The organism is Janthinobacterium sp. GW823-FHT03B06 (assembly GCF_058796955.1).
Genome location: NZ_JBXAJE010000004.1, coordinates 336,297 through 393,967, shown reverse-complemented (window position 1 = coordinate 393,967; position 57,671 = coordinate 336,297). Strand labels below are relative to the sequence as shown.

The 57,671-nt window shown below is 61.9% G+C and carries 49 protein-coding genes (2 of these 49 cut by a window edge); 23 read left to right on the top strand and 26 right to left on the bottom strand.

The genetic code is table 11. The annotated features are described in order from the left end of the window. The 8 genes from AC1RBA_RS16460 to AC1RBA_RS16425 form a co-directional block, all read left to right on the top strand. Positions 1-199: the 3' portion of a bifunctional helix-turn-helix transcriptional regulator/GNAT family N-acetyltransferase gene (locus tag AC1RBA_RS16460; protein ID WP_492419142.1), read on the top strand. 758 nt of this gene lie to the left of the window's left edge; 199 of the gene's 957 nt are visible here — the last part of the coding sequence; its start codon lies off the left edge, out of view; its stop codon occupies positions 197-199. A 107-nt stretch (positions 200-306) separates the two neighbouring features. Then, complete coding sequence (locus AC1RBA_RS16455) at positions 307-945, top strand: TetR/AcrR family transcriptional regulator (RefSeq protein ID WP_217649394.1); 639 nt, start codon at positions 307-309, stop codon at positions 943-945. Positions 946-1,061: 116 nt separating this feature from the next. Further along, complete coding sequence (locus tag AC1RBA_RS16450; RefSeq protein ID WP_492419140.1) at positions 1,062-1,871, top strand: alpha/beta fold hydrolase; 810 nt, start codon at positions 1,062-1,064, stop codon at positions 1,869-1,871. A gap of 147 nt (positions 1,872-2,018) precedes the next feature. Continuing rightward, complete coding sequence (locus AC1RBA_RS16445; protein ID WP_492419138.1) at positions 2,019-4,223, top strand: TonB-dependent receptor; 2,205 nt, start codon at positions 2,019-2,021, stop codon at positions 4,221-4,223. Between the two features lie 124 nt (positions 4,224-4,347). After that, the gene (locus AC1RBA_RS16440) at positions 4,348-5,343 is read left to right on the top strand and encodes an extracellular catalytic domain type 1 short-chain-length polyhydroxyalkanoate depolymerase (RefSeq protein ID WP_492419136.1); all 996 of its coding nucleotides are present in this window, start codon (positions 4,348-4,350) and stop codon (positions 5,341-5,343) included. A gap of 74 nt (positions 5,344-5,417) precedes the next feature. After that, positions 5,418-6,281, top strand: a complete 864-nt coding sequence (locus AC1RBA_RS16435; protein WP_492419134.1) for a hypothetical protein — start codon at positions 5,418-5,420, stop codon at positions 6,279-6,281. A 127-nt stretch (positions 6,282-6,408) separates the two neighbouring features. Beyond that, positions 6,409-7,068, top strand: a complete 660-nt coding sequence (locus tag AC1RBA_RS16430; protein ID WP_492419132.1) for a hypothetical protein — start codon at positions 6,409-6,411, stop codon at positions 7,066-7,068. Positions 7,069-7,106: 38 nt separating this feature from the next. Continuing rightward, positions 7,107-7,541, top strand: a complete 435-nt coding sequence (locus AC1RBA_RS16425) for a DUF695 domain-containing protein (protein ID WP_052755885.1) — start codon at positions 7,107-7,109, stop codon at positions 7,539-7,541. On the opposite strand, the gene bla is transcribed toward AC1RBA_RS16425, so the two are convergent. Both bla and AC1RBA_RS16415 read right to left on the bottom strand, forming a co-directional pair. Then, positions 7,542-8,435 (bottom strand): class A beta-lactamase, encoded by an 894-nt coding sequence (bla, locus tag AC1RBA_RS16420; protein WP_492419130.1) that lies wholly within the window; start codon positions 8,433-8,435, stop codon positions 7,542-7,544. Next, a complete protein-coding gene (locus tag AC1RBA_RS16415) occupies positions 8,428-11,103 on the bottom strand; it encodes a hybrid sensor histidine kinase/response regulator (protein WP_492419129.1) in 2,676 nt (891 codons plus the stop codon). Before AC1RBA_RS16415 ends, bla begins: the two co-directional genes overlap by 8 nt. Here AC1RBA_RS16415 and AC1RBA_RS16410 point away from each other — a divergent pair. Both AC1RBA_RS16410 and AC1RBA_RS16405 read left to right on the top strand, forming a co-directional pair. Next, the gene (locus tag AC1RBA_RS16410; protein ID WP_492419127.1) at positions 11,102-11,311 is read left to right on the top strand and encodes a hypothetical protein; all 210 of its coding nucleotides are present in this window, start codon (positions 11,102-11,104) and stop codon (positions 11,309-11,311) included. The genes AC1RBA_RS16415 and AC1RBA_RS16410 overlap by 2 nt on opposite strands. 307 nt (positions 11,312-11,618) lie before the next feature. Next, positions 11,619-13,850 carry a TonB-dependent receptor gene (locus tag AC1RBA_RS16405; protein WP_492419125.1) on the top strand — a complete coding sequence of 744 codons (2,232 nt, stop codon included), beginning with the start codon at positions 11,619-11,621 and terminating at the stop codon, positions 13,848-13,850. A gap of 192 nt (positions 13,851-14,042) precedes the next feature. Here the strand turns inward: AC1RBA_RS16405 and gluQRS are convergent, their stop codons facing one another. The 15 genes from gluQRS to AC1RBA_RS16330 form a co-directional block, all read right to left on the bottom strand. Then, entirely contained in the window at positions 14,043-14,972 is a 930-nt protein-coding gene (gene gluQRS / locus AC1RBA_RS16400; RefSeq protein WP_492419123.1) for a tRNA glutamyl-Q(34) synthetase GluQRS, read from the bottom strand. Positions 14,973-15,098: 126 nt separating this feature from the next. Then, positions 15,099-15,950 (bottom strand): hypothetical protein, encoded by an 852-nt coding sequence (locus AC1RBA_RS16395; protein ID WP_492419121.1) that lies wholly within the window; start codon positions 15,948-15,950, stop codon positions 15,099-15,101. Between the two features lie 502 nt (positions 15,951-16,452). After that, complete coding sequence (locus tag AC1RBA_RS16390; protein ID WP_071650130.1) at positions 16,453-16,653, bottom strand: hypothetical protein; 201 nt, start codon at positions 16,651-16,653, stop codon at positions 16,453-16,455. A 57-nt stretch (positions 16,654-16,710) separates the two neighbouring features. Further along, positions 16,711-17,133 carry a hypothetical protein gene (locus tag AC1RBA_RS16385; protein ID WP_139143860.1) on the bottom strand — a complete coding sequence of 141 codons (423 nt, stop codon included), beginning with the start codon at positions 17,131-17,133 and terminating at the stop codon, positions 16,711-16,713. After that, positions 17,117-17,437: a hypothetical protein gene (locus tag AC1RBA_RS16380; protein WP_492419119.1), complete on the bottom strand. Its 321-nt coding sequence runs from the start codon at positions 17,435-17,437 to the stop codon at positions 17,117-17,119. Before AC1RBA_RS16380 ends, AC1RBA_RS16385 begins: the two co-directional genes overlap by 17 nt. Before the next feature lie 14 nt (positions 17,438-17,451). Continuing rightward, positions 17,452-17,928, bottom strand: a complete 477-nt coding sequence (locus tag AC1RBA_RS16375; RefSeq protein WP_492405245.1) for a hypothetical protein — start codon at positions 17,926-17,928, stop codon at positions 17,452-17,454. 106 nt (positions 17,929-18,034) lie between these two features. Next, entirely contained in the window at positions 18,035-18,610 is a 576-nt protein-coding gene (locus AC1RBA_RS16370) for a hypothetical protein (protein WP_492419117.1), read from the bottom strand. A gap of 40 nt (positions 18,611-18,650) precedes the next feature. Beyond that, positions 18,651-18,935 (bottom strand): hypothetical protein, encoded by a 285-nt coding sequence (locus tag AC1RBA_RS16365; protein ID WP_141749852.1) that lies wholly within the window; start codon positions 18,933-18,935, stop codon positions 18,651-18,653. Positions 18,936-18,995: 60 nt separating this feature from the next. Continuing rightward, complete coding sequence (locus tag AC1RBA_RS16360; protein WP_141749853.1) at positions 18,996-19,451, bottom strand: hypothetical protein; 456 nt, start codon at positions 19,449-19,451, stop codon at positions 18,996-18,998. Continuing rightward, the gene (locus AC1RBA_RS16355; RefSeq protein ID WP_492419115.1) at positions 19,452-24,446 is read right to left on the bottom strand and encodes an RHS repeat-associated core domain-containing protein; all 4,995 of its coding nucleotides are present in this window, start codon (positions 24,444-24,446) and stop codon (positions 19,452-19,454) included. Further along, positions 24,443-25,741, bottom strand: coding sequence for a DUF2169 family type VI secretion system accessory protein (locus tag AC1RBA_RS16350; RefSeq protein ID WP_492419113.1), 1,299 nt, complete (start codon positions 25,739-25,741; stop codon positions 24,443-24,445). The genes AC1RBA_RS16355 and AC1RBA_RS16350 overlap by 4 nt, the downstream gene beginning before the upstream one ends. A gap of 2 nt (positions 25,742-25,743) precedes the next feature. Beyond that, a complete protein-coding gene (locus AC1RBA_RS16345) occupies positions 25,744-27,885 on the bottom strand; it encodes a type VI secretion system Vgr family protein (protein ID WP_492419111.1) in 2,142 nt (713 codons plus the stop codon). 78 nt (positions 27,886-27,963) lie between these two features. Then, on the bottom strand, positions 27,964-29,004 hold the full coding sequence (tssG, locus tag AC1RBA_RS16340; protein ID WP_492419109.1) for a type VI secretion system baseplate subunit TssG: 1,041 nt from the start codon (positions 29,002-29,004) through the stop codon (positions 27,964-27,966). Then, positions 28,968-30,809 (bottom strand): type VI secretion system baseplate subunit TssF, encoded by a 1,842-nt coding sequence (tssF, locus tag AC1RBA_RS16335; RefSeq protein WP_492419107.1) that lies wholly within the window; start codon positions 30,807-30,809, stop codon positions 28,968-28,970. Before tssF ends, tssG begins: the two co-directional genes overlap by 37 nt. A 78-nt stretch (positions 30,810-30,887) precedes the next feature. Next, complete coding sequence (locus tag AC1RBA_RS16330) at positions 30,888-31,727, bottom strand: outer envelope protein (RefSeq protein WP_227742111.1); 840 nt, start codon at positions 31,725-31,727, stop codon at positions 30,888-30,890. A gap of 424 nt (positions 31,728-32,151) precedes the next feature. On the opposite strand from AC1RBA_RS16330, the gene AC1RBA_RS16325 reads away from it, so the two are divergent. From AC1RBA_RS16325 to AC1RBA_RS16300, 6 genes are all read left to right on the top strand, one after another. Next, a complete protein-coding gene (locus AC1RBA_RS16325; RefSeq protein WP_492419105.1) occupies positions 32,152-33,666 on the top strand; it encodes an ABC transporter ATP-binding protein in 1,515 nt (504 codons plus the stop codon). After that, on the top strand, positions 33,659-34,735 hold the full coding sequence (locus tag AC1RBA_RS16320) for an ABC transporter permease (protein WP_492419103.1): 1,077 nt from the start codon (positions 33,659-33,661) through the stop codon (positions 34,733-34,735). The genes AC1RBA_RS16325 and AC1RBA_RS16320 overlap by 8 nt, the downstream gene beginning before the upstream one ends. After that, complete coding sequence (locus AC1RBA_RS16315) at positions 34,728-35,657, top strand: ABC transporter permease (RefSeq protein WP_071079119.1); 930 nt, start codon at positions 34,728-34,730, stop codon at positions 35,655-35,657. The genes AC1RBA_RS16320 and AC1RBA_RS16315 overlap by 8 nt, the downstream gene beginning before the upstream one ends. A 21-nt stretch (positions 35,658-35,678) precedes the next feature. After that, positions 35,679-36,755: a BMP family ABC transporter substrate-binding protein gene (locus AC1RBA_RS16310; RefSeq protein ID WP_492419102.1), complete on the top strand. Its 1,077-nt coding sequence runs from the start codon at positions 35,679-35,681 to the stop codon at positions 36,753-36,755. A 120-nt stretch (positions 36,756-36,875) separates the two neighbouring features. Then, a complete protein-coding gene (locus AC1RBA_RS16305) occupies positions 36,876-37,712 on the top strand; it encodes an HDOD domain-containing protein (protein ID WP_070218149.1) in 837 nt (278 codons plus the stop codon). Between the two features lie 135 nt (positions 37,713-37,847). Then, complete coding sequence (locus AC1RBA_RS16300; RefSeq protein ID WP_492419100.1) at positions 37,848-39,461, top strand: M28 family peptidase; 1,614 nt, start codon at positions 37,848-37,850, stop codon at positions 39,459-39,461. Positions 39,462-39,628: 167 nt separating this feature from the next. Here AC1RBA_RS16300 and AC1RBA_RS16295 read toward each other — a convergent pair whose 3' ends face one another. Next, positions 39,629-40,843: an MFS transporter gene (locus AC1RBA_RS16295; protein ID WP_492419098.1), complete on the bottom strand. Its 1,215-nt coding sequence runs from the start codon at positions 40,841-40,843 to the stop codon at positions 39,629-39,631. A gap of 171 nt (positions 40,844-41,014) precedes the next feature. Further along, positions 41,015-42,013 carry an LLM class flavin-dependent oxidoreductase gene (locus tag AC1RBA_RS16290; RefSeq protein WP_070218146.1) on the bottom strand — a complete coding sequence of 333 codons (999 nt, stop codon included), beginning with the start codon at positions 42,011-42,013 and terminating at the stop codon, positions 41,015-41,017. A 261-nt stretch (positions 42,014-42,274) separates the two neighbouring features. Here AC1RBA_RS16290 and galT point away from each other — a divergent pair, with 261 nt between their 5' ends. The 5 genes from galT (at position 42,275) to AC1RBA_RS16265 (ending at position 51,332) form a co-directional block, all read left to right on the top strand. After that, positions 42,275-43,378, top strand: a complete 1,104-nt coding sequence (galT, locus tag AC1RBA_RS16285) for a galactose-1-phosphate uridylyltransferase (protein ID WP_492419096.1) — start codon at positions 42,275-42,277, stop codon at positions 43,376-43,378. Continuing rightward, positions 43,375-44,481, top strand: a complete 1,107-nt coding sequence (locus tag AC1RBA_RS16280) for a M24 family metallopeptidase (protein WP_070218144.1) — start codon at positions 43,375-43,377, stop codon at positions 44,479-44,481. Before galT ends, AC1RBA_RS16280 begins: the two co-directional genes overlap by 4 nt. Continuing rightward, the gene (gene galK, locus AC1RBA_RS16275; protein WP_492419094.1) at positions 44,478-45,545 is read left to right on the top strand and encodes a galactokinase; all 1,068 of its coding nucleotides are present in this window, start codon (positions 44,478-44,480) and stop codon (positions 45,543-45,545) included. Before AC1RBA_RS16280 ends, galK begins: the two co-directional genes overlap by 4 nt. A gap of 177 nt (positions 45,546-45,722) precedes the next feature. After that, on the top strand, positions 45,723-47,459 hold the full coding sequence (locus tag AC1RBA_RS16270) for a glycoside hydrolase family 2 protein (protein ID WP_070218197.1): 1,737 nt from the start codon (positions 45,723-45,725) through the stop codon (positions 47,457-47,459). A gap of 54 nt (positions 47,460-47,513) precedes the next feature. After that, positions 47,514-51,332 (top strand): NAD(P)-binding protein, encoded by a 3,819-nt coding sequence (locus AC1RBA_RS16265; RefSeq protein ID WP_492419093.1) that lies wholly within the window; start codon positions 47,514-47,516, stop codon positions 51,330-51,332. 302 nt (positions 51,333-51,634) lie between these two features. Here the strand turns inward: AC1RBA_RS16265 and AC1RBA_RS16260 are convergent, their stop codons facing one another. Further along, positions 51,635-52,150, bottom strand: coding sequence for a hypothetical protein (locus AC1RBA_RS16260; protein ID WP_492419091.1), 516 nt, complete (start codon positions 52,148-52,150; stop codon positions 51,635-51,637). Positions 52,151-52,414: 264 nt separating this feature from the next. Here AC1RBA_RS16260 and AC1RBA_RS16255 point away from each other — a divergent pair, with 264 nt between their 5' ends. Further along, positions 52,415-52,714 carry a hypothetical protein gene (locus AC1RBA_RS16255; RefSeq protein ID WP_492419089.1) on the top strand — a complete coding sequence of 100 codons (300 nt, stop codon included), beginning with the start codon at positions 52,415-52,417 and terminating at the stop codon, positions 52,712-52,714. Here AC1RBA_RS16255 and AC1RBA_RS16250 read toward each other — a convergent pair whose 3' ends face one another. The 5 genes from AC1RBA_RS16250 to AC1RBA_RS16230 all read right to left on the bottom strand — a co-directional run bounded on the left by AC1RBA_RS16250 (position 52,715) and on the right by AC1RBA_RS16230 (position 56,477). Beyond that, on the bottom strand, positions 52,715-53,128 hold the full coding sequence (locus AC1RBA_RS16250; protein WP_070288585.1) for a VanZ family protein: 414 nt from the start codon (positions 53,126-53,128) through the stop codon (positions 52,715-52,717). A gap of 542 nt (positions 53,129-53,670) precedes the next feature. Further along, positions 53,671-54,435, bottom strand: a complete 765-nt coding sequence (locus AC1RBA_RS16245) for an SDR family NAD(P)-dependent oxidoreductase (RefSeq protein ID WP_035825332.1) — start codon at positions 54,433-54,435, stop codon at positions 53,671-53,673. Positions 54,436-54,506: 71 nt separating this feature from the next. After that, positions 54,507-55,028, bottom strand: a complete 522-nt coding sequence (locus AC1RBA_RS16240; protein WP_070312036.1) for a TPM domain-containing protein — start codon at positions 55,026-55,028, stop codon at positions 54,507-54,509. After that, positions 55,028-55,861 (bottom strand): TPM domain-containing protein, encoded by an 834-nt coding sequence (locus AC1RBA_RS16235; protein WP_492419087.1) that lies wholly within the window; start codon positions 55,859-55,861, stop codon positions 55,028-55,030. The genes AC1RBA_RS16240 and AC1RBA_RS16235 overlap by 1 nt, the downstream gene beginning before the upstream one ends. 1 nt (position 55,862) lies before the next feature. Continuing rightward, positions 55,863-56,477 (bottom strand): LemA family protein, encoded by a 615-nt coding sequence (locus AC1RBA_RS16230; RefSeq protein WP_070221362.1) that lies wholly within the window; start codon positions 56,475-56,477, stop codon positions 55,863-55,865. A gap of 157 nt (positions 56,478-56,634) precedes the next feature. On the opposite strand from AC1RBA_RS16230, the gene pyrF reads away from it, so the two are divergent. Further along, positions 56,635-57,459 (top strand): orotidine-5'-phosphate decarboxylase, encoded by an 825-nt coding sequence (pyrF, locus tag AC1RBA_RS16225; RefSeq protein ID WP_492419085.1) that lies wholly within the window; start codon positions 56,635-56,637, stop codon positions 57,457-57,459. Positions 57,460-57,580: 121 nt separating this feature from the next. Here pyrF and sbcB read toward each other — a convergent pair whose 3' ends face one another. Further along, positions 57,581-57,671 carry the 3' end of an exodeoxyribonuclease I gene (sbcB, locus tag AC1RBA_RS16220; RefSeq protein WP_492419083.1) on the bottom strand. The gene runs 1,358 nt beyond the window's last position, so the window shows 91 of its 1,449 coding nt (coding positions 1,359-1,449); its start codon lies beyond the right edge, outside the window — the gene reads right to left on this strand; the stop codon is at positions 57,581-57,583.

Sequence of the window (57,671 nt, the reverse complement as noted above, 5' to 3'; positions counted from 1 at the left end):
CATTGCGCGCCGGCTGATCGAACGGGCCTTCGACGCCTTCGAGGCCAGCGGCGCCAAGCTGCTGTTCCTCGAGTCGAACAGCAAGCTGGCGCCCGCCATCCGCCTGTACGAAAGCAGCGGTTTTACCCATGTGGCGCGGCCCGCCGGCGACGCCCATTACCAGCGCGCCGACGTCTACATGGAATGGCAGGGCAGGTAGCACACGCCAGGGCGCCACGCGGCGCTCCCCATCGGCCGTCTCCCGCGTTACAATACGTGCTCCCATAACGGAACCACGGTTCCACTATCGAGAGACGCCGACGCCGCATGCCTTCCTTCCCGATGCCCTTCCCGCAGATGATCGTTCCCCCGGAGCCCACTCAGGCGCGCAGCAAGCAGGCGTTCGAGCGCCTGCTGCTGGTGGGGGAACAGTTGCTGGCGGAAAACCGTTTCGATGAAATCGGCGTGGCCGACCTGGCCAGGCTGGCGGAAACATCCGTCGGCACGTTTTACCGTTTATTGGGCGATAAGGACACCCTGAGCCGCTTGCTGCTGCAGCGCTTTTTTTCCGACATGGTGGAAAAGGTCGAGACCCTGACGGAACTGCGCCAGTGGGAAGGGCGCAGCCTGGAAGAGTTCATCCGCGCCATGGTGGCCATGTTCGTGGCCGTGAATGGCGGGCGCAGCGGCGTCTTGCGGGCCTTGATCACGCGCGCGTCGCAGGATGCGCAATTTCGCGACAGGGTGCACCAGATCAATCATCTGATCTCGCAGCGCACGGTCGCCGTGCTGGCCAGCAAGTCGTCCAGCATCCGCCACCCGAACCCCACGCAGGCGATGATGGTGGTGCCGCCCGTGCTGCTGGGCATCCTGAACCAGCATACCTTGACGGGTTCGCTATCCTTTTTGTCGGGCGCGGCGCTCGAGGATGAACTGGTGCGTGTTGCTTTAAATTACCTGACTTGAGATATTTAGCGATTTAACTTGAAATCGGAATTCGGATTCCGTATTATGTTTTCCAACAGCAGGAAAACATATTCCTGCATCTGAACACAAAGCATGTTCAACAGCAAGGAGACAGAATGCGGCGTCACACGACATCCGATGTTCCATTGCATTACCTCGACCTGGGCAGGGAGCAGGGCGATCCCGCGCAGTCAGAGCCTATTTTTCTGTTGCACGGCCTCGGTTCCTGCGCCGAAGACTGGCGTCCGCAGATCGATGCCCTCGGCAGCAGCTTTCGCCTGATCGTGCCCGACCTGCGTGGCCATGGCGCCAGTCCCGCGCCAAACGGCGACTGGCAGATCGGCGACTTCGCCAACGACCTTTTCAATTTGATGGACCAGCTCGATGTGCCGCGCGTGCACATCGTCGGCTTTTCCCTGGGTGGCATGGTGGGCCTGGAAATGGCCAACCGCGCCCCTGGCCGGGTGGCCAGTTTGTGCCTGATCAATTCGCAACCGTTTCAGGGCAGCAAGCCGGCGTCCTTGCTGTTTGCCTACTGGCTGCGGCGCACGGTGATCGCCACCTTCGGCTTGAAAGCCATGGGCAAGATCATCGGCAAGAAACTGTTTCCCGATCCTGCCCAGCAGCCTCTGGTCGAGCGCTTCGCCACGCAGATGGCGGGCATGGACAAGCGCGCCTACCTGGCCGCGCTGGACGCCATTTTCCACTGGGATATCGACATCCATTTCCAGGCCCTGGCCATGCCCGTCTTCATCATGGCGGCCGACCAGGATTACACGCCCGTCGCCAGCAAGCGGGCCTTTGCCGCACAGTTTCAGCAGTGCGAGATCGAGATCATCGCGAACTCGCGCCATGCCACGCCCCTGGACCAGGCGCAGCGTGTGAATACCTTGTTGCAGTCCTTCCTCGCCACACATTCAAAATAAACAGGCCACTCGCCGCACGGGCAGGGGCCGGGAAACAGTCATCGCAGGGCAGGTGCACGCTTCACGCGCGCGGGTACCGTGACGTCTTGCGATCCTGATATCCGGCCGTCTTCCCTGGTGGTAAGCAAGCCTGACATTGGAGACGCTATGAAACTTGCTTTGAAATTGATGCCCGCCGCCCTTGCCGTTGCCGGCGCCTTTGCCACCCAGGCCCAGGCGCAGGAGGCCGCCACGTCTGGCGCCGCCAGCGCCCAGGAAGCCAGCGACGCAAAAGAACGCATGGAAACCGTGACGGTCTCTGCCCGCCGCCGCGAAGAACGGCTGCAGGACGTGCCGCTGGCCGTCACGGCGTTTTCCGCCAAGGCCCTGGAACGGGCGAATATCCAGAACCTGGCCGACTTGCAGGAGCGCGTGCCGAACCTGACCGTGTACGCTTCGCGCGGCACGAATACCACCCTGACCGCGTTTATCCGCGGCGTGGGCCAGGCCGACCCCGTCTGGGGCGTGGACCCGGGCGTGGGTATTTATTTTGACGACGTCTACATGGCCCGTCCGCAAGGCGCGCTGCTCGACGTGTTCGACGTGCAGCGCATCGAAGTGCTGCGCGGCCCGCAAGGCACCTTATACGGCAAGAACACCATCGGCGGCGCCATCAAGTACATTTCGCGCCCCCTGGCAAAGGAAAACGGTGCCTCGGCGGAAGTAGGGATTGGCAATTACAATCAGCGCAACTTCAAGGCCGCCTTCAATGTGGCCAACGAGAACGGCACCTGGCGCGCGCGCCTGGCCGCTGCCAAGCTGGACCGCGACGGTTTCGGCCGCAACACCTTTAACGGCGAACAGGTCAGCGACCAGGACAGCACGGCCGCGCGCCTGTCCGTCGGCTACTTTCCGCAGGACATACCGCTCACCGTCGTGCTGAGCCTGGACGCCACGGACGACAAGTCCGGTGTGCGCGGCTTCCAGCGCATGGGCGTGAGCGCTTTCGATCCGCTCAAGCGGCCCGCCAGCACGGATGCGTATGACATCCAGAGTGGCATGCCGGGCAACAACTTCACGCACAACCGGGGCGGTTCGCTGGTGGCCAACTACACCTTGTCGAACGACTGGTCCGTGAAAGTGATCGGCGCCAAGCGGCGCAGCACGTCCGAGCAAACCATCGACTTCGACGGCTTGCCGCAACCGATTGCCGACGTGTTCGGCGATTCGCGCGACGAACAGAAAAGCCTGGAATTGCAGGCCTCGTACAGCGGCGACTACGGCGCCGGCGTGATCGGCCTGTACCGCTTCGAAGGCACGGCCGGCGGCGGCATCTACAACAACTTCCTGGGGCGCCAGTTTACGACCGCCGTCAGCACGGTGGAGACGGACAGCACGGCGCTGTACACGGACTGGACCTGGCCGTTGGGCAAGGTGTGGAGCATCAATGCGGGCTTGCGCCACACGCGCGAGGAAAAGCGCGCCATCGTGCTCAACCGCGCTTTTGCCGATGTGGGCTTCACGCGGCCCATCCAGACGGCGGCCGACTTCGACAAGTCCTTGTCCGTCAGCAATACCTCGCCGAAAATTTCCGTGCGCTATGAAGCGTCGAAGACGACGAATTTCTACAGCAACCTGTCGCGCGGCTTCAAGTCCGGCGGCTACAACGTGCGCGCCAACAATCTGGTGGTGCCCGATTCCGCGCGGCCTTACAAGGATGAAAAACTCGACGCGCTGGAAGTGGGCATGAAGTATGCGGCGCCCGACGACACCTTCGACGCCAACGTGGCCCTGTTCTACAACCGCTACAAGGATATTCAATTGTCCGTCTTCACCAGCTATGTGCAGCCGGGCGGCGTGCCGGGCTTCTATGGCGACTTCACGAATGCGGGCAAGGGCACTGTGAAAGGCGCGGAGTTCGAATTCTCGTGGCGGCCGAACCGCCAGTGGGAAGTCAACGGCTTCCTCGCCTTGCTCGATGCCAACTATGACGAGTTCATGAGCGGAGGCAAGAACATTGCGGATACGCAAAAGTTCAGCAATACGCCAGCCCGGCAAGTGGGCTTGAACGTGACGCGCACGGACCGCGACGTGTTCGGCGGCGCCTTGCGCAGCATGCTCGGCTATGGCTATCGCAGCAAGGTGTATCCGACGACGGACTTGAGCGAAACCCTGGCGCAGGGCGGCTACAGCATCTGGACGGCCGGCGTCGTGTGGGAAGCGCCAAAGAACTGGACCTTCAGCTTGCATGGCAGCAACCTGGGGAATAAGCGCTACCGCACGGATGGCTACAACATTCCCGCCGTGTTTATCCTCGACGGTTTCTATGGTCCGCCGCGCCAGATCATCGCCAAGGCTGGCTACAAATTTTAGAGTTCTTCACTGCCGGGGCCGGACCCGTTGGGTCGGGCCTCGCGGGTCGGAAGTGCCGGCTTGACGGGCGTCAAGCCGGGTCGTTGTCGCTGTTTTCGTCGTGAATAATAATCAGGAGACTGGCATGGCACATCTGCATCAGCAACTGCGTCATTTATTTTCTGCACTGATCGCCGCCTGCGGCTTGCTGGCCGCGCTGCCGGCTTCCGCCGGGCAGTGGGACTTCGGCCTGTACGCGAGCCTGTGGGGCTCGCGCGAATACCAGGTCTGGCTGCCGAGCAATTACAATCCGAATACGCCGCTGCCCGTCGTGCTGATGCTGCACGGCTGCGGCTCCGAGCCCAACAGCATGGCTGCCGTCAGCCGCTACAACCAGCTGGCCGACAGTGAAAACTTCATCGTCGTCTATCCGCGCCAGAACGTCACGGCCAACCCCATGCGCTGCTGGAACTTCATGTTGCCCTTGAACCAGGAGCGGGGCACGGGCGAGCCGGCCGTGCTGATGGGTATCTTGAACAAGGTCAAGAGCAAATATGCGGTGCAGGACAGCCGCGTGTACGTGACGGGCATCTCGGCCGGCGGCGCCATGGCGTCCATCATGGCCGCCTGTTATTCCGACGTGTTCGCTGCCGTGATGGTGCATTCGGGCGGCATGTACAAGGGCGCCACCGGCCTGGTCACGGCGGCTGATTCGCTGTTCAACGGCAGCTCCTTCGACCCGAAAGTGCGCGGCAAGGATGCCTGGCGCTGCTCCGGTTCGCCGCGCCGGCTGATGCCGACGATGGTGTTCCACGGCACTTCCGACATCGTCGTCAATCCCGTCAACGGCGAACAGACCATCGAGCAATTCCTGCAGACCAGCGATTACGGCGACGATGGCCTCGACAATGACAGCGTGCGCTACCGTGCCGACAGCATCGTGCGCCAGACGGTGCCGTACGGCCGCAGCTATTCCATCGACACCTACCTGCACAACGGCGCCGTCATCGCGCAAAAGTACACGATCGAGGGCATGAACCACGCGTGGAGCGGCGGTCCTCCCGGCTGGCCATTCAGCGACGAGCTGGGCCCGGACGCCACCGTGATCAGCTGGAATTTCTTCAAGAATTACCAGCGCTGATGCTGTAAGGAACTAGCAGCTTGTACAATGGGGCGCAGCAATTGCGCCCCATTTTTATGCCCGTGAAAGATCCCATGCCTGCTTGCCGCCTGCCGTCCTGTCTTGCCGTTGTATTGCTGTCCGCTTGCGCCGGCACCGGCCCGTCCGCGCCATCGGCGGCCGACCTGCAAGCGTTCGAGCGTGCCGCCCAGCAAGACAGCATGCGCAGCGAGTGCGACTGGAACGTGCGTTATGCGCCCATCGCGCCCAGGGACGCCAGCGTGGCGCAACTGCAGGCCATCGCCACGGCGCGCCTGGCGGCCCTGCAGCTGGCGCCCGCCTGGACTCTGGCCATGCCCGGCAGCGAGGCGCACGCCTTTACGGACTCGGCGCAGGACCGTGCCGGGCTGCAATTGTTGCTCAGCATCGTCTTGCCGGCCATGGAGCGCTACCCGGCCGGCGTCTTCGCGCGCACGGGCTTGCGCCACGTCGTGCTGGTGAAGGACTTGAGCGTGGACGGCCAGCGCCGCCTGGCCATGCCGGCGCCGGACATCGACAGCGTCGTCTACGCCGACAACCTGCTGGCCGCCCTGTGTCCATCCGGCATGGAGCTGCGCGTGCACCACGAGTATTACCACTTCATCGAATACCGGCTGTTCAACGATTTCTATTACCGCGACCCCGCCTGGCTGGCCCTGAACCCGCCCGGCACAGCCTATGGCCAGGGCGGCGCCACGGCCTACGGCAAGGGTTTCCAGAACCTGGGCCACCCGCAGCCCGGGCTGGTGAGCCTGTACGCCGCCTACGGCCCCGAGGAAGACAAGGCGGAGGTGTTCGGCTGGATGATGGCGCCCGCGTATGCGTTGCGGCTGGAACAGTGGACGGCGTTTGATCCCACCCTGCTGGCGAAGCGGCAATTGTTGATGGATGTATTGAGCAGCAAGACAGATTCTTACTAAATATCAAGTCTGTTTCGCCTTTGCCACCTTGCGCACGTCCTGACGGCCGTCCGCCTGGTATTTCCTGCTAACTATATAATCGGCGCTTGGGCGATACCCGTCCCTGAACGTCGATTGAAGGAATGCCATGCCCAGATATATCGTGCGCCCATTGGTGCTGTGTGTAGTGTCGGCCGCGTGCCTGTCTGCCAGTGCCGCCGAGGCGGTGGTGGATGCGCAGCAGCGCGCGTCCTTGCTGGAGTTTTATGCGCAGCAATATCCGGGCGAACCGGCCACGCGCACCGTGTTCGAGAGCGTGCCCGTGGTCGGCGGCCGCGGCCGCGAAGTGGTGGGCAGCGTGGAAACGCCGCCGTATCGCGGCCATGGCGCGCTGTGCCGGACGCAGCGCACCAAGTTCGTGCTGCACGGCGAGGGCAAGCAGGCGCGCTGGCAGGAGGCGGGCATGGAGTATTACGCCTGGCTCGACCGTGGCACCTGCCGCGCGGTGGCCGAACCCGTGCGCATGCTGCAGCGCGTGCCCGATGTGGAACTGGAAGGCGTGTTGCTGTACCAGAAACCGCTGCTGGAGCGGGCGCGATTATTGATGGCGGGTAACACGGCCTGCGCGCCGCTACGGGCGCTGAAATTTACGCTGGCAGCCGTCGACGTGGGCGCCGCCGCCCCGCGCGCCGAAGAGCGCTACGCGCTGGTGTTCAAGAGCGACCGCGACAGCTACACCCGCGTCTGGCTGCGCAAGAGCGGCGCCCAGTATGACGCCTGGAATGTGACTTGCCCCCCAGTGCTGTAAGCTGCGCTCCCTCGATTTATTTTTTGACTATTGCAACCATGAACGAAAATTCCACTTCCGCCCGCAGCTGGGGCACCATCGTCACGCATAGCGACGAGATGGCCATCATCTACCGCTATGTCGACACCTTCCATGACGACTGGGACCTGTCGTCGCAGCCGGACCGCATCATCATCGCCTGGCGTTATGAAGATGAAACGGGCATGCCCGCGCCGAACGAGCGCGAGCACATGGAGGAGCTGGAAGCGGCGCTGGCGCCCGTGGTGGAAGAAGACGGCTTCGCCACCCTGGCGCTCGTGTCGACGGGTGAAAACTTGCGTGAATGGATTTATTACACGCAGTCGGGTGAAGAATTCTTCAATCGCCTGAACACGGCGCTGGCGCCGCGCCCGAAATTTCCGATTGAAATCCGCAGCGCGGCCGACCCCGCCTGGTCGACTTATGCCGGCTTCATGGCCGCCCTGCCGAAGTAATTACGCCAGCGCGGCCGTCACGATGCGCGTGGCGGCCGTGATGATGTCCTGATTCGTGTCCGCGTTTTTCTGTTCGCGCGTGTAGTACACGGCGATGAGCAGCGGCGCGCCGCTGGGCGGGTAGGCCACGCCGATGTCGTTGACGCTGCCGTAGGCGCCCGAGCCCGTTTTATCGGCCACTTGCCAGCCGGCCGGCACGCCGGCGCGGATGCGCTTGTCGCCCGTCGTGTTGCCGCGCATCCAGGCGTCCAGTTGCTGGCGCTGCGGCGCCGGCAAGCTATTTTCCAATAACACTTGTTGCAAGCTGTGCGCCATCGACGCAGGGCTGGCCGTGTCGCGCATTTCGCCGGGGATGGCGCTATTCAATTCTGTTTCCCAGCGTTCCAGCTGGAATACCGTATTGCCGATGCTGCGTGCAAACGCCGTCACGGCTTGCGGCCCGCCCAATATTTTCATCAGGAAATTGGCCGCGCTATTGTCGCTGTACTGCAAGGTGGCGGCGCACAGGTCGGCCACGCTCATGCCGTCGGCCAGATGTTTTTCCGTGATGGGCGAATAGGTGACCAGTTCCTTTTTCTCGTAACGCACGTGCTGGTCGAGCAAGCCCGGCTGGCTGACGCTGCGGGCCAGCACGGCGGCCGCCAGCATGGCCTTGAAGGTGCTGGCCAGGGGAAAGCGTTCGTCGGCGCGGTAGGCAACGCGCAGTTCGCTGCCCTGGCTCCAGGCGGCAACGCCGAGGCGTCCGCCGGCGGCCTGTTCCAGCGCGGCCAGTTGCGTGTGGGCGGCGGCGATGCTGGTGGCGGGTGCGGCAAACAGCAGCGGTGCCGGGCACAGCAGGGTAGTGCCGGCGGCCAGCAGGAGGGTGCGGCGGACGTGGTTCGGGGAGTCAGTCATGGTCTGTAGCTATTTTTGGAGTGGAAAGGGTGGCCAGCAGTTCGCCGATGGCGAGCAGGTTGGCCGGCTTGGTCAAATGGTGGTCGAAACCGGCCGCGCTTGATTGACTGCGGTCGTTTTCGGCGCCCCAGCCCGTCAATGCGACGAGCACGACCTTGGCGCCGGCCGGTATCCGGCGCAGCGCGCGCGCCACTTCGTAGCCGTTCATGCCGGGCAGCCCGATATCGAGGAAGATGACGTCTGGCAAAAATTGCGGCGCCACGGCCAGCGCCTGCGCGCCATCGTGGGCTACGTGCGTGGCATGGCCCATCATGTCGAGCACGGCGGCAAGGGTTTCGGCCGCATCGACGTTGTCGTCGACCACCAGTACGCGGAAATGGCGGCCGCTGGCGGCGGGGGCGGGCGCGTCCGGTGCGGCGGGGGCTGGGGCTTCCTCCTTCAGCAGCGCCAGGCGCACGGTAAACGTGCTGCCCAGGCCGGCGCCGGGACTGGCCGCCGTGGCGCTGCCGCCATGCAATTCGGCCAGGCGCCGTACCAGCGACAGGCCGATGCCCAGGCCGCCCTGGGCGCGGCCCATGTTTTGTCCCACCTGGGTAAACATGTCGAAGACGGTGGCGATCGACTCGGCGGGGATGCCCACGCCGCTGTCTTCCACCTCGATCAAGACCTCATTGCCGTTGCGTACCGCGCGCAAGGCGATGTGGCCGCCGGCGGGCGTGTACTTGGCGGCATTGTTGAGTAAGTTGCCCAGCACTTGCGCCAGCCGCGTGGGGTCGGCCTCGAGCGGCAGCGCCTGCTCGTCGAGCGTCACCTGCAACTGGTGATGGTTCGCTTCGATCAGCGGCATGCTCGTTTCCACGGCGCTGGCGATGATGGTTTTCAAGTCTGCGCGTTCGAGCTTGAGCTCGATCTGGCCCCGCGTGATGCGCGCCACGTCCAGCAAGTCGTTGACCAGGTGCACCATCTGATTGACTTGCCGCTCCATCACGTCGCGCACTCTCGCCACGGTGGCGGGCTTGTCGGCGGCCAGGCGCATGATTTGCAAGCCGTTGCGGATCGGCGCGAGCGGGTTGCGCAGTTCGTGCGCCAGGGTGGCGAGGAATTCCGTCTTGCGCCGGTCCATCTCGGACAGGTTGTCGGCCAGCTGGCGCAGCTGCTGTTCCGAGCGCTTGCGCTCGCTGATGTCGCTGAACAGCACCGTCAGCAGGCGGCTGCCGGGGCCGCCGAGGCGCGCCGCAAAAACTTCGAACCAGCGTTCCATGGCCACGGCTTCGTTTTCGTAGCGCACGGGCTCGCCCGTCTTGACGACCTGGTCGTACAGGTCGAACCAGTGCTGGTCATGGTCGGGCACGAAGCTGCGGATGGTCTTGCCGATGGCATTGTCGAGGCCCGACTGCTTGACGAAGGCGGCGTTGCCTTCCAGGTAGCGGAAGTCCACGGGGCGGCCCTGCTCGTCGTACAGCATTTCAATGACGCAAAAGGCCTGGTCCATCAGCTCGATCAGAGTGCGGTAGCGTTCCTCGCTGCGCCGTAGCGCATCTTCCACCTGTTTCTGGCGCGTGATGTCGAGCAGCACGCCGGGCAATTGCAAGGGGGTGCCATCGGGCGCATATTCCGCGCGGCCCCGCGCGATGACCGAGCGGTACTGGCCATCGCCGGCAGCGACGCGGTAGCTGGCCTCGAACGGTGCGTGCGCGTGCAGCGCATGGGCAATTTGCGCACTGACTTGCTCGCGGTCATCGGGATGGATGATGTCCAGGTAGCGCGCCAACGGCGCCGCCGTGGCCGCATCGGCATTGACGGGGAACAGGCGCGCCATATTGCTGTCGGCCGTCACGCGGTCGGCAACGATGTCCCAGTTCCAGGTGGCCACTTCGCCGGCCGCCAGGGTCAGGCGCAGGGTTTCCTCGTTCTGCTTGCTGGCCGTCAGGTCGAGCGAGATGCCGGACAGGGCGATCACGTTGCCGGCGCCGTCGCTGGCGCAGGTGCCGCGCATGTGCGCCCAGTGCAGCGCGCCATCGGGCCAGCGCACGCGGATATCGATCTCGAAATCGCTGGCGCTGGCAATGGCTGCGTGCACCACCGCTTGCCATTGCTGCAGATCGCCGTCGAGCATGGCACCCGTCAGCTGCGCATAATCGATGTGGCTGTCAGGTGGCAGGCCCAGATTGGCCTTGAACGCATCGGAGCCGGCCATACTGCCGCTGCCCAGGTCGATTTCCCACGTGCCCATGCGGCCGCCCTGCATGGCCAGGCGCAGCCGCTGTTCCGTCTGCCGCTGCTGCGTCACGTCGCAATGCGAGCCCAGCCATTCAACGATGCTGCCGTCGGGCGCCAGCACGGGCAGCATGCGCACGAGCATGTTGCGGTAGCTGCCGCTGACGTGGCGCAGCCGGTATTCCGCCTCGAACACGGTCGTCAGATGCGACGGCATGACGTAAGGCAAGTTGCGGTCGTCCGGATGCAGGGCATTGAGCCAGCCGCGGCCCCGCAGTTCGGCTTCCGTCTGGCCCGTGAAGGCGCGCCAGGACGGCTGGTCGGCATCGAACTGGCCGAAGGTTTTCGTGCTCCAGACGATGTCGCAATGGGCGCCCAGCAGCCTATGCGCGGCCTGCGCGGCGGCGGGGGAGGAAATGATGTCGTGGCTGTGCTGGCTCGGTTCTGGCATGGATAAGGTCGGCAATGGTGCGGCGCGCCGCCGCTGCACTGGGATGGGGCAGCGCGGCAAGGTCAAGTATGGCGATATTACAGTCAAATACCGGCCGGAGCCTGTCTTGCAGGCAGCATTTCGTCGCCGCGGCGCAATGGCGGCGCCAGGGCCGGAAAATGGGCAAAACAGCAAGCTCCTGAGCGTATTGTGGCTGAATAACCACTAGTCAGGCTTTTATGTTGGTGAATAAATATTTTACATAACAATATTCTTGCAGCGCATAAGCCGCTTGAATTAAATTGGCGCCTTACTTAAAAGTTGGTGTTCATCAGACATCCGAGAGATGCGGCCGGAACCGCTGTCAACTTGAGTGACAGCCAGGACAGAGCCAGTGACGCCGAGAGCGGGGGAACATCCGCTCGCGCTGCTGCACCGTGATGGTGCAAACGATCGTCCAGCGCCGTATATAACCCGGAGACAGGTTGCAAGAAAGACAGATTTCGCAATTCTTTTTTAAACTTCTGGGAAACCACATGATCAAGATGTCCAAGATGCACAAGCGTTTGTGCGCCAAAAGCGCTGCTATGCTGGCACTGTCCGCTGCCTTGCCTATCGGCTCGGCTTATGCTGATGAAGTCGCTGCTGATACGACCCCTGCCGCCAGCCAGCTGGAAACCGTGACCGTGACGGCACAGCGCCGCAAGGAAAATATCCGCGACGTGCCCGTCTCCGTGTCGCTGCTGCGCGACGAGAAGCTCGACGTGCTCGTGTCCAGCGGCCAGGATATCCGCGTGCTGGCCGGCAAAGTGCCGAGCCTGAACGTGGAATCGTCGAATGGCCGCACCTTCCCCCGCTTCTACATCCGCGGCTACGGCAATACCGACTTCAACATCTTTGCATCGCAACCTGTTTCCCTGATTTACGACGATGTCGTGCAAGAAAATCCCATCCTCAAGGGCTATCCGATTTTCGACGTGGCTGGCGTGGAAGTACTGCGCGGCCCGCAAGGCACCTTGTTCGGCCGCAATACGCCGGCCGGCGTGGTCAAGTTCGAATCCGTCAAGCCGAAGCTGGACAAGGTTGAAGGCTATTACAACGTTTCCGCCGCCACGCACAACACGACCAACTTCGACGGCGCCGTCAACGTGCCGCTGAGCAAAGAATGGGCGCTGCGCTTCTCGACCCTGCGCCAGCACCGCGACGATTACGTCGACAACACATTTACGGGCCAGAAAAACGCGCTGGACGGCTACAACGAACATGCTGAACGCGTGCAATTGCTGTACGCACCGAACACCATGTTCAACGCCCTGTTCAATGTGCACCAGCGCAACACCACGGGCAGCGCGCGCGTCTTCTACGCCAACATGATCAAGCAGGGCACGAACGATATCGTCGACGGTTTCGACCCGAACAAGTCGTTCACGAATGCGCCGAATTTCCAGCACCTGCGCACCAACGGCGCCAGCGCCCGCCTGAGCTGGGACCTGGACGGCGTCAAGTTGTACTCGATCACTGGCTTTGAACAGGTCGGCAGTTACGTGTCGCATGGCGACATCGACGGCGGCACGCCGACGGGCCCCGGCTTCATTCCTTTCCAGGTTGAAACGGCCGGCGGCATTACCAGCGTGAAACAATACTCGCAGGAGTTCCGTGCCGAATCGAAAAATGCCGGTCCGCTGAACTGGCAGGCAGGCGTGTACTACTTCAACGAAGATGCCAACGGTTTCACCGACAACTTCGATACCAACACGCACGTGCTGACCACGCACCTGGCCAGCCGCCAGAAGAACTCGGCCTGGGCCACGTTCGGTTCCGTCAACTACGCCGTCAACGATGACTTCATGCTGCGCGCCGGTTTGCGCTACACCAAGGACAAGAAGGATTTCAACACGGTGGAAGCGACCAACATCGTGCAGGTCAACCCGACCAGCGCCGATGTCAGCAAAGCCAAGGTCAACTGGGACTTGAGCGGCACCTATAAATACAACAAGGACGTGAACTTCTACGCGCGTATCGCCACCGGTTTCCGCGCGCCAAGTATCGCCCCGGCCAGCACCAGCGTGCCTGTCACCGTGGCCGATGCGGAAACGATTACCTCGTACGAAGCGGGCATCAAGGCCGATTTGTTCAACCGCCGCGCCCGCGTCGCGTTCAGCGTGTATGACTACCAGGTGAAAAACCAGCAGCTGACGGTGGTGGGCGGCACGTCGAACATCACGCGCCTGATCAATGCCGCCAAGACGAACGGCCGCGGCGCCGAGCTGGAACTGGAAGGTTTTGTCACGCCGAGCCTGAAGATGTCCCTGGGCGGCAGCTACAACTTCACGGAAATCAAGGACCCGAGCCTGTCGATCGCCACCTGCGCGCAAACGCGTTGCACCGTGACCGATCCGTTGACCACGGGTAACCGTGCCATCATCGACGGCAATCCATTGCCGCAAGCGCCGAAGTGGACGATCACCGCCACGGGCCGCTATTCGATCCCGATGGAAAACGGTGAATTCTTCGTCTTCACGGACTGGGCTTACCGCAGCAAGATCAACTTCTTCCTGTATGAGGCAACCGAGTTCACCGGCAAGCCGATGGTCGAAGGTGGCTTGCGCGTGGGTTACACCTGGGATGCCGGCAAGTATGAAGTGGCCGCGTTCGGCCGCAACATCACCGACACCCAGCGTATCACGGGCGCCATCGACTTCAACAACCGCACGGGCTTTATCAATGAGCCACGTCAATTTGGGGTGCAGTTCAAAGGCAACTTCTAAGAACACATAAGCAAACCTGCTGCGCGTCGTGATTTGCGGCCTGCGATGCTCACTGTGCTAAAGCACAGCTGCGCTTCTCGGCCGCAACTCACCGCCGCTCGCTACGGTTTTCTTAAGTGTTCGGTTCCAGGCGCCGGCCATGTGCTGGCTCCTGCATTGCTACCCGCCCGGCTCGCGCCGCGGCGGGTTTTTTTATGCGTGCCCGGGAAGGCGCGCCAGCCGCTGCGCCCAGGCGGGAATGGCTTGCCGCCAGAAATCTTCCACGTTGTCGGCGCGCACGTCGAGTCCGAGGAAGCGGGCCGCCGGCAGCAGCGCCGACGCCAGCAGTTCAGCCGCATCGGTGCCCGTATCGAAGGCGAGGGCGCCTGTCTGTTTCGACAGTTTCTCGCCGCTGTCATTGGTGACGACAGGCACGTGCAAGAAGCCGGGATGAGGCAAGCCCAGCACATCCTGCAGATACAGCTGGCGCGGCGTGGAGTCGAGCAAGTCCGCCCCACGCACCACCTGCGTGATGCCCTGTGCGCCATCGTCGACCACCACGGCCAGCTGATACGCCCAAAAGCCATCGCCGCGCAGCACGATGAAGTCACCCACTTCGCTGGCAAGGTCTTGCCGCTGCGGACCCGCCCAGCGGTCCGTAAAGCCGTACACGGCTTGCGGCCCCTGCGGCACGCGCAGCCGCCAGGCCCGCGCCGCCTTGCCCGGCGCCAAGCCATGGCGGCAGGTACCCGGATACACGGCGGCGCCAATCTTTGGTCCGCCCGCCTGCAGCACCGAATCCTGAATCTCCTTGCGCGAACAGCCGCACGCATACACGAGGCCATCGTCCTGCAACTGCTTCAGCGCCGCCTCGTACAACGGCAGCCGCCGGCTCTGCCACGTCGCCTCGCCATCCCACGCCATGCCGCAGCGCTGCAAGGTGGCCAGGATCGCCATATCGGCACCCTCGACGTTGCGGTCGTAGTCCAGGTCCTCGATACGCAGCAGCCATGTGCCCTGATGCACCTTGGCATCGAGATAACTGGCCATGGCGGCAACAAGCGAGCCCATGTGCAGGGGACCGGAGGGGGAGGGGGCGAAGCGGCCGATGTAGGGAGCGGTGGGGGAGTTCGGAGACGGCATGCTGTAAGTGTAGGCGGTGGTGACAGGCACTGATGGTTTATTGCGCAGGATCGGTAGCTTGGCGACAGCGGCAAGTATCGTGCAGGGCGATGGGCAAGTCAAATCCTGGGTTGTTCCAGGTGCTGCCTAATTGATAATCAAGTGTGTAACGTTATCTTCAACATATGAAATTTCTTCATTGCAGTAATGCGGGTCATTCAGCTCTCGGAAATGTAAATCCTTGTCGAGTTTCTTCGTTCTGAACTTGTTACTCAGCAGTGCTACAACGCTCCCCTCATCTGGCCAGTTTGAAGAATATATTGCTATCAATGCATTTTCAAAAGAAATTTCATTGAGAAGACAGATTTTTAATCTTCGAGGTAGCTTCTTCAATAAATTCAGCCATTGTATCTCACTTGTTTTTGGGAAAAAAGTATTACTATTTTTTATGGATTCCATTATTCGTTGCTGCACTTTTATCGATTTATCTATATTGATATGCGATTCACAATTATCATTCATTTTCAATCGGATGGGTGATTTTCTGGCTATTTTGTACTGCAAGATTATGCATGATGAGGATGTTTTTATGTCATGTTGTACGATAACGCTTCCCCACGGAAATTGAAATATTATTTCTGATAACCCTTTCATTTTTCCGGGAATGCCAGACTTTCTTTGAATTTTTTTGACTAACGATGATTCACTCACGCCGTTGCCTACAGAATTATTTTCAAAGTAATGCATTATTACGTAATCTATTTCGGGGAAATTTTCTTTTACAATAATCAACTCGACAACGTAATCGCCTACCCATCCATTGATATCAAAAATATACATTCCAGCCCCTGTTGTTGTGGGTTTGGTGTGGAATGTATTGATAATGCTATTTATGAAATAGTTTGCTGGAGTTTTTTTCGATAATGCAATCTCTCCATTGACGAGCAGTAATCCATCAATGAAATCAAAAATATAGCTTGGGATTTCAAATTTTTTCATTCTGTTATGCGGAATTTTGAATGAGGCATCTCGTATGAATTATTACAGTGATTCAGCACGGTTGGTAGATATTGTTCCCCATCGGATCTTCGACGTTCAGAAAACTTGCGTAGGGAGCCTCTACATAATTGACGAAAAAACAGTTTTTTCCAGTCGCTCCTTGAGCGTGTCAATATTTTTCGTTCGTAAAGTGATAGATTGATCGTGCCACCTTTGCTACCTACGCGATGTGCTTGCTCAATTTTTGAAGGATGCATGAATTCTATTGAGAATTTTTTGTTGGACTCGTGTGTCATTGTCAGACGGCGACTGGTGCCTGAATTACACTGAATGATGCTATCCATCGTAATAAAAAATCCGAGATTATCAATGTAAAATTCTTTTGCTTCGTCAAAATTCAGGCAGAGTATTCCTATATTGATAGTGTCTAAAATGTGACTTTTTATGGGTCTCATGGTTATTCTTGTAATAGAGGATAAATACGAAAAATATTATTTTCAAATTACATAAGCCAGGATTTTATTGTGAATAAAAAATTTTCACAGGCTTCATGTTCTTCTTTGAAAAAGCGAAGCCCTGTTTTTATTCCTCGTTCATAATAAAAAACCTCCCAATATCCATTTTTTTCTCTGATGCACAGACTCTCATCCTGAGTCGGATCGCCAATCGAGAAAGCATTTGATGGTATGTTTAAAATTGCCATCTCGTGTCCTATATCGGAAATACTCATATATATGGTAATCTGAATTTAATATTGGTTTTATTGATAGGCGCAAAAAACTGATGTGGTTTGATTATGTGGGTCGTGGCAGGCGTCTATTTTCCCCCACGGCCCTGATTGCGGCAGAACGATGCCAAAATCATCCAGAAACCAGCGTCTCACTCTTCTTGTATATTTTCCTTCTGGTTTAGACTGAAAACCATCCATGCAATTTTCCGGACCAAAATCCCAGCATTTTATGGGGCCATCATCTTTCTCAAAAAAACAAATAACGATTATTCTCAATTTCTTTAGTTTGAAACTTGTTTTGTAGGCGATTACCTCTTCTTCATGCATTACCCATGCTTCCCAGTCTTGATCCATCGAGTGTAGATTTTTTCTTTTCATCCCTCTAAATAGAATGATTGATTCGTTTGCAGAAAAATATCCATCTTCAAATTTGACATCACGAATTATATCCATTGTCAATAATTTTAATTTTGTGAATTTTTATCAGTTTATTATTTTCATCAACCAGGCTTATCTTATAGTTTTCTGATTTGGCATAAAAGTAAGCGGAGAAGAAACTTGAATTTAGAAAAATGCAAAAAACATATTTCCAACTCTTTTTATATGAATTTTCATTGATCAGTAGATTAATTATTTCTGGCGTGATTAGTTTGGCATTCCAAGCCTTGGATAGCTTAATGTGCATATCAGCTCCCTTGTTAATTTCAAACTTCATGCTTGACAAAAAATCCTTATGTGGATAAATAAGAATTTTCATTTTTGTCCTTTGATTTATTGTGTATGAAAATAGTGCATATTCCAGGATATTCCAATTGATGCCATCGCGGATTGAATAGATGCTGAAGCTGAAATGCTGCCCCATGGAAAGTTGAATGCGGAGAAAGATTTTTTTACTTCGTCAGGATTTTTTTCCAACACTTTAGCAAGTAATCTGGCCAGGTTGTTCTTGTCGGATATCAACTGATTTTCCGTTGAGTTGTATCCATATTTTTTGGTATTTCCTCCATCCCACGATAGCCATACACTCTTCATGCAATAATTTTCAAAGATAAAATTTATGCCAAACTCAAATTCATTCAAGCTTCCGCACGTTGATAAATTGTGCACGAAAGTATTGGTTTTGTTGTCTTCTATTTCAATGTCATTTTCTTTTGCAATTTTAATAAAATCAGATTCGTTAAGTGGCGCCATCATGATGCCGTCCAATAGGAGATAACCATTTTTTGTGTCAAATGATACTTTTTTCATTTTTTAAAACCTTGCCGGATGCCCTGGTTAAGGAGTGATAATATGATAATTCCCAACCTGACACTACACCATGAGCGCTAGCGGATTAGATTTTCGCATATCCACTCTAGAGTTTTTGCATAGGAAATATTTCCTTTTTCCGTTCTTGAGTCGCATCATGAAGAAAAGAGTTCTTTAGTTCCAAAGTTCCATTTTGCGTGACCCACATGCAGATTGAATCAGAGATAGCATGATCTGTATTGGCTTCATCAAGTATTTTTGCCATCATGTGCAAACCTTTCAAAATATGATTTTTTAACATATGGAATTCGGCCACAATCATGCGCAATCTCAGGGATTTGCTTTTTTCGAAGCTATCGAGAATTTTCTCTTGTTCGTGGCTTGGTGAGTTGTGTAGGTAGTAACTAAATACAGGTTCAATATGGCCATTGAAAACGTTGTCGTCGTCGGCAGATACATTGATGGTGATGATGTTTTTTGCAATTTTCAACATGGCTGCGTTTGGCGGACTTTGCCATGCTATATCCCAGATAATCCGATGTAGTTCCGCGCAATAAAATTGGTGTTCGAGCGAGCGAGCAAAAAAATCAAGCTCGTTGCTTGTAAGTGGAGCAGTTTTCTTTGCGATAATTTTTTTTCGCAAGCTTTTAAGATATTTTTCTTCCAGACGCAATTTTTTCATAGTTAATTATAATGAATTCTAATTCATTGATAGTCTCGTTTTATCTATGATAGTTTGAACTGATGATTTTTATCGTCTTTTTTGAAATGGTATAAGTGATGGATCTTCCCAATGATGTTTTTCCACCTAGTATTTTTTCGACGGATGCAAAATTTGGTACGAAAGTTATTTTAATATCTTCGTTGTTGTTTTGAATATATATTTCAAAATCTGAAATATTTCTTTGTTCTTTTTTGAATTCATCCAAAACCACGAGCAATTTTTCAAGATTTTTTCCGGAAATTTTTTCTTCTAAGTTTTCTATGTTGGGTGTATGTTTTTCCATATCTCTATCGGAATAGGAAAGGTTTATTGGAGTACTCTGTTAATTAATATTTATTCTCTATCATATGTTTGTATTTTTGCCATATATTATCATTGTTGAGCAAAGTGATGATTTTTGATCTGCTTTGACTATTATGTATCCCCACGAGAAAGAAAAAAAATCCTCGTACTTAGTCGATGTTTCAGCTGGTTGATCTAGTGATTTTGAAATTAACTTACTTAGATATTTTTTTTCATTGATCATGTCCGAGTGACTGGAGTCATAGCCAAGTCTATTGGTGATTCCATCTGTCCAGATTATTTCAATAATATAAAGAATTCCATTTTTAAATCTGAGATTTACTCTTGTTTCCAGATTGAGAAATTGAATATTTTGCATGCTATATGTTTCAAATTCATTTATTTTTCCAAAGCTTTCAAGAAAATTTATGTTTTTTATTTCTTTGATTGATGTGTTTTTGTTTACGTGAAAATTCTCATTTATTTCAATATCTCCAGTATTTTTATTTATATTCATTTACGGCCTCGGAAATTTAAATATTTTTGCGTTGGCTTTGAGTTTTGGTATGTCTGAATCATCAATAAAGTATTGGTTTCCTCCTCCTGCGCCTAGTAATGTATTTGCCAATGATTTTCCCGTGCCTGCACAGATATCTTCCGATAGTTTGAATGCTTGAACCTGATCTCTCATCGGTCGCGCCCCTGGAGTGTTTCCGGAATGTGAGATTTGCGTTAAATTATTGTATGCCAATGCGCTTCCATTTGCGGAAATAAGTGTCATTCTGTCGCTGTAATAATTTCCGGGTTTGGGACCGTACGGATAAAGGGAATATAAGATAGTCCCTTTTTTTAAAACAATATTTGTATATGCATCGACTCCTGGGTAGGGCGGCTTACCTTGCCATTTTGTTGCTGAAGCTGATGGATTTTTACCAATACAAGGATTGCATGGTGTGTTTTTTGCACATTTCTTTGCTAACCCTAATGGGTCACTCCAGCCAGTGGGATTTGGTGCATATGTATATGTATTTAATTCACCAAGCAAGCCAACTGGATCTTGGGTCACGTACCTGGCTACATCCGGATCATAGTAGCGGTAACGGTTATAAAACAGCCCCGTTTCCCCATCCTCATACTGCCCCTGAAACCGCAGCGGCTGCTTGATTTCTCCCTCGACGTGCAGCAAGCGTCCCCATGCCTTGTAGCGTCCGCTCCAGACCACGTTCCCTTGCGCATCCGTCAGTTCGCGCGGCGTGCCCAGGTGGTCGCAGTGGTAGTAGGTGATGCGGTCGTGCGCTGCCGCGCCGTCGGCTGCCGCCAGGGTATGCTGCCATGCGGAGACATGCAGCGCTTCGGTATCCGCTTGTTCTTGCGCAATCGCCGCTTGCAGTTCGGCATCGTGCCGGGTGGCGGGTAAATCCCACTGCGCCACGCGTGGCCGGTGTACGGCGCTTGCCTGTCGGCAGGCTGGCGAAGCGATCCTGGCCAGCGGCACGAAGCTGTCCGGCTCGTACAGGTATGTGACCGTCTCTTCGTGTCCAAGTTCCTGCGCCAGCGTGTCGCCGTCCCAGACGAAGAAGGTGGTGGCAGCGCTCGTGCGGGCGGGCTGGTCTTTGCTGATGTCTTGCTGCTTGCTCCAGCGTGCTTCTTCTACCCGCTTGGCGATGCGACGGCTGAAGGCGTCATAAAAGTAGCGGGCGCGGTGGCGCGACTGGCGCTCCATCCTGCTGGCGTGGCTGAGGCGGTTTTCGGCGTCGTAGTGCAGTTCCAGGTCGCTCCAGGTCGACTCCCTGCCTGGAGGATGGAAGCGCTTGCCGGTGGCGTTGCCTTGCTCGTCGTAATCGTAGTCGGTATCGCCATAGTTGTTCACGACGTTGCCGGGCGCGGGAGCCTTGTCGAGCAGATTGCCTGCAGGGTCGAAGGCGAAGCGTTCTGCCAGGCCCGGCTGCACGGCGGCCAGCAGCTGGCCGACGGGATCGTAGGTATAGCTGAGTTTGCCAAGCGGGCCGACAGCGGTGGCGCCTGTCTGAAAAATGGTTGTCAGGTTGCCTTGCGCATCGTATTCGAAGCGGCGTTCGCGTACGGGGGCGGGTGCGTCGGCGCCGCGCGCCAGGGTCAGCTGGGTGAGCCGCGATTGCGGGTCGTACAGGCGCGTGGCGAGCATGCCGCTGTTGCCCAGGGTGCGCTGTTTTTCGCGGTGCAGTTTGTCGCGCTCAACATCGACCACGGTCTGGCCTTGCCACAGCACGCCATGCCAGTGGCCGGAACCGTAGCGCAAAGTGTCGATGCGGCGGCCGTTCGGCATGACCGTCTGGATGCGGTTGCCCAGCTCATCATAGGCGTGCGTCATGACGAAACTGGCGTCCGGCGCGCGCGCGGTATTCGGCGGCCTGGCCGCTTCGGGCAGCGTTTGCAAAAAGCAGGCGCTGCGCTCTTCTATCAGCTGGCCCAGCGCGTCGTGGAAGAAACGCTGTTCCGCTTGCGGCGCGGACACGCCCGTCAGCCGCCCTAGCGCATCGTAGGCGTAGCGCACCACGCCATCCGACGTGGTCTTGACTGATAACAAACCGAGCGCGTCGCGCAGCAGTTCCGTGCGTTGCTTGCCGCACTCGGTGGCGCTCAGGTTGCCGGCCTGGTCATAGCTGTATTGCGTGCGCTTGCCGTCGAAGCCCGTTTCCGACGTCAGCCAGCCTTCCGTGTGATACGCGAGCCGGTAGCTTTCACCCTTGGCGTTGATCAATTCCGTCAGTTGCAGTGCGGCATCGTAGCGGTACTGCACCGTCTGGCCGATGGCGTCCGTGCGTTCCACGGGCAAGCCCTGGCCGTTGTAGTGGTAGCGCGTCTGCTGGCCGGCGCCATCCTCGTGCAAGACCAGATTGCCGTCCGCATCGTAGGCGTACTGTTCCCGGGTTTGATCGGGCGCCGTGAGGTGGATCAGCCGGCCCAGCGCGTCATACTCGTAGCGCGTGGCATGGCCCAGCGCGTCGCGCGTCGTTTCCAGCCGTCCCAGCGCATCGTAGGCATATTCGCTGGTGTGGCCGGAACAGTCCGTGTAGCTGGTAAGCCAGCCCTGGCGGTTATATTGAAAATGCTTGCTGCCGCCCCTGGCGTCGATCAGTTCCACCAGCTGGCCGCGCTGGTCGTAGCGGTAGCGCGTGACATGGCCCAGTGCATCCGTGATGCTGACGGGACGACCTGCCGCATCGTATTCGCGGCGTGCGGTGTTGCCCAGCGCATCCGTGAAGGCGACGGGCTGGTTCTGGCCATCGTATGCGATGTTGCTGCTGTTGCCCTTGGCATCGGTGCTGCGGGTCAGGTTGCCGGCGGCATCGTAGGCGTAGCGCGTGGCGGCGCCGTTGGCGTCGATATCGGCCAGCAGCATGCCATCGCGGTCCCACTCGCGCCGGCCCAGCGAGGCGGCCTTGCCGTCGATGACGCGGCGCACTTCGGTGACCAGCCAGTTGGCGTCGAATGTGTATTCGAGGACGCCGCCGTTTTCCGTGACGCGGCTGGTGTCGTTGTCCACGTAATCGATGCGCGTGTGCTCGCTGCCATCCCGGGCGCGCGTGGCGATGGCGCGCGCCTGGTAGCTGTTGGCCAAGCTGACGGGATGGCGCTGCGCCAGTTCCTGTTCGCTTAATGGCGAGCCGCGCCAGCGGGCGCGCAGCGCGTCCAGGCTGATCCATTCCAGCTCGTACGTAAAACCCGTGTAGCTGCTGCACGACGTGAGCAGGTGGTGACGATAGCTGTAGCGGCGCATGTCGCCCAAGGCATTCGACTGGCTGGCCAGGTTGTAGCGGGGCGCGAAGGGCGGCTGGCTACCGTCCGTTTCGCTGGCATAGGCGTAGCGGACATGGCAGAGCCGGCTGCCGTCCGCCAGCACTTCGTCAACCCGGCAGATGCTGCAGGACAGTTCTGTCTCGCCGCGCATGGCTTCGAGCACGCTGCCATCGTCGCTGCGCAGGCGCAGCAGTACTTCGCCCGGTTTGGCCTCCATGAAACGGTCGATGCTGATGCCGCGTCCATCGCGCCCTTCGCTGCGCACGAGCGCAAAACGCTGCGTGGCAATCGGCGCCGACGGGGCCAGCATGGCGTTGACGCCGTCGTAGCCGTGCGGCAGCCAGCCGCCTTCAGCGCGCGCGTAGCGGTCGCTGCTGCCGTCGCGCCACAGCACGGTAAAGGAGTCGGTGCCGTCGCGCGTGAGCGTAAAACCTTCCTTGCGGCTATCGTGCCGCTGGCCCGCTTCCAGGCCAGGCAGGCGCAGGGCGCGGCCGCTGTCGTCGTGCAACACGATGCCGGCGTCGCTCAGCGACAGGCTGGTGGTGTAGGGCGTGGACCAGCGTGCGCCCAGCAAGCCCCAGTCTTCGCATTCGGCGCCGGAGCGGTAGCAGCGCATCCAGGCGATGGGGATGCTGCGCTCGAGCGCGAAATCCGTCTGGTACAGGATTTCCTGGCCCGTACCGAAATGCACGGGCTTGCGGCCCTTGACGGGTTTTTTCGCGGGGCCGCTATCTTTCGGGCAGCAGTCGGAGGGCGGCTCCGATTTCGGTTCTTTCTTGCCACGGCTCTTGCCGTCGTCGCCGCCGTTTTTCGGGGGCGGTTTGTCGAATTTTTGGGGCGGCTTGTCCGGTTTCTTGCCGACCAGCTTGTCCTTGACCTTGTTGATCGTCGGCGCCGTTTTTTTGCCCAGGAACTTGCTCAGTATTTTTCCGCCGGGAAACTTGCTGAATACTGCCGCCTGCAATACGTTGCCGGCGATATTCATGCCGATGTCCGCGGCGGTATTGAACAAGTCAGGTGTCTTGCCTGTCAATATGTAGTCGGCCGCCTGGTCGAGTACCGTGGCAGAGGCTTCCACTGCCGTTCCACTGGCAACGGTCGCCGTGCCGGCAACGGCGCCTGCTGCCGCCCCGGCTTCCATCGCGGCGGCAACGGGGGCGCCCACTCCCGTTGCCGCCACGCCAACGCCAGCCACGCCCAGCACGGCGCTGCCTGTCAGGACGGTCCCGCCCGCGTCCACCAGGTCTTCGGCGGCGCCATGCATTTTCTTCGAGCCATGATCCTTGTAATCGTGTGCCGCCTCCCGTATCGCCGCCTTCAGTTCCTTGAGCACGGGCTTGGCCGCTTCCGCACCCCGCTCGTAAATCTTGCCCACGGTATTGCGCGAATTCATCCATACTTCGCGTCCCATCTGCACCAGGCTGGCGCCGTTGGCGCGGTGGATGGGGCTGGCGACCTTGGTGTCGACCTGCTTGCCGACGGTGCCGCTCTTGACGCCGCCCGCCTTGCCGGCCGCGTCGCCCTTGACGGTGGGAATGGTGCTGCGCTGGTGCAGGATGACGGGTTCGCTGTGCGACTTGACGTTGGGCGAGGCGTTCTGCGCTTCCGCAAACTCGCCGATGATGTTGTAGGGAATAGGCGGCGTGCTGGAGCCGACGGGCGTCTTGCAAATGTCGGGGCTGAGGCTGACGCAATAGAAGCGCGAGGCTTTGGTGACGGTTTCATTCGTCATTTGTCTTTACCTTGTTCGGCCGCCTTGCCCAGTGCTTCCTGGGCCTGTTCCAGCAGTTCGATGCGTGCGATCTGCGCCGGCTCCATCACGTGCAGCAGGCGCGACTCTACCTGGCCCGCGTCGGCCGGCACGATGGCGCGCCACACCAGTTCCACGCTGGCCGCCTCAGGATCGATCAGCACCGTATCGATGGCCAGGCGCCAGACGAGCAACAGGTCGTTCTTGTCCGCCAGCAGCAGGCACAGTACTTGTTGGGGCAGGGCGAAGCGCAGCACGGTGTTGCCGCGCGGGTCGATGCGGGCCGACGGATGGTCGTGGCGGCACAGATTGGTCAGCGTAAATTGTTCCAGTCCCGCCAGGTGCGGGCATTGCTGGTCGGGCGGCGTGCTGTTCCAGTACGCGAAATCGAAGTCTTCCGGTAACAAGGGGACTTCGTCGGCACCCCATGTGTCTTTTTCCACGATGTGTCCGGCCAGTGCGCGGCGCGGCAGCCAGCCACGGCCGATAACGGCCAGCCCCGCCGGCGCGGGCAGCTCTTTGCCGCCCGCGCCTTGCCAGAACTGGGCGGCCGTACATGGCTGCGACGGCTGCGTGATGCGCGGTGCTGGCACCTCATTGATCTGTTTCGCATCCAGGTACCAGTGCCGCGCAAAGCCGCGCCCCAGCGGATTGGCCTGGCAGGTATCATGCTTCGCCGCGTTGCAGTCGTCGGCCTTGATGCGGCATTGCCCGCCATACGCATAGGCATAGTGCAGCGGCAATTGCAGGAACGGTTCCGGCGTGGACAAGTGCCACGGATTGGGCCGAAGCAAGCCCGCCGTGGCGACGCGGGCGCAGCCTTGGGCCAGGCGGGTGAGGATGCTTTTCTTGCGGAAGGCCCGCTCGCCGCACACCTGCAAGGTCTTGTCGATCAGGGTCTTCTTTTTTGACTGTACTTTCAAATTGACGAGAAATTGCGGCATGGCCTGCCCGTGCGGCGCGTGCGCCACGCCATTGACGATCACGTCGCAGCGCGGCTTGTAGGGCGCGAAGTCGCTCTCCTGCACGGTGCCCGCCTGCGTGTCGTCGTGCAAGTGCCGGTCTTCCGTGGCCAGCGGCGACTGGCGTGCCATGGGCAGCAGGCTGGCCACGCCATCCTCGCCGCAGGGGCCCAGGGTGTAGCCCATGCGCGCCACCACCACATGAAAGGCCTCGCCGAATTGATCAACCATGTCGAACTGGCTGGCCGCGTGCGGCGTGCGGTTGTCGAACAGCAGGTTGGGAACGTTGAAATGGGCGGTGCCGGCGTCGTTCATCGTCAGCCCGGATTGTTGTCGATGTCGTCGCCGTGGATCTGCACCTTCGATCTGCCGCGGATGATGATTTCATCGGCAACCAGTTCAATGCGCCCCGGCGTGATGGTGATGCTGGACGTGCCCACCGTCATCGTGTGCGAATCGGTGGCCGTGAGTGTGCTGTCGGCGCCGACGATGACGCTTTTCGCCAGGCCGATCTGCTCGGCCTGCGCCAGCACCACGGTGGTGTTCATGGCGCCGATGACGGTGGTCTGGTAAGCGGCGCCGATGGTCAGCACCTTGGCCAGGCCGATCGTTTCGTCCTTGGCCAGGGTCACCCGTTCCGAACGGTGGCCGTCGATCTGCACCTGCTCGTTGCCGCCCACGTGTTCGCGGCGGTTGTCGCCGATGTCGATGTGTTCGTCATGGTCGACGCGCTCCCTGCGGTTGTTGTGCACGGTGATGTCTTCATCGCGGTCCACCGTCTCCGTGCGGTCGCGCTTGACGTGCACGGTTTCATCGCGGTCGACGGTTTTGCGCCGGTCGTTGCCGACCCAGTGCGATTCGTCATGCTCGACTTCGATGCGCTGGTCCTTTTCCGCATGCAGCCACAGCTCTTCCGCATCCTTGCGGTCTTCGAAGCGCAGGGCGTTGGCGTGCGCGGCGGAACCTTTTTTTGACGAGCGGCTCAGCATGCCGCTTTGCGTCTTGTTGGCCGGTAGCTCCCATGGCGGCATGTTGCGCGCGTTGTAGACGCAGCCGATGATGATGGGCATGGCGACGTTACCGTCGAGAAATTGGACGGCCACTTCCATGCCCACCCGGGGCAGGCTGATGTGGCCGAAATTCGGGCCGGCCCAGTTCGATATCACCCGTATCCAGGGTGAACTCTTGTCGTCGAAGGTACCGAGTCGGTCCCAGTGGAATTGCACCTTTACCCGTCCGTAACCATCCGTGTGGATTTCCTCGCCGGGCGGCCCGACCACGGTGGCCGTCTGCACGCCGTAGATCTTCGGTTCGCGGCTATGGAAGTTGCGACCGGGGCGCCAGGGGATGTCACGGGCGATGCAGGTGAATGTGTTGCTGTAGTGAGAGGTGGCGCCGTGTCCCTGCTGATAGTTGTTGCTGGCGTAGTGGTGCACGGACAGGATGAGGTATTCGCTGGCTGCGCTGTCGAAATGCCCGCCCAGGGTGAACCAGCGTCCCGGTTGCGCCGTGCGGTCGTTGCCCTGCGCCTCGAACAGCTGGCCCTGGGCATCGCGCTCTTCCATGCGGCGCTGGGCCAGCTGCTCGCCATCATCGATGTTTTTAAAACCGTAGCTGCCCGTGTTTTCATATACCTCCAAGGCGGGCACGGCGCCTTGCCGGTTCAATGAGTCGCGGCTGGCGCGGGCGCTGCGCGGATTCTTGAAATTGAAGCTGGCTACCGTCATTTGGCTTGGGGCCATGCGCCGCACCGTGCTCCATTGATGCACGCCATCGTCTTCCAGGGAACCGGCCTGGTGCTGGAAGGGCATTTCGCTCAGATCGCCATCGATGGGCTTGCCGGTGGTGCTGTCGTCGGACAGCCACAAGGTGTGGCCGTCAAAGCGGTGTTCGTAGCGGTAGTGCCATCCCAGCTGCTCCCAGTGGCGGTGCAGCAGGTTGTGGTCGCTCTCGTTGTGCTGGCATGTATAGGTAATGGCGGGGTCCAGGCCGCTGGCGGCCAGCTTGTAGTCGCGCATCAGGTAGTCATCGAAGACCTTGTCCGTCAGCGCCGCCACCGTCAAGCCGTGGAAGGCGACATTGTTTTGCCGCAAGTGCAGGTGCGCCAGCCATGGTTCCAGCACCATTTCATAGAAAGCAAAACCGCCGTCCGTGCGCAGGAAGCGGAATTCGAACACATAGCCATTGAAGTAGCGCAAGGTGCCGTCTTCGCGCACCAGTTCGATGCTCACCATCTTGCCCATGACTTTGTCGAGGGCGATGCAGGCGTCGTCGGACAATACTTCCACCACGTAGGAAAAATCGCGCGACAGGCTTTCGCTGGCGGCCAGGCTGTTGGCCAGGAACTGGACGCCGGCAGGGCCGTCGCCATGCGGAAAGTGCAGGCGCAGCAGGCGCTGGCCCTGCATGTCGCCCACTAATGCCGTCCATGCCGCCGTCGTATCGGGGAACTGGCTCATCGCGCATCGCTTCACGGTAGGAATCGTTGGCCGACTGTAGCAATAGCGAACACAAGCGTTTTTGCGCGGCAACAAGATTCAATCGTTGAGTGAAGGCATCAATTGCATTTCGTAATGCATGTCGTCGCGGTGGCGCGGCGTTGCCGCATCGCCGAGAAAGCTGTTGCGGCCGAGGTCAGCTTGCCCGGCGGCCGTCAACGTCGTCCCCCGCACATCGCTGGCGCGCAGCACCAGCACGATGTCGTAGCGCACGAGCGGCTGGCGGAACAGCATCAGCATGTGCCGCAGTGCCACGCTGGCCGGGGCGCGCGGCAGGAAGCTGGCGTGCTGTTCCGCGGTGAGCGGGCCGAGGCGCAGGCGCACGGCCAGGTCGGGGCGGCGGCAGCGCTCGCCGACGGTGGCGCGCTGGCCCAGCACGGCGTTTGCCATGCCCAGCGCCGTTTGTTCGCGCGGCGCCAGCACGTCCATGGCGCCCGTCGCCTCGTCGATATGGCAGGGCACGCCGAAGTGGTCGGCGAGAATGCGCGCCATGACGACGGACGAGATGTTGCGCTGCTGGAGCAAGCCGCTGTACAGGCCGGCGGCGGCCTCGTCCTGGCTCGGGCGGCATGCGGCCAGGGCCAGCAGGCGCGTCAGGAAGTCCCCGCTGTGGCCGGCTTGCTCGATGCGGTATTTTTGCCAGGCCTGGTAAAACAGGACGACGGTGCGGCTGGAAAACAGGTCGAGAAAAGCGCGCGGGCTATTCTCGCGTTCGCTGTACTGGTGGGCGGCAATGCGCTCCGAGTAGTGGCTGGGCAAGCTGCCCTGGCAACCCAGCAGGCCCATGAAGGCGGGCGTGATGTGGATATGGTGTACATGACCCGACAGCAGCGCTTGCAGCAAGGCATCGGCGTCGGCGATGCCGCTTGTCGTGAGCGTCTCGACCTGGCTGGCGGGAAAGCGCAGCGAGACGCTATTGTCGAAGCGCATGACCTTCACCAGCGCCGTGTGTTCATCGATGCCGTGTTCGGCCAGCCAGGCCAGCAGCAGGCGCAGCACCTGGAAGCACTCGAAGCGCTGCGGCGCGTCGAGCAATTGCTGGATCACGCTGGCGTGGCGTCGGCGCTGCGTTCTGGGCATCGTAGGATTTCCTCGCCGCTGCGATGGGACAGCAGCGTCAGTTGGCTAAAGCAGTTGAGCTGGCTGTTCAGGGCGAAGTAGCGCTGCAGCACCTGCGCGAAGATGTACACGCTGCTGCCGACAAACGCTTGCTCGTCAATGCCCAGGCGGATGGCGATGCCGGGCATCAGGGTGGGAAACGGCACGGTTGGCATCCACGCGCGCGTGCTGCCGTGCTCGAGCGTGACGATGCCCTGGATCAGCCGTTGCGTGGTGGGCGAATGGGGCAGGTCGTACAGACTCAGCATTTTCTGGAAGTCGCCCAGGCCAGCCTGCGTCAGGCTCGAGTAATTGAGCGACAGGTGCGCAATCAGGCGCCAATGCGTGTCCGCCAGGAAACGCATGCTGGGCGTGGGCTTGCGCAGGAAGCGCGCGGGGATGCCGTCGGGCACGTCTTCGGCCAGCAGGTCGCCGCTGGGCGAGCCATAGTGCAGCTGCGTGGGCAAGTCGCGGTTGCTGCACAGCAGCTGCGTCGAAACGGTGGCGCAGGCCGCGCTGCCCGGCGAAAACTGCGGGTCGATCAGGCTCAGGCGCATTTCATGGCCGGGGCTGACGGCCGCCACGGCTTCGTCGCGGTGCGCCAGCCAGTATTGGCCATGCTCAGTCCGAGAACCCTGCAGCGTGGCATACAGCGGCAAGAAGGTGCTCAGACGCTCGCCGGCCTCGTCCTTGCGCACCAGGGTGACGGTCTCGATGCTGTGGATGTCGTAGGCAAACGCATGCGTGGCATCGGCCACCAGCGCGTAGTCGGGCTCCGTGTGCGTGAGGCGGATCGGCACGCCGGACTTGGCAAACAGGTTGACGACGGGCGTGCAGCCGGGCAGCAGGTTGTCGCGGCTGACGCCGGACAGGAGCCGCGCCTCGTGGCTGTCGCTGCGCACGCCTTTGAGCGGCAGGTGCAAGGTGAACTGGCGGCACTGTTTCGGCAGCAAGGCGGCCAGCAGGGACCAGGCGACATCGATGAAATGGAATTTTTCCGGGAAGGCGAAATACTCGGTCAGCAGGCGCAGGGCCGGGTGCGAGCGGGCGGAAACGGGGATCAGCGCATCGTCGTCGGCATAGCCGGCCGGCGCCATCGGCGTGCCGTCGACGGCCAGCCACGGACTGTGTTCGTCCAGCGCCACATACGCGCCCATGCCGCGCAGGAACAGGGCGTCGAGCAGGGCCGCGCGCACGGACGGTTCGCCATCGGCAAACAGGCGCAGGCTGGACAAGCCGGCCTGGTCCAGTTGGTAGTTGTCGCTGCTGCTGGTGAACTGAATGCTGAGCAAGGCGCTGGCGCCGGCGGGCAGGCGCAGGCCGGGCGGCGCGTCGATGAGCGGCGAAAAATGCAGGCGAGAAATAGCCAGCGGCGCCAGGGTCACGTCATACGCGCTGGTGAATTTGCAGGCCACGCCCTGCACCGGCTGCGAGCGCAGCACGGTGCCGCGCGCCACATGTGCCACCTGGGCCAGCTGGCCGCCGCCCGGCGCTTCGTCGGCGGCGATGCGCACGATGGAGCACGAAGGAAAGGGCCGCAGATAGTGCGGGTACAGGCTGTCGAGCAGGGAATGGGTGAATTGCGGATAGGCGTCGTCGAGGCGCTTGGCGACCCTGGCCGTGAGCAGGGCGACGGACTGGATCAGGCGCTCGACGTGCGGGTCTTCGCACGTCTCGCCGGCGATCAGCAGGCGCCCGGCCGCCTTCGGATAGCGGCTGGAAAACTCGCGCGTGTACTGGCGGAACAGGCCCAGCTCACGCTCATAATACGGCAGCAGTTGTTCCACGGTCGCGCTCTCCGCCAGCAGGAAAGCTTCATGCTGGCATCAGGCGCGACGGTGGGTGTTGATGAGAAACAATGATTCTTAGAAATGGTATTCCGCGCGTATCATCGGCGTCTTCGCCGTCTGGCCCACGTTGCCCGTGGTGGCGGGCGAGTTGCCGAACTTGTTCTTCCAGTACTGGTATTCCAGGCCCACGCGGAAGGTGTTCTTGGCGCTGCCCAGGGCCGCGCCCACGTCGTACATCACTTGCATGTCGATATTTGTTTCCACGGCCGTGTCGCGCCCCACTTCATCCTTGCCTTTCGAGTCGATGAGGTTGAAAAAGCCTTCGAACGAGAACAGCGGCGACAAGGGGATGGCCCAGGCGCCCGTCAGCATGGCGTGCGTTTTATACGTGTAGCGGCCCGTCACTTGCGAGATGGGCGGGAAGGCGCCGCTGGGGGCGTTGCTTTCGCGCAGCAACAGCAGGCTGGTGTTGAAGAAGCCGGGCACATCCCACATCAGGGTCGGGCCGGCCACCAGCATACGCTTGCGCGAGTTGTAGCCGACGTCATTTTTCGTGTTGACGTCGAAGCCCAGGGTCACGCCGACGCCGCGCACGGGGCCGAACTTGATGTCGCTGCCGCGCACCTTGCCGATGTCGATGGTGTTGCGGTACACCAGGTAGGCCTCTTGCGCGCCGGACGTTTTACCGAGCGCGCCGGGGTCCTTGCTGTCGGACATCAGGAAGTCCAGGTTGACGAAGTTGCTGCCGTATTTGTAGCCGCTGGCGTGCGTGATGGCAAAGATGTTTTTCTTGATGTCGTCCGGGTTGAACGGCTCGCGGTAGTCATTGCCGGCGCGCCAGCTCAGCGCGGTATCGCTCCATTCGGCAGCCTGGGCGGTCGCGCCCACGCCCAGGGTGGTAGTGAGGCAGAGCAACAGACAAGGTAGGTTTTTTGGCACTTTCGGCTCCTGATGGCGGTGTTGGAAAACGGGAACTGGGATGGCTGGGCGCAGGGGGGAACCCACTGGCGCGCAGGTAGCGCTGCGGTGAGGCATTGCGCGCCGTTCAATCCATGATGCGAGAAGCGCCGCGCTGGGCGATATGTCTTATCTGCATACTTACTATCAGTTCTTGCATATAATCATCGCACCTTCTCAGCCTTGCGGGGCAAGGCGGCCGCTGTAAAGCTGATAATTTTTTTCAAAATTGTATACAGGTGTTGTTTTTTTGTGGAAATAGAAATGCGCGCCGCCACACCATCCCCCAAGCGCCGCGGATGCCGATACGATAGAGACAAGAGCTTGAATTTTTCCACCGGCGATGATGCCGGCGACCCCGCAGCGAGGCACGAAAAAAACAATGACGGCACGCCTGGAATTACACGACATCAGCAAGCGCTATCCGGCCGTGGTGGCCAATGACGGCATCGACCTCACCGTCGCGCCCGGACAAATTCACGCCGTGCTCGGCGAGAACGGCGCCGGCAAATCGACCTTGATGAAAATCATCTACGGCGCCGTGCAGCCCGATGGCGGCCGCATCCTGTGGAATGGCCGCGAGGTCGAGATCGCCAACCCGTCGGCCGCGCGCGCGCTGGGCATCGCCATGGTGTTCCAGCACTTTTCCCTGTTCGATACCTTGACGGTCACGGAAAACATCGCCCTCGGTTTGCCCGCCGGCACCAACATGGCGGAGCTGGCCCAGCGCATCGAAGACACTGCGCGCCAGTACGGCCTGGACCTGGAACCGCAGCGCCACGTGCACACGCTGTCCGTCGGCGAATGCCAGCGCGTGGAAATCGTGCGTGCCTTGCTGGCCAAGCCGCAACTGCTGATCCTCGATGAGCCGACGTCCGTGCTGACGCCGGGCGCCGTGGAAAAACTGTTTGGCACGTTGCGCCAGCTGGCGGCCGAAGGCTGCAGCATCCTGTACATCAGCCACAAGCTCGACGAGATCCGCGCCCTGTGCCATACGTGCACCGTGGTGCGCGCCGGCAAAAATGCAGGCGTGTGCGACCCTTCGCAAGAGTCGGCGGCCAGCCTGTCGCGCATGATGATCGGCGCGGAGCCGCCCGCCGTCACGCGCGTGGCGCGCGCGCCCGGCGCGGCCATGCTGAGCGTGCGGCAGCTGGATTTGCCGAAGAGCCACCCGTTCGCCACGCAATTGATCGACATCCATTTCGACGTGCGCGCGGGCGAGATCGTCGGCATCGCTGGCGTGTCCGGCAATGGCCAGCAGGAATTGCTGGCCGCCCTGTCGGGCGAGGACCTGCGCGCGGCTCCGGCCAGCATCGTGCTGAACGGCACGCCTGCCGGGCGCTTGCCGCCGGGACGCCGGCGCGCCCTCGGCTTCGGCTTCGTGCCGGAAGAGCGGCTGGGACGCGGCGCCGTGCCCGACATGGGGCTGGCCGACAACGTCTTATTGAGCTTGCAGACCCCCGCCACCATCCGCCACGGCTTCCTGCGCCGTGGCGCGATCGCGCAGCGGGCGGCCGCCATCATCGCCCGCTTCCAGGTGAAGGCGGGCGGGCCGCAGGCGCTGGCGCGCAGCCTGTCGGGAGGCAACTTGCAGAAATATATAGTCGGGCGCGAAGTCATGCGCGAGCCCACGGTGCTGGTGGTGGCGCAGCCGACCTGGGGCGTGGACGTGGGCGCGGCCGCGCAAATCCGCGCCGAACTGCTGGCGCTGCGCGACGCTGGCTGTGCCTTGCTCATCGTGTCGGAGGAACTCGATGAGTTGTTCGACATCAGCGACCGCCTGCTGGTGATGGCAAAAGGAAAGATTTCACCGTCGCTCGACGTGGGCGAGGCCAGCGTGGATCTCGTTGGGCAATGGATGAGCGGGCTGTGGCCGCAGGAGGCTGCCCATGGCTAAGTTTGCCTTGCGCCTGGAAGCCCGTCCTGCACCGTCGCGCCTGATGTCGTGGATGTCGCCCGTGCTGGCCGTGCTGCTGACCGTGCTGTGCGGCGCGCTGCTGTTTATCGCGCTGGGCCACGATCCCTTGGCGGGCCTGGCCGTGTTCTTTGTCGAACCCTTGCGCGACGCGCATGGCTGGTCCGAGCTGGGTCTCAAGGTGGCGCCCCTGCTCTTGATCGCCGTCGGCCTGGCCATCTGCTTTCGCGCCAACATCTATAACATCGGCGCGGAAGGCCAACTGACCCTGGGCGCCATCTGCGGCGGCGCGGCCGCCTTGTACCTCGACGATGGCGTGGGCGGCGCGGCCATCATCGGCATTTCCCTGCTGGCCGGCATGGCGGGCGGCATGGCGTGGGCGGGCCTGGTGGCCTGGCTGCGCGACCGCTACAACGCCAGCGAAATCCTCGTCTCGCTGATGCTCGTCTACATCGCGCAATTGCTGCTCAGCTATCTCGTGTACGGCGTGCTGCGCGATCCGGAAGGATTTAATTTTCCGCAGTCGAAACTGCTATCGGACGGCTTGCTGTTGCCGATGGTGATCAGCGACACGCGCTTGCACGTGGGTATCGTGTTTGCCTTGCTGGCCTCGCTGGGCGGCTGGCTGTATCTGTCGCGCAGCATTGCCGGTTTCCGCCTGCGCGTGGGCGGCATGGCACCGGCCGCCGCCCGGTATGCGGGCTTTTCCTCGCGCAAGACCTTATGGTCGTCGTTGCTGATCTGTGGCGCCCTGTCGGGCCTGGCGGGCGCGTGCGAAGTGCTGGGGCCGATGGGGCAGCTCACGCCCACCGTGTCGCCCGGCTATGGCTTTGCCGCCATCATCGTCGCCTTCGTGGGGCGGCTGCATCCCGTGGGCGTGATTTTCTCCAGCTTCGTCATGGCCCTGTTCTATATCGGCGGCGAACTGGCGCAGTCGCGCCTCGGTTTGCCCAGCGCCATCACGGGCGTGTTCCAGGGCATCCTGCTGTTCGCCTTGCTCGCCTGCGACGTGCTGATCCAATACAAACTGCGCTGGAGGAAACATGGATAACCTGGCCCTGACGATAGCGCCCTTGATTGCCGCCAGCATCAACGCGGGCACGCCGCTGATGCTGGCCGCGCTCGGTTTATTGGTGAATGAAAAGGCGGGCGTGGTGAACCTGGGCGCGGAAGGCATGATGCTGGTGTCGGCCATCACGGGCTTTGCCGTGGCCGTCAACACGGGCAGCCCCACCCTGGGCTTTCTGGCGGGTGCGGGCGCCAGCATGGTGCTGTCCGGCTTCTTTGCCTGGCTGACCGTGTGGCTGGGCACGAACCAGTACGCGACGGGCCTGGCTTTATCTCTGTTCGGCGCGGGCGCGTCCACGTACATCGGCCTGAAGTACGTGGGCAACAGCTTGCAGAACGGCCGCTTCGGCATCCCTTTCCTGGAAGATATTCCCGTGCTGGGGCCGGCCCTGTTCCGCCAGCATCCGATGGTGTATCTGTCCCTGCTGCTGTGCGTTGCCATCGCCTGGTTTTTGTACCGCACGCGGGCAGGATTGGTGCTGCGCGCCGTGGGCGAGTCGCCAGCGTCCGCGCATGCGCTCGGCTATCCCGTGCGGCGCATCCGCCTGGCGGCCGTGCTGTTCGGCGGCGCCTGCTGCGGCCTGGCCGGCGCGTTTTTGTCGCTCGTGTACACGCCGCTGTGGGTCGAGGGCATGGTGGCGGGACGGGGATGGATCGCGCTGGCGCTGACCACGTTTGCCACCTGGCGTCCGGCGCGCGTGGTGGGCGGCGCCTACCTGTTTGGCGGCATCACGATTCTGACGTTCCACGCGCAGGCGCTGGGCGTGCCCATCGCGTCGCAACTGCTGTCGATGCTGCCGTATCTGGCAGCCATCGTCGTGCTCGTGCTCATTTCCAGCAATGCCAATTACATCAAGCTCAACATGCCCGCTTCACTGGGGAAAAATTTCAATCCTGGAAATTAATCACTCACCACAAGGAAAACCATGTCCAAGAAACTAGTATGCGCTGCCGTTTGCAGTGTTGTTTTGATGCCCGTCATGGCTGCCGCACCGGCCACCGTTCCGCTGAACGTCGGCTTCGTGTATATCAGCCCCATCGGCGACGCGGGCTGGACCACCCAGCACGACCAGGCGCGCAAGGAAATGGAAAAGGCGCTGGGCAACAAGATCAGCACCAGGTTTGTGGAAAACGTGCCGGAGAGCGCCGATGCGGAACGGGTGATCCGCGACCTGGCGCAAACGGGCAGCAAGCTGGTCATCACGACTTCGTTCGGCTACATGAATCCCACCTTGAAAGTGGCGAAACAATTTCCTAATGTGAAGTTCATTCATTTGACGGGATACAAGACGGCCGTCAACGTGGCCAACACGAATGCCCGTTTCTACGAAGGCCGCTATCTGGCTGGCGTATTGGCGGGCAAGATGAGCAAGACCCACGTGGCCGGCTACGTGGCGGCGTTTCCCATCCCGGAAGTGTTGCAGGGAGTGAACGCCTTCACGCGCGGCATGCGCAGCGTCGACCCGAAGGCGGAAGTGAAAGTGGTGTGGGTCAATAGCTGGTTCGATCCGGGCAAGGAACGCGACGCGGCCATCACCCTGATCGGCCAGGGCGCCGACGTGGTCACCCACCACACGGACTCGACCGCCGTGGTGCAGGCGGCGGAAGAGAAGGGCAAGTATGCGATCGCCTACCACTCGGACATGAAAAAGTACGGGCCGAAGGCGCAGCTGGCCGCCGTCACCCACCACTGGGGCGACTACTACACGAAGCAGGCGCAGGCCGTGCTGGACGGCACGTGGAAGTCCAGCAGCACCTGGGGCGGCATCAAGGATGGCATGGTCAAGCTGGAAGGCATCAATGCGGCCGTGCCTGCCGACGTGAAACAGTTTGTATTGGCGCGCGAGAAAGACTTGGTTGCTGGTAAGCTCAATCCTTTCAGCGCGCCGATCAAGGATAACGATGGCAAGGTGCGCCTGGACAAAGGCGTGCTCGATGATGCGGCGCTGACGAAGATGGATTATTTTGTCGAAGGCGTGGCAGGGAAAGTTTCCGGAAAGTAATAGGGTTGCGTATAAACTTGCTGTAATATTGCCGGAAACGGGAGCCAGGCCGGGGATACATGCGCGTTCCCGGCCCACCCACACAGCAGAGCCTAATAGGCCCGTACCGGAGATTGACCCATGGACAGACTGGAAGTATTCAAGATTATCGCGTTGCAAGCGAGCAAGGGCGAGCTGACGTTCCCCGCCAACGTCAAGGCCACCTTGAAGCTGCAGGAAGCGCTGGACGACCCCGATTGCCATATCGAAGCGGCCGCCCGCATGGTCATGGCCGAGCCGCTGCTGTCGGCGCGGGTCGTGGCATTGGCCAACTCGGCCGCCTACAACCGTTCCGGCAATGAAATCGCCAATGTGCGCGCAGCCGTTTCGCGCCTGGGCTTTGCCACCTTGAAATCGATGGTGGCGTCCGTCATCGTGCGCCAGCTGGGCAGCCAGATCACGGACCCGCAATTGCGCGCCAAGGCGGCCAGGCTGTGGGAACATACGGCCCACGTGGCCGCGCTGAGCCAGGTGATCGCCCGGAAAGTCACGCACGTGGATGTGGAAACGGCCATGTTTGCCGCCATCGTGCACGAAGTGGGCGGCTTTTATCTGCTGTCGCGCGCCGAGGAATATCCGGGCCTGCTCGATGACAATACCGAAGACTGGATCGAATACGGCGAAAAGCTGATCGGCCGCGGCGTGCTGCGCCAGCTGCAAGTGCCCGACATGGTCTTGCAGGCCGTGGAAGGCATGTGGCACGGCGGCAGCACGTTCCCGCCCCGCACCTTGGGCGCGACCCTGGTGCTGGCCAACGATCTGTCGCCCGTCGGCTCGCCCCTGCACCCGCCGGAAAGCGCCGCGCGGCGCCAGGCGGCGGCGAAGATCGATTTCGGTATCGGCGGCAGCACCCTGCATACGATACTCGAGGAATCGGCCGAAGAGATCGAATCGCTGGCGGCCGCCTTGCTCGTGTAATTTACTCGGCCATGACATCCCCGCCTTGCCGCGGGGATTTTTTTCGTCCGCATTTTGCAGCGCCTGCCCCATGGCATACAATCGCCGGCCCGGCTATCCGCCGGACTGAATGTCTCCTCTTATCCAAAGGATCTTATGCAGAAGCTGTTTTCTTCCCTGGCCTTGACTGCGCTGGCGTTTTCCGCCCAGGCCGCTACCGGTTTGCCCGTGGTGCAGGAAGCGCCCTTGCGCGCCCACCTGGCCTTCCTGTCCAACGATTTGCTCGAAGGCCGGGGCACGGGCCAGCGCGGCGCCGACCTGACGGTGGCGTACCTGGAAACCCAGGCGCAGATGGCCGGACTGCAACCCGTGCGCGGCAACAGCTACCGCCAGAGCGTGCAAATCGCCGGCGTGAAGTCGCTGCCTGCCGAAAGCAGCCTGCAGGCCGTGGCCGGCGGCAAGCCCGTGCCGCTGGCGTTCGGCCCCGACTGGGTGTGGGCCACGGGCGACTCCGTTGCCGCGCACACCTTCGACGCACCGCTCGTGTTCGTCGGCTACGGCATCACGGCGCCGGAAGAGGGCTGGAACGATTTCAAGGGCGCCGATGTCAAAAACAAGATCGTCGTCATGATGGTCAACGACCCGCAGCCGACCGCGCTTGATCCGAACCGCTTCGCCGGCAAGGCGCTGACCTATTACGGCCGCTGGACCTACAAATTCGAGGAAGCCAGGCGCCAGGGCGCGGCGGGCGTATTGCTGATCCACACGAAACCGTCCGCCTCGTACGACTGGAGCGTGGTGCAGAACAGCTGGAGCGGCAGCGAACGCTTCCAGTTGGCCGATCGCACTGCCGGTACGCCCCTGCAGGGCTGGATCGCGGAAGACGCGGCGCGCCGGCTGTTTGCGGCGGGCGGCCAGGACCTGGACGCCTTGCGCGCCAAGGCGGAAAGCAAGGATTTCCAGGCCGTCGCCTTGAACGCCAAGCTGTCGGGCGAGATGAAGTCCATCGTGCGCAAGGTGGAGCAATTCAATATCGCCGGCATGGTGCCGGGCACCGACCCGGCATTGAAAGATGAAGCCGTCATCTACAGCGGTCACTGGGACCACCTGGGCAAGCAAGGTGACGCTGGAGACACGATTTACAACGGCGCCGTCGACAATGCCTCGGGCACGGCCGGCTTGCTGGCCATGGCGCAGGAAGCGGTGAAAAAGCCGGCGAAGCGCACGCAGATCTTCCTGTGGGTGGCGGCTGAAGAGCAGGGTTTATTGGGCAGTGCCGCCTATGCGGCCGATCCGCTGTGGCCTTTGAACAAGACGGCCGCCGCGCTGAACCTGGACAGCCTGAATTTCGTCGGCGCCACGCACGACATCGGCGCGCAGGGCAGCGAGCGCACGGAACTGGGCGCGATTGCCGCCACGGTGGCCAAAGCCATGGGCATGCACATTGCTGCCGCGCGTCCCGACCTGGCCGGCGGTTATTTCCGCAGCGACCATTTCAGTTTTGCCAAGGCGGGCGTGCCCGCGTTTTCCATCAATGGCGGACGCGAGTACATCAAGGACGTGGCGGCGTCGAAAGCCAAGGCGGCCGCCTACGGCCCCCGCTACCATCAAGTCACCGATGAGTACGATGCCAGCTGGGATTTGTCCGGCATGACGCAGCAGGCGCAATTCACCCTGAACCTGGGGCAGGCCGTGGCAAATGGCGCGAAGATGCCGGCCTGGAAGGCGGGCGATGCGTTCGGCAAGGCGCGCGGGCCAGCCGCGAAATAAGACGTGGTCTGTGCATGCTTTGTCGGGTTACGCGCGGCCTCGCCGCGCCTCGGCGGCCCCGCTAATCCGACCTACGCCTGTTCGCTTGGAGCAAGTGCGTAGGTCGGGTTAGCGCGTCAGCGCGTAACCCGACAACATTGTTGGCCCCGCAGCCCCACAGCGCCGGATCAAGCCGCCCGTTCCAGCCTGCGCTGCTTATGCCGGTACTTGCCCCACACCAGCAGCAGCAACAGCGGCATGGCGCCGCCGACCATGCACAGGGCGGGCCAGCCGCCGGCGGCAAAGCTGGCGCTGGCCAGGGCCGAGCCTGCCGACGCGCCGATGAAGCCGCCCGCGATGAAGACAGTGGTGACCCGCGCCCGCGCATGCGGAGCCAGTTTATAGATGATCGACTGGTGCGTCACCTGCAAACCCATCACGCCCATGTCCAGCAGCACGATGCCGATCAACAGCAGCACCAGCGAATGGGCGCCGAAGCCGATCAGGGCCCAGCCCGCGATCGAGGCGACGGCCAGCAGCCACGTGGCCTGGCGCGCATAGCCGCGGTCGGCCATGCGGCCCGCCGTATTCGCGGCAAAGGCGCCCGTGGCGCCGGCCAGGCCGAACAGGCCGATCTGCATTTCCGAATAGTGGTACGGCGCGCCGCTGAGCAAGAAGGTCAGGCCCGTCCAGAACACGCTGAAGGTGCCCAGGCCCAGGCCAGAGAACAGGGCGCGCTGGCGCAGCAAGGGTTCCTGGCGGATGATGTCGGCCAGGGAAGCCATCAGCTTGCCGTATTGCAGCGTGCCGCGCGGCGCCTCGTTCGGCAGGATGCGGCGCAGCATGACGAGCAGGGCCGCCACGACGATGGCGGCCAGCACGTAGACGGTGCGCCAGCCGCCGCTGATCTGCGACACGGTGCCGGAGACGGTACGCGCCAGCAAGATGCCCAATAATAATCCCGTCATGACGGTGCCCACCATGCGGCCCCGGCTGTGGTCGGGCGCATACGACGCCACCATGGCCGTGACCACCATCAAGGCGCTGGCCGTGATCCCCATCAAGACGCTGGCGACGGCAAAGACGATAATATTCTGGCTGGTGGCGGCCAGCAGCAGGGCACCGATCTTGGCAATCAGCATCCACGTCAGCAACTGGCGGCGGTTCAGCACGTCACTGAGGGGGACCAAAAACACGATGCCCAGCACATAGCCGATCTGCGTGGCCGTGACCAGGTAGCCCGCTTGCGGCACGCTCACGCCAAACGAGGCGGCCAGCATGGACGTGAGCGGCTGCACATAGTACAGACTGGCTACGAGCACGCCGGCGGACAGGGCGAACAACAGGATGCGGGTGGAGCTCAGCAGGGTGCTGGCGTCGACATTCGATGGTGCGGATTTCATGCGGTACAACTTTCTTGGAATGATGCTTTTGGATGAGCATGATAGCGGGGCTGCGCATTTCTTGCCGGGCGCGGCCGATTTTGTGACTGGACGCGAGCAAAAAAATCCCGGCGATCGTTGCCGACGGCCGGGAAAAGGGTATTTGGGGAAATACCGAGGAAGACAGTGAAGTTACTGCGCGCGCGCCAGCTCCGCATGCACTTGCGCCGTGATTTCATACGAGCGCAGCCGGTGCTGGTGCTCGAAGATTTGCGAGGTGATCATCAGCTCGTCGGCGCCCGTTTCGGCGATGAAGGCGGCCATTTTCGCTTTCACCGTGTCCGGCGCGCCGATGGCCGTGCAGGACAGGACGGAATCGAGCATGGCGCGTTCCTGCGGGCCCAGCTGTTCCAGGTAACCGGGCACGGGCGGCTGCAAGCGCGACGGGCGGCCCGTGCGCAGGTTGACGAACGCCTGTTGCATCGACGTGGCGCGCAGGTGCGCCTCGGCATCCGTGTCGGCGGCAAAGACGTTAAAGCCCAGCATCACGTACGGTTTCGCCAATTGCTTCGACGGCTTGAAGTGTTCGCGGTAATAGGCCACGGCTTGCATCATCATCTGTGGCGCGAAGTGCGAGGCGAACGCATACGGCAAGCCCAGGTGGGCGGCCAGCTGGGCGCCAAACAGGCTGGACCCCAGTATCCACACGGGCACTTTCGCGCCCTTGCCGGGCACGGCCAGCACGCGCTGGCGCGGCTCGTCGGACATATAGTCGATCAATTCCAGCACGTCCTGCGGAAACTGTTCCGCGTCGGACTGCAAGTCGCGGCGCAGCGCGCGCGCCGTCGTCTGGTCGGAGCCGGGCGCGCGGCCCAGGCCCAGGTCGATGCGGCCCGGGTGCAGCGCTTCCAGCGTGCCGAACTGTTCCGCGATGACGAGCGGCGAGTGGTTCGGCAGCATCACGCCGCCCGCGCCCACGCGAATGGTCTTGGTGCCGGCCGCCACATGGGCGATGACGACGGCCGTGGCGGCGCTGGCGATGCCGGGCATGCCGTGGTGTTCGGCCAGCCAGTAGCGGTTGTAGCCCCAGCGTTCGCCGTGCTGCGCCAGGTCCAGCGTGTTCTTGAACGACTGGCTGGCGTTGCTGCCTTCGGCGATGGGCGCGAGGTCGAGTATGGAAAATGGAATCATGGTAGCGATATCGGGACGTGGTGGAAAATCACAATGGACGATTTGTCTATCCCCTGACGACAACAGGGTCGGCCTTGAAAGCGGCAGGGATGACAGGCTGTGCACATGATAATGCGAATCGGGAATTTGCGTACTGATCGGTAAAAAACTCGTCTCGACGGGAAACCGGTGTTGAGCGACCCTGGAAAATATTTGCAGACTGTGGAACTTTTGTTGCCAGTGCCAGTCTTAAGAATTCGTGTCTTAAGAATGCGAAACATCATGTATTGCAAGCAACTTGCCAAGCCCGACGGGCGCCAGCTGACCCTGTACAGCCGGCGTCCCATCGTCGTCGCCGGCGTTGCACCGAGTCCCTTCCCCGAGCCGCAGGAGGCCAATCCGCACTTGCGCTGGCATCCCTTGCGCGGCGAATGGGTGGCGTATGCGGCTTACCGCCAGGGCCGCCCCTTCCTGCCGCCGGCCCGGTACAACCCGCTGGCACCCACGCGCGATCCCGCGCAGCCGACGGAATTGCCTGCCGGCGACTACGATATCGCCGTCTTCGACAACCGCTTTCCCACCCTGGCGCCGCACGCCCATGATCCGCCCGACTTGACGGTCGCCACGGCGCCCGCCCGCGGCCATTGCGAAGTGGTGGTGTTCGCGCAGGATGCCGGCGCCTCGCTGGGCACGCTGGCGCCCGGCCACATCGCCTTGTTGCTGCAGGTGTGGGGGGAGCGCACGGCACAGCTGGCCAGCCGGCCAGGCATCGCGTACGTGCTGCCGTTCGAGAACCGCGGCGCGGAAGTGGGCGTGACCCTGCACCATCCGCATGGCCAGATCTACGCCTACCCCTTTGTGCCGCCCGTGCCGGCGCGCATGCTGGAGCAGGAACACGCATATTTCGCCAGCCATGGCCAGGCCCTGCTGGTGGACATGGCGCGGCGCGAAGCCGATGGCGGCGCGCGCCTGCTGTACCTGGGACCGGAGGCGATCGCCTTTGTGCCCGCCTGCGCCCGCTATCCGTATGAAGCGTGGGTGATGCCGCTGCGGCAGACGGACAGCTTCGCGGCCTTGTCGGCATTGCAGCGCGACGACCTGGCGCGCGCCCTCAAGACCGTGCTGCTGAAATACGACGGCTTGTGGCAGCGCGCCATGCCTTACCTGATGGCCTGGTACCAGGCGCCGCCGGACGGCCGCGCGCATCCGGAAACGCAGCTGCACGCACAGTTTTATCCGCCGTATCGCACGCGCGAACGGCTCAAATATCTGGCCGGCACCGAGCTGGCCGCCGGCATGTACGCCATGGATGCCCTGCCCGAGGAATCGGCGCGGCAGCTGCAGCAAGTGCGCGTGGCATGGGAAATGGCAGAGGAAATCGCATGAACTGGAATGTCGAACTGGAAATTGCGCACAAACTGGCGCAGATGCGTGGCTGGCTGGAACAGGAAAAGGCCGGCGCGTTGCGCCTGCGCGGCGTGGACTGGTTCGCCTGGGCCACGGCCGGCGCGTCGGGCAGCACCTGCCAGACGGCCGAGTGCGGCTGTGCCGAGGTGCTCGTCACGCGCGATGCGGCCTACATCCTGACCGATGCGGCCGAGGCGCAGCGGCTGCGCCAGGAAGAGGTGCGCGGCTGCTGGACCTGGCAAGTGACGCCGTGGATGCAACCCCGGCTGGCCGAATTGCGCGAGCATTTCGTGCAGCATGCGGCGCAGGGGAGGCCCGTGCTGTGCGACCGGCCCGGCCTGCACGAGCGCTGCCTGCCCGTCGCCCTGCGCGAGGAGCGCCTGCCCTTGCTGGCGCCGGAACAGGCGCGCTACCGCGAAGTGGGGCGGCTGGCCTCCGCTGCCGCCAGCGAGGCGCTGCGCGCCGCGCGGCCCGATTGGAGCGAGCAGGAACTGGCCGGCGCCTGCGCCCGCGCCCTATGGTCGCGCGGCCTGCATGCCGTGTACGTGCTGGCGGCCGGCGCCGAGCGCTTCGAGCGCTACCGGCGCGCGCCGCCCGCCGCGTCGCCGCTGGGCGAACGGGCCGTGCTGGCGCTGTGCGCGCAAGGTTTTGGCCTGTGCGCCAGCCTGAGCCGCCAGCGCCGTTTCCGTCCCGCGCGCGACGGCATCGGCGAAGCCGACGCGGCCATCCTGGCGCTGGAAGCGGTGGCGCTCGATGCCTGCGTGGCGGGGCATGCGCTGAGCATGGTGTATCACGCGCTCGACAGCGCCTATGCCTATGCGGGGCAGCCCGATACGGTGCAGGAATTCCGGCAGGGCGGCATCGCCGGCTACCGCGCGCCCGAGGTGGCCGCCGGCGCGCATACGGAAATCGCCCTGAAGGACGGCATGGCCGTGGCCTTCCATCCCAGCCTGCCCGGCAGCATGGTGGAAGACACTTTCCTGCTCAGCGGCGGGCGCCTGCACAACCTGACTTGCGATCCCGACTGGCCGGCGGCAACGGTGCAGGGACGGCGGCGTCCGCTGACCCTGGAAGTGCAATGATTACCCCCGACGCGTATTTCGGCGCCGTCCCCGTGGCGGCGGCCTCGGCGCCCGGACGGGTCAACCTGCTGGGCGAGCATACGGACTACAACGATGGCTACATGCTGCCGTGCGCCACGCCGCAGCGCACGCGGGTGATGCTGGCGCTGGCCGCCGACGGGCATCACCAGTTCTATTCCGCCACCCTTGACGAACTCGTGCGTTTCGAGCGCCAGAGCGCCGCACCGCCCGGCTTTGGCCGCTACCTGGAAGGCTGCATACGCCTGCTCGAGGAGCGCGGCGTCGCGGTGCCGGCCGTGCGCGGCCATATCGATTCGGACGTGCCGCCGGGCGCCGGCCTGTCGAGCAGCGCCGCGCTGGAGATCGCCATGCTGCGCGCGCTGCGCCAGTTGCTGGGACTGCAGATCGATGACGTGTCGCTGGCGCTGATGGGGCAGCAGGCGGAAATCCGCTACGCGCAGGTCAATTGCGGCGTGATGGACCAGATGGCATGCAGTCTGGCCGACGAACATCACATGCTGCTGCTCGACGCACGCACCCTGCGCCATGAACTGCTGGCGCTGCCCCATGACAGCGAGGTGCTGGTCATCGACAGCGGCGTGCCGCGCACTCTGGCCGGCAGCGCCTACAACGTGCGGCGCGCCGAGTGCGAACAGGCGGCGCGCCTGCTGGGCGTGGCGGCACTGCGCGACGTGCGCGAGCCGTCCGTGGTGGAAGGCTTGCCCGAGCCGTACCGCCGCCGCGCGCGCCACGTGGTCAGCGAAAACCTGCGCGTGCTGCAGGCTTGCGGCCAGCATGGTCCCGTGCGCTTCGGCCAGCTGATGGCGCAGTCGCACGCCAGCCTGCGCGACGATTACGAGGTATCGCTGCCGGTGCTCGATGCGCTGGTGGCGCTGCTGTCGGCGCAGTCGGCCGTGTACGGCGCGCGCCTGACGGGCGCCGGTTTTGGCGGCGCTTGCGTGGCCCTGTGCCGCAAGCAATGCGCGGCCAGCGCGGGGCGTACGGTGGTACAGCGCTTTAACGCTTTGGGACGCCACGCACGCATGCTGGTTCCGCTCGACTGAGCATGGTTTGATCCTGCTCATGCATCACCGCCCAAGCCCCATACGGCGGAACTTGCCCCATGCCGCATGCATCCAATTGGCATGCTCGATGACCATCTCTCCCCACCCCATACGAATGACGGCCTGGCCGGTACTGCCCTGCCTGGCGCGGGCGGCTTTGCCTATCCCCGCCCGCAGATGGTGCGCGAGAACTGGCAATCGCTGAACGGCGCCTGGCGTTTCACCTTCGACAATGAACGGCGCTACCGCCTGCCCGACGGCGGCATCGGCTGGACGCACGAGATCATCGTGCCGTTTCCGCCGGAATCGCAGGCCAGCGGCGTGGGCGACCGCGGTTTTCACCGCGTGTGCTGGTATCAGCGCGACTTCCTGCTGCAGCCGGGCGGACCCTGCGTGCTGCTGCATTTCGGCGCCGTCGACTACCATGCCAAGGTCTGGCTGAACGGTCACGTGGTGGCCGAGCATGAGGGAGGCCACACGCCGTTTGTTGCCAACATCAGCCATGCCCTGCTGGCCGACGGGCCGCAGGTGCTGACGGTGCGCGTCGAGGACGATCCGCACGACCTGGCCAAGCCGCGCGGCAAGCAGGACTGGCAACTGCTGCCCCATTCCATCTGGTATCCGCGCACCACGGGCATCTGGCAAAGCGTGTGGATCGAGCGCGTGGCCACCACCTATATCGGCAAGCTGCGCTGGACGCCCGTGTTCGAGGGCTATGAAATCGGCTGCGACGTGTTCGCCATGGGCGAGCTGCACGACGATCTCATCGTGGGCGTGCGCATCTGGCATGGCGACAATCTGCTGGCCGACGACCAGTACAAGCTGATCGAAAACGAAGCGAGCCGCAAGATCGCCCTGTCCGATCCCGGCATCGACGATTCGCGCAACGAACTGCTGTGGAGCCCGGAGCGGCCCATCCTGCTCGATGCCGAAGTCACGCTGCGGCATGGCGACGCCTTGCTCGACACGGTCAGGTCGTACACGGCGCTGCGCTCGGTGGCGATCAACCGCGACCGCTTCATGCTCAATGGCCGGCCGTATCCGCTGCGCCTGGTGCTGGACCAGGGTTACTGGCCCGACACCCTGCTGGCGGCGCCTTCCGATGCGGCCTTGCGGCACGACGTGGAACTGGCCAAGGCCATGGGTTTCAACGGCGTGCGCAAGCACCAGAAGATCGAGGACCCGCGCTACCTGTACTGGGCCGACCGCCTGGGCTTGCTGGTGTGGGAAGAAATGCCGTCCACTTACCGTTTTTCCGGCAAGGCCATCACGCGCATGGTGCGCGAATGGACGGACGTGATCGAACGCGACTACAGCCACCCGTGCATTCTCGTCTGGGTGCCGTTCAACGAATCGTGGGGCGTGCCCAACCTGACGGCCATCCAGGCCCACCGCAACGCCGTCGAGGCGCTGTACCACCTGACGCGCACGCTCGATCCCACGCGGCCCGTGATCGGCAACGACGGCTGGGAAGCGTCGGCCACCGACATCCTCGGCATCCACGATTACGACTGCGATCCGGAACGCCTGCAGGCGCGCTATGCGATCAGCGATTCGGCCCGCACCACCTTGTTCGACCAGCGCCGCCCGGGCGGACGCATCCTCACGCTCGACGGTTTTCCGCACCGGGGCCAGCCCATCGTCCTCACGGAATTTGGCGGCATCGCCTTTGACCGGGAGCAGGGGGAAACCGATACCTGGGGCTATGCGCGCGTGGGGAACGAGGCGGCCTTCCTCGACCTGTACCGGCGCCTGATGACGGTCGTCAATACGGCGCAAATGTTCAGCGGCTTTTGCTACACGCAGTTCGCCGACACGTTCCAGGAAACCAATGGCCTGCTGACGGCGGACCGAACGCCGAAGGCCGCGCTGGAACTGCTCAGCGCGGCCACCCGCAATATCCGGCTCAATTGAACCCAAGCCGGGCCTGACAAGTTTCGTCTGGTCCCTACATTAACAGGAGCAGGCATGGCCGATACCGATGGCGCGGCAGCGCCGTTTCTGACTTACTGGCAGGCGGGCTACGAGGGCGCCGACCACGTCACGCACGGCGGCCAGGCGCTGGACATGAACCGCGCCACGGGCCACCTGGACAGGGTGCGCGAAGACTACCTGCTGCTGCGCCAGTTCGGTATCCGCAGCGTGCGCGAAAGCATAGGCTGGCGCCTGGCCGAACGCGATGGCCGTTTCGATTTTTCCTGCATCGAGGAGCGCGCCGCCGTGGCGCGGGAACTGGGGCTGCAGGTCAACTGGACCTTCTGCCACTACGGCTGGCCGCCCGACGTCGACCTGTTCTCGCCGGACTTCGTGCCGCGCTTTGCCCGCTACTGCAGGGCGGCGGCGCAGTTTCTCGCGCCCTATGCGGGCAGCAAGCCCGTGTATTCGCCCGTCAACGAAATCTCGTTTACCAGCTGGGGTTTGTCGGTGCACATGTTCCAGTGCCTGAACATGCAGCGGCCGGACGCAGGTCATGAAGGCAAGCGGCAGCTGGTGCGCGCCACCGTGGCCGGCTGCGACGCCATCCGCGCCGTCAGCCCACATGCGCGTTTCCTGCAATGCGATCCCCTGATCCACGTGATCGCGCCGCCGGGACGGCCGGACTGGGTCGACCAGGCGGCCGCCTGGCGCGCTTCGCAGTTCGAGGCCTGGGACATGCTGTGCGGCCGCCGGGCGCCGGAATTGGGCGGCGCGCCGCGCTACCTGGACTTGATCGGCCTGAACTATTACCACAGCAACCAGTGGGAAAGCGGCAGCAACCTGCGCCTGTGGTGGCACCTGGGCGAGCCGCGCCGCATGCCCCTGTACCAGCTATTGCTGGAAGTGGGGCGGCGCTATGGGCGGCCGCTGCTGCTGGCGGAAACGAGCCACGTGGGCAGCGGGCGCGGCGCCTGGATACGCGACGTGGCCGCCGAGGCGGCGCTGGCCGTCCAGCACGGCGCGGACCTGCGCGGCATCTGCATCTATCCCGTCATCGACCGCCCCGACTGGGACGATGCCAGCCACTGGCACCGCAGCGGCTTGTGGGATGTCAGCCTGGAAGAGGCGGGAGGGGAGCGGCTGCGGCGCATCCTTTCGCCGCCTTACGCGGCGGCACTACGGCAGGCCCAGCGCCTGACCGCACACCTTTGTTCAACGTTTGCCCCGGCGGGGCAGAAAGGAACTGACATGCGAACCATTATCGTCTTTTCACACCTGCGCTGGAATTTCGTGTATCAGCGGCCGCAACAGCTGCTGTCGCGGCTGGCGCAGTTCTACCGCGTGGTCTTCATCGAGGAACCGGTCTGGCATGACGGGCCGGGCACGCTGGAGCTGTCCACCCCGGCGCCGAACGTGACCGTGTGCCAGCCCCGCACGGCCGTGCGGGCGCCCGGTTTTCACGACGACCAGCTGGCCGTGCTGCAACCGCTGCTGGCCCAGATCACGCCCGCCGACGACCCCATCGTCTGGTTCTATACGCCGATGGCGCTGCCGCTGCTGCCGGCCCTGCACGCGGGCCTGGTGGTGTATGACTGCATGGATGAACTGGCCGCATTCAAAAATGCTCCGCGACAATTACTGCAGCGCGAAACGGCCCTGCTGGCGCGCGCCGAACTGGTGTTCGCGGGCGGCCCCAGCCTGTTCGAGGCGAAACGCACGCGCCATGCGAACGTCCATTGCTTCGCCAGCAGCGTCGATACCGTGCACTTCGAACAGGCGCTGGACCGCCACAACGGCCATCCCGCGCAAGCGGAGATCGGACGTCCCAGGCTGGGCTATTACGGCGTGATCGACGAGCGTTTCGAGCCTGCCCTGGTGGCGGCGCTGGCCGATGCCCATCCCGACTGGCAAATCGTGCTCGTCGGCCCCATCCTCAAGATCGACCCGGCCAGCCTGCCGCAGCGGCAAAATATCCATTACCTGGGCCAGCAGCCGTACCAGGCGCTGCCGCACTTCCTGGCCGGCTGGGACGTGTGCCTGCTGCCCTTCGCCCGGAACGAGGCGACCCGCTTCATCAGTCCTACCAAGGTGCTGGAATACATGGCGGCGCAGTTGCCCATCGTTAGCACTTCGATCACCGACGTGGCCGTGCCGTATGGCGGCATCGTGGCCATCGCCGACACGCCCGATGCCTTTGTTGCCGCCTGCGAGGCGGCGCTGGCTGCGACGCCGGAGCAGCGCGCGGCCATGGCCGCCGGCATGCGCGCCATCGTCGAGGGTACCTCCTGGGATGCCACGGTGGAACAGATGCGCCACTTGCTCGACACGACGCCGCCGGCGCAGGGGGCCCGCCAGGCGGCGCCCGCCGTCAGTATGGCACAGGCTGCCGCACCGGGCGCCGGCGTCAACCTCCTGCATCCGCCCGGTGCGCCGCAAGCCGTGGCCTGCGCCATCATCGGTGCGGGTCCGACGGGCTTGAGCGCCGCCTATCACCTGGGCGCCGATACCTTGTTGCTGGACAAAAATGCCACGGTGGGCGGCTGGTGCCGCTCCATCGTCGACCGCGGTTTTACTTTCGACCATGCGGGCCACATCATGTTTTCCAACGATGACTATGTGCTCGACATGTACCGCACCTTGCTGGGCACCAACCTGCACTGGCAAAACCGCGAAGCCTGGGTGTACAGCAAGCAGGTCTACACGCGCTATCCTTTCCAGGGCGCGCTGTACGGCTTGCCGCCAGCCGTCATCAAGGAATGCATCATGGGAGCCATCGAGGCGCGCTACGGCAAGGCGCCTGCCGTGTCGGGCCATGCGGCGGCGGGGGCCTGCGCCGTGGAAGACTGCTGCGCCGACGGCGGCACGGGGCTGGAACAGGCGCACGATGCCGTGGCGGCACCGCCCCAGGCGGGGCTCAATTTCGAGCAGTTCATCCATCAGGTATGGGGCAGCGGCATCGCCCGCCATTTCGCCATTCCCTACAACAAGAAATTATGGACTGTACCGCTGGCCGAGATGGAAACGTCGTGGCTGGGCGGGCGGGTACCGTTGCCGAACCTGGAAGACATCATCGAGGGCGCGCTCGAACCGGTGGGCAGGCCGATGGGTCCGAATGCCCGTTTCGGCTATCCCTTGCGCGGTGGTTTCCAGGCATTGATGTCGGGCTTCCTGCCGCATCTGCAAGGCCAGCTGGAGCTCAACGCCGAGGTGGTGCAGATCCTGCCGCGCCAGCATGTAATCGTGCTGGCCGACGGCCGCCGCTTCCGCTACCAGCACTTGCTGAGCACCATGCCCTTGCCGGAACTGGTGCGCCTGAGCGGCGAGCAGGCGCCGCAGCAGGTACGGGCGGCGGCGCACGCCTTGCGGCATATTTCCGTGCGCTGCGTCAACCTGGGCGTGGCACGTGAAAACATCAGCGAGAAACACTGGATTTACTACCCGGAAGAGACGATATTCCACCGCATTTTCCTGCAAGGTAACGCCAGCCCCCACTGCAATGCGCCGGGCGGCTTTGGCTTGACGTGCGAGATCAGTTATTCGCCCTGGAAACCGTTGCCGCTGGATGGGCAAGCCCTGATCGACCGTTGCATGGCCGATTGCATCGCCGTGGGCTTGCTGCGCGACGACGACCGGCTGCTGGCTGCCAACCAGGTGGACATGCCTTACGCCTATGTCGTGTACGACCACGCGCGGGCCGCCAATGTGGCGCTGGTGAAGGCCTGGCTGGCCACGCAGGATATCGTGCTGGCGGGGCGCTACAGCGAATGGGAATACTACAATTCCGACCATGCCTTCCTGGCCGGGAAAAAAGCGGCGGAACAGATCGCCGGGCTGGCGGCCAGCCGGCGCAAGGTGAGCATGGTGGAATAGGCGCTTGCGCCGGGGGAGCCTGGAACGGCGCTCCCGGCGCAGGATGGATAGGCAAATAGGGAAAAGGCGCAAACAGGGAAAAGGCGCAAATGGGGAAAGGCAGGGAAAGGCGTAGACAAGAAAAGGCAACACGCAACACGCAACACGCAACACGCAACAGGCAACAGGCAACAGGCAACAGGCAAGGCAGATGAAATACCGGCCTTGCCTGTGTCAGCACGCTGGCGGCGCGGTGTCGCGTTGGCGTTCAGCGTCCGGGAACGCCAGTCCCGGATGCTATCGCGCATGGCGACGCGGTATGCCTAGTAGCGCTGCAGCAAGCCGTTGACCACCTTGACGTGATCGCCGATCTGGTAGCTGGGCTGGGAGTTTTGCATGAGGGTTTGTGTGCTGCCGTCGTCCAGGCGCAGGGTGACCCGGTACTGCGTATTGCCCGAGGTGCTGCCCGCTGTGCCGGAACTGCCGGATTGCATGTCGCCGCTGCGCTGATCCATTCCGCGCGGCACTGGCTCGATCGACTGTACCGTGGCAGAGGCGATGCTGACACCCGTCTGGCTGCCGTCCATGTTCATGGCGTTATTGGCCGAGGAGGTGCGCGTGTCGGCGCTGCCGGTGCCGGCATTGCTCATCGTGCTGCTGGTGCTGGTCCCGGTCCCGGTTCCGGCCCCGGTCGAAGTGCTGCCCGTCCCGGCCGTATTGCTGTAGCTTTCACCGCTGCGGCCATTCGTACTGCTCATGCCGGTGTTGTTCGGATTCGAATTGCAGGCGGCCAGCGTACACAGCAGGCCGGCCAGCGCCATGGTTTTTTTTGCTCTCATCTTGTTCTCCTCTTGGTCTGACAAAGTGGTAACCCGGTTTTCAGGGTGTGGCGGAGGTCAGCGTCAATGGCGCATGCCAGGCATGGCCGTAACTACTGCTAGTAAGAGAGCAGGGAAGGAAAGATGTTCGATCCTTGTTATTTCACATTGAGATACATCAAGCGCTTCAATTGTCGAGCTTGGTATAAAAGACATTCTTGTACGAATGTGCACAGCGTCAGCGCTGTCCCGCTGTCCTTCCCGCTGCTTATCTCAGGAGAATAAATGGCTTCCGATTCCACTAGCGTCAAGCTGATCAATGAGTTGGTGATTGCGGTGTATGGTGCGCCGGGCACGGCGAACGATATGCGCGCCCGCCATGCGCTGACCCAGGCCCTGCATGCCTTGACGAGGTTGTCACGGTCGGAGCAGTTGATGGAAATGCGGCGCGATGCGGCGCGCGCGGCGGGAGCGCACAGCCGGCGCGAGATGCATGCGGCCTTGCGCCGCATCGCCGGCCGGGCCGCGGCCGGGCAAGGCCAGTTGCCCCTGGCGCTGAGCGCCAGCGACGGCGCGGCGCCCTGATCAGCCGCGCGCCTTCTTCAGCGCGGCGGCGGCCATGCCGGGCCAGAGGAAGTACAGCGGCAGCACCACGGCCGTGGCGGCCGTGATATCGACCACCCAGTCGCTGACGGCGCCATGGCGATAAGGCAGGAAACTCTGGATAAATTCGTCCAGCGCGCCCATGGCTGCCACCATCAGCACCGACAGCAGCGCCCGGCGGGCCATGCCGCCGGCCGTGCCGCTGAACAGGATCAGGGCCAGCACGCCATAGCCGAACGAGTGCAGCACGCCGCCCGATGCATATTGGCCCACGTCCGCGCGCACGCCGGGGATGTCGCCGATCAAAATCACCAGCACATACAACAGCAGGGCTGTGCGGTAGCGCAGGCGTTCGTAGCGGTCGGCAAAACAAAGTTCGGACAAGGCTGCAGGCATGATGCGTCAGGATGGGTGGAAAGGCAGTCACAATATCATGGGCGTGGCGGGGCACCGTGTTTTTGCGCAAGAGCTTGCCGGACAGGAAAAAAAAAGGCCCGCGGGGGCGCGGGCCAAAAACCCAAATGAAAGGGTCAAGAGTTGAGAGTTGCTCGGTACTTACCCTGTCGCGCGCCTTGCCGGCGCCCGCCACGGTCATGAAAGGGGAGTGGTGTGCCATGGCGGCACACCTGTCTGTAGTCAGGCATATCGGTTGCCTGTACAGCAGATGAAGCAAGTATAGGGGGCGAAAATGACGGGCTGATGACACGCCGCAACATTTTTTTGCGGCAGACAGAATGAACGGGTAGATTGTGAGAAATGGCAAGAATGGCCATGTTGCAGCAGCGATGGCAAAAAAAAAGCCCGCTGGTGAAAGCGGGCTTAAAACTATTTTCTTGGAGGAGAATAGTGGAGACAGGTGCATTATGCTGCGTCGCACGATATGTGTCTAATGATCTTTTTAGATATGCATTATTCTTTTTTGATATAACTCACCTGTTTCACTCTTTTACGGCCACCGTGTAGTTGAGCGCCATGCGTCCGCCATCGACATAGATGGTCTGGCCCGTCATGTAGGTAGCGTCATCGCTGGCCAGGAAGGCGGCGATGCCGGCCACTTCTTCCGGCTCGCCGCAGCGGCCCAGCGGCGTGCGCGACAAAATCGTGTGGCGCGCTTGCGGGCTCGACAGCACCGCCTGCTTGGCCAGTTCCGTCAGGATGGTGCCTGGCCCGATGCCGTTCACGCGCACGCCGTGCGGCGCCAGGTTCAGGGCCATGACCTTGGTCAGCTGGTTGATGGCGCCTTTCGACACCACATACGGCACCTGGTTCGGGATCGCCAGCTCCGCATTCACGCTGGACATATTGATGATGCAGCCGCTGTTGCGCTTGACCATCTCGCGCGCCACGGCCTGGCCGCACAGGAACATCGATTTCAGGTTGATGCGCATGACCCGGTCGAAATCGTCTTCGCACACGTCGAGGAAATCGGCCGCATGCGTGACGCCCGCATTGTTGACGAGGATATCGATGTGCCCGAACTGCGCCAGGGTTTCTTTCAGCATGGCATCGACGTCCGCTTTCTGGCTGACGTCGGCGCAAAAGAAGCGTGCCTGCGGGCCGAGGGCGGCGGCCGCCTGCGCGCCTTCTTCCTTGATGTCGACCAGCATCACTTGCGCCCCTTCGGCGATCAGGCGGGTGGCGCAAGCCAGGCCGATGCCTTGCGTGGCACCCGTGACGATGGCGGTTTTATTGACTAATTTCATGTGTGCTCCTCGGCGGGTGGGGGCGCCGCCATGCTGCGGGGCCATGGCGGATTGTAATCCCTGGGCAGGAATCAGAGGAGGATGGGTTCGTTCGGCAACTGGTTGCCGCGCGTCCCATTGGCGGGGAAGTGGCTTTGCAGCAAGGTATTCAGCTGCTGCAAGGCATCGAGCGTGCTGTCGTGGTAATTGCCATCCTTGAACCCTTTGGTCATCGTGCGGCACACGGCTTGCCACTGCTCCGGCGTCACGCGCCGGCCCACGTTGCGGTCGGCCACGATATCGACCTGGTGTTCGGCCAGGTTGATATAGATCAGCACGCCAACGTTGTCTTCCGTATCCCACACGCCATATTGGGCGAACAGTTCGCGCGCCCGCTCGCGGTTGCTCACGCCCTGGTAAGCCATGCCCGGCGTCAGGGCCGCTTCGACGATCAGGCGCACTTCCGCCCGGTGCATCGTTTCACCGTCGGCAATCGCCGTTTCGATGGCTTTCAGGGTGCGCTCAGGAAAGGCCTGGCGCGCCGTCGCCGGCGTGCCCCGCAAATGTTTCAGGGCCCGTCCGCAGCGCTGTCCGAATGTCAGTTGTTTCGTCATTACCAATCTCCCGAGGCGCCGCCGCCGTCAAAACCGCCGCCGCCGCCACCGAAACCACCGCCGCCACCGCCACCGCCAAAACCACCGCCACCGCCGCCGAAGCCGCCACCGCGGTTGTTCAGCGCCTGGTTCAAGATGCTGCCCAGCACGACGCCCGTGGCGCCGCTGGACCAGTTGCTGCCGCGCTGCAGCCGGTTCGGCCCGCCGCGCGAGCGGAACACGGTCACGAGCACAAGAAAGCCGAAGAACAGCAGCGGCAGCCAGAAGGTCATGCCGCCCGCTTCCACGGTTGCCGGGGCCTGTTTTTGCGCCGGTGCGGGAAATTGCTCCTGGTTCAGCAAGGTAGCGATGGCGCCAATGCCGGCCACCAGGCCGCCGTAATAGTCGTTTTGCTTGAAATGGGGGGCGATGACGTCTTGCAGGATGCGTTTCGATTGCGCATCGGTCAGCACGCCCTGTACGCCACGGCCCGCTTCGATGCGCAAACGGCGCAAGGACGATGGGTTGTCCTTCGCCACCATCAGCAGCACGCCGTCATCGACGCCCTTGCGGCCCAGCTTCCAGGCATCCGTCACGCGGATGCTGTATTGCTCGATGGCTTCCGGTTCCGTGCTCTTGACCAGCAGCACGGCGATCTGGCTGCCCGTCTTGGCTTCGTAGTCGGCCAGCACGCCTTCCAGTGCCGCTTTCTGCTTGTCATCGAGCATGCCGGCGTTGTCCGTCACGCGCGCCGCCAGCGGCGGCACGGGCTGCAAGCCCTGCGCGCTGGCGGGCAAGGCTGTCCACAGCAGCAGCGCCGTCGCCAGCGCCGCCAGATAAGACCAGGCTTTCATCTTATTTGCCGAAGTTGACGGTCGGCGCGGTCGAAATGGCTTTTTCGTTTTCCACCGTGAACGAAGGCTTGACCTTGTAGCCGAAGATCATCGCCGTCAGGTTGTTCGGGAAGCTGCGCGCATGCACGTTGTAATCTTGCACGGCGGCGATGTAACGCTGGCGCGCCACGGTGATGCGGTTTTCCGTGCCTTCCAGCTGCGACTGCAAGTCGCGGAAGCTGGTGTCGGCTTTCAGATCCGGGTATTTCTCGGACACCACCATCAGGCGCGACAGGGCCGACGACAGCTGGCCCTGCACCTGCTGGAATTTCTCGAACGCGGCCGGGTCGTTCAGCACTTCGGGCGTGATCTGGAAACTGGTGGCGGCGGCGCGCGCCTTGGTCACCGCTTCCAGCGTTTCGCGCTCGTGCGTGGCATAGCCCTTGACGGTGTTGACCAGGTTGGGGATCAGGTCGGCGCGGCGCTGGTACTGGTTGACCACTTCGCCCCAGGCGGCCTTGGTGGCTTCGTCCTTGCTCTGGAAGTCGTTATAGCCGCAGCCCGTCAGGATGCCGGCCAGGACGGTGACGCTCAGGGCCAGGCGCAGCCATTTGGTGAATTGATTGGTGATTTGCATGATGGGTTCCGTGCAGAGTAAAGGAGGTGGGGCAAATATACCTGAAACGGCCCGCCATGTCGGTTTAATAAGCGTCGGCCGCCGCCTCAGCCTGCCTTCCCTGGCCAGCGCCGCGTTACAATACGGGGTTTGCAACTGAATATAGAGAAGGTGTGCCGTGAATTTCATCAATAAATTATCCGCCGCATGGACGGCCAATAATTCCCTGCTGTGCGTGGGCCTGGACCCTGACCTGGCGAAACTGCCGGCCGAGCTGCGCGACTTGCCCGATGGAATCACCACCTTTTGCACGCGCATCATCGATGCCACGGCCGACCTGGCCTGCGCCTTCAAGCCGCAGATCGCCTATTTTGCCGCACTGGGCGCGGAAAAGCAGCTGGAAGACATCTGCCGCTACGTGCGCGAGAACTATCCTCACATCCCCCTGATCCTCGACGCGAAACGGGGCGACATCGGCGCCACAGCCACGCAATACGCGCGCGAAGCGTTCGAACGCTACGGCGCTGACGCCGTCACCGTGAACCCCTACATGGGCGAGGACTCGCTCGATCCCTACCTGGCGTGGAAAGACCGCGGCGTGATCATCCTGTGCCGCACTTCGAACCCGGGCGGCTCGGACCTGCAATTCCTCGACACGGACGGCGAACCGCTGTACCAGCGCGTGGCGCGCCTGGTGGCCGAGAAATGGAACAAGAATGGCCAGTGCGCGCTCGTCGTCGGCGCCACCTTCCCTGAAGAGCTGGCGCAAGTGCGCGCCATCGTGGGCGACATGCCGCTGCTGGTGCCCGGCATCGGCGCCCAGGGCGGCGACATCGCCGCCACCGTCGGCGCTGGCCAGACGGCGAACGGCATGGGCATGATGATCAGCTCCTCGCGCGCCATCATCTACGCCACGCCGCAGGACGGCGAAGACTGGGCCGACGCGGCGCGCCGCGTGGCGATCGAAACGCGCGATGCGATCAATCAACACCGCGCAGCGTAGGTCGGATTAGCGGCGACGCCGCGTAATCCGACACCACCACGCTCGGGCCAACAATGTTGTCGGATTACGCTCTACGAGCTAATCCGACCTACGGCTAATCCGACCTACCCGGCCTGGTCCTTCAGTCGCGCATGGGCGCCACCATCTCCGCGTAATCGTACAGCTCGCCCAGAATCTCTTCCCCCCGCTCATCGACCGACTCCGACAGCACG

What these genes read in the sequence shown, in the direction of transcription:
- AC1RBA_RS16455 (WP_217649394.1), top strand. Translation starts at nt 307, where the DNA reads ATGCCTTCCTTCCCGATGCCCTTCCCGCAGATGATCGTTCCCCCGGAG.
- AC1RBA_RS16450 (WP_492419140.1), top strand. Translation starts at nt 1,062, where the DNA reads ATGCGGCGTCACACGACATCCGATGTTCCATTGCATTACCTCGACCTG.
- AC1RBA_RS16445 (WP_492419138.1), top strand. Translation starts at nt 2,019, where the DNA reads ATGAAACTTGCTTTGAAATTGATGCCCGCCGCCCTTGCCGTTGCCGGC.
- AC1RBA_RS16440 (WP_492419136.1), top strand. Translation starts at nt 4,348, where the DNA reads ATGGCACATCTGCATCAGCAACTGCGTCATTTATTTTCTGCACTGATC.
- AC1RBA_RS16435 (WP_492419134.1), top strand. Translation starts at nt 5,418, where the DNA reads ATGCCTGCTTGCCGCCTGCCGTCCTGTCTTGCCGTTGTATTGCTGTCC.
- AC1RBA_RS16430 (WP_492419132.1), top strand. Translation starts at nt 6,409, where the DNA reads ATGCCCAGATATATCGTGCGCCCATTGGTGCTGTGTGTAGTGTCGGCC.
- AC1RBA_RS16425 (WP_052755885.1), top strand. Translation starts at nt 7,107, where the DNA reads ATGAACGAAAATTCCACTTCCGCCCGCAGCTGGGGCACCATCGTCACG.
- bla (WP_492419130.1), bottom strand. Translation starts at nt 8,435, where the DNA reads ATGACTGACTCCCCGAACCACGTCCGCCGCACCCTCCTGCTGGCCGCC.
- AC1RBA_RS16410 (WP_492419127.1), top strand. Translation starts at nt 11,102, where the DNA reads ATGGATAAGGTCGGCAATGGTGCGGCGCGCCGCCGCTGCACTGGGATG.
- AC1RBA_RS16415 (WP_492419129.1), bottom strand. Translation starts at nt 11,103, where the DNA reads ATGCCAGAACCGAGCCAGCACAGCCACGACATCATTTCCTCCCCCGCC.
- AC1RBA_RS16405 (WP_492419125.1), top strand. Translation starts at nt 11,619, where the DNA reads ATGATCAAGATGTCCAAGATGCACAAGCGTTTGTGCGCCAAAAGCGCT.
- gluQRS (WP_492419123.1), bottom strand. Translation starts at nt 14,972, where the DNA reads ATGCCGTCTCCGAACTCCCCCACCGCTCCCTACATCGGCCGCTTCGCC.
- AC1RBA_RS16395 (WP_492419121.1), bottom strand. Translation starts at nt 15,950, where the DNA reads ATGAAAAAATTTGAAATCCCAAGCTATATTTTTGATTTCATTGATGGA.
- AC1RBA_RS16390 (WP_071650130.1), bottom strand. Translation starts at nt 16,653, where the DNA reads ATGGCAATTTTAAACATACCATCAAATGCTTTCTCGATTGGCGATCCG.
- AC1RBA_RS16385 (WP_139143860.1), bottom strand. Translation starts at nt 17,133, where the DNA reads ATGGATATAATTCGTGATGTCAAATTTGAAGATGGATATTTTTCTGCA.
- AC1RBA_RS16380 (WP_492419119.1), bottom strand. Translation starts at nt 17,437, where the DNA reads ATGAAAATTCTTATTTATCCACATAAGGATTTTTTGTCAAGCATGAAG.
- AC1RBA_RS16375 (WP_492405245.1), bottom strand. Translation starts at nt 17,928, where the DNA reads ATGAAAAAAGTATCATTTGACACAAAAAATGGTTATCTCCTATTGGAC.
- AC1RBA_RS16370 (WP_492419117.1), bottom strand. Translation starts at nt 18,610, where the DNA reads ATGAAAAAATTGCGTCTGGAAGAAAAATATCTTAAAAGCTTGCGAAAA.
- AC1RBA_RS16365 (WP_141749852.1), bottom strand. Translation starts at nt 18,935, where the DNA reads ATGGAAAAACATACACCCAACATAGAAAACTTAGAAGAAAAAATTTCC.
- AC1RBA_RS16360 (WP_141749853.1), bottom strand. Translation starts at nt 19,451, where the DNA reads ATGAATATAAATAAAAATACTGGAGATATTGAAATAAATGAGAATTTT.
- AC1RBA_RS16355 (WP_492419115.1), bottom strand. Translation starts at nt 24,446, where the DNA reads ATGACGAATGAAACCGTCACCAAAGCCTCGCGCTTCTATTGCGTCAGC.
- AC1RBA_RS16350 (WP_492419113.1), bottom strand. Translation starts at nt 25,741, where the DNA reads ATGAACGACGCCGGCACCGCCCATTTCAACGTTCCCAACCTGCTGTTC.
- AC1RBA_RS16345 (WP_492419111.1), bottom strand. Translation starts at nt 27,885, where the DNA reads ATGAGCCAGTTCCCCGATACGACGGCGGCATGGACGGCATTAGTGGGC.
- tssG (WP_492419109.1), bottom strand. Translation starts at nt 29,004, where the DNA reads ATGCCCAGAACGCAGCGCCGACGCCACGCCAGCGTGATCCAGCAATTG.
- AC1RBA_RS16325 (WP_492419105.1), top strand. Translation starts at nt 32,152, where the DNA reads ATGACGGCACGCCTGGAATTACACGACATCAGCAAGCGCTATCCGGCC.
- AC1RBA_RS16320 (WP_492419103.1), top strand. Translation starts at nt 33,659, where the DNA reads ATGGCTAAGTTTGCCTTGCGCCTGGAAGCCCGTCCTGCACCGTCGCGC.
- AC1RBA_RS16315 (WP_071079119.1), top strand. Translation starts at nt 34,728, where the DNA reads ATGGATAACCTGGCCCTGACGATAGCGCCCTTGATTGCCGCCAGCATC.
- AC1RBA_RS16310 (WP_492419102.1), top strand. Translation starts at nt 35,679, where the DNA reads ATGTCCAAGAAACTAGTATGCGCTGCCGTTTGCAGTGTTGTTTTGATG.
- AC1RBA_RS16305 (WP_070218149.1), top strand. Translation starts at nt 36,876, where the DNA reads ATGGACAGACTGGAAGTATTCAAGATTATCGCGTTGCAAGCGAGCAAG.
- AC1RBA_RS16300 (WP_492419100.1), top strand. Translation starts at nt 37,848, where the DNA reads ATGCAGAAGCTGTTTTCTTCCCTGGCCTTGACTGCGCTGGCGTTTTCC.
- AC1RBA_RS16295 (WP_492419098.1), bottom strand. Translation starts at nt 40,843, where the DNA reads ATGAAATCCGCACCATCGAATGTCGACGCCAGCACCCTGCTGAGCTCC.
- AC1RBA_RS16290 (WP_070218146.1), bottom strand. Translation starts at nt 42,013, where the DNA reads ATGATTCCATTTTCCATACTCGACCTCGCGCCCATCGCCGAAGGCAGC.
- galT (WP_492419096.1), top strand. Translation starts at nt 42,275, where the DNA reads ATGTATTGCAAGCAACTTGCCAAGCCCGACGGGCGCCAGCTGACCCTG.
- AC1RBA_RS16280 (WP_070218144.1), top strand. Translation starts at nt 43,375, where the DNA reads ATGAACTGGAATGTCGAACTGGAAATTGCGCACAAACTGGCGCAGATG.
- galK (WP_492419094.1), top strand. Translation starts at nt 44,478, where the DNA reads ATGATTACCCCCGACGCGTATTTCGGCGCCGTCCCCGTGGCGGCGGCC.
- AC1RBA_RS16270 (WP_070218197.1), top strand. Translation starts at nt 45,723, where the DNA reads ATGGTGCGCGAGAACTGGCAATCGCTGAACGGCGCCTGGCGTTTCACC.
- AC1RBA_RS16265 (WP_492419093.1), top strand. Translation starts at nt 47,514, where the DNA reads ATGGCCGATACCGATGGCGCGGCAGCGCCGTTTCTGACTTACTGGCAG.
- AC1RBA_RS16260 (WP_492419091.1), bottom strand. Translation starts at nt 52,150, where the DNA reads ATGAGAGCAAAAAAAACCATGGCGCTGGCCGGCCTGCTGTGTACGCTG.
- AC1RBA_RS16255 (WP_492419089.1), top strand. Translation starts at nt 52,415, where the DNA reads ATGGCTTCCGATTCCACTAGCGTCAAGCTGATCAATGAGTTGGTGATT.
- AC1RBA_RS16250 (WP_070288585.1), bottom strand. Translation starts at nt 53,128, where the DNA reads ATGCCTGCAGCCTTGTCCGAACTTTGTTTTGCCGACCGCTACGAACGC.
- AC1RBA_RS16245 (WP_035825332.1), bottom strand. Translation starts at nt 54,435, where the DNA reads ATGAAATTAGTCAATAAAACCGCCATCGTCACGGGTGCCACGCAAGGC.
- AC1RBA_RS16240 (WP_070312036.1), bottom strand. Translation starts at nt 55,028, where the DNA reads ATGACGAAACAACTGACATTCGGACAGCGCTGCGGACGGGCCCTGAAA.
- AC1RBA_RS16235 (WP_492419087.1), bottom strand. Translation starts at nt 55,861, where the DNA reads ATGAAAGCCTGGTCTTATCTGGCGGCGCTGGCGACGGCGCTGCTGCTG.
- AC1RBA_RS16230 (WP_070221362.1), bottom strand. Translation starts at nt 56,477, where the DNA reads ATGCAAATCACCAATCAATTCACCAAATGGCTGCGCCTGGCCCTGAGC.